This is a genomic window from Enhydrobacter aerosaccus (genome assembly GCF_900167455.1).
Taxonomy (GTDB): domain Bacteria; phylum Pseudomonadota; class Alphaproteobacteria; order Reyranellales; family Reyranellaceae; genus Reyranella; species Reyranella aerosaccus.
In genome coordinates this window covers 1-55,954 of sequence record NZ_FUWJ01000008.1, presented here as the reverse complement: position 1 = coordinate 55,954, position 55,954 = coordinate 1, and the positions used below count along the sequence as shown (strand labels likewise).

Below are 55,954 nucleotides of genomic sequence, written 5' to 3'. Positions count from 1 at the left end.
GTCCGCCCAGCAGCGGGAAGCCATCGGTCGTAAGGTCGTGCACGGGCGGTGAGTAATCGATGCGACCGGCAAACCACGGCTTCACCGTATGGCGGTCGCTGGAGACGACATCGACGGGATGGTCGCTGGCCGCAACGCGCAGATAGCCCGACACCAGTTCATCCGCATCCCGGCCCTGCTGGGTCGACAACATGCCGCCCATCCAGCCGAGGCTGGCGGCAACAAGGAGGCTGGCGGCGGTCGCCATCCAGCGCAGCGGCAGACGCGGAGCCGCCGCCGGGCGCGCACCGCCGGCGGCACGAAGATCCCGCTCGACGCGCGCCCGCAGCAGATCGGGTGCCGACTCGGCCGGCAGGTCCCGCAACAGCCCGCTTAGCGCGCGTGCCTCCTCGAGGCGCTCGCGGCAGGCCGGGCAACGCTCGAGGGCCTGCTCGAAGGCCGCCGATTCAGCCGCGGACAGTTCGCCGTCGAGATAGACCTCGACCATCGACTCACAGGTCGCGCAGTCCATTCGTCCTCCTTCCCAAGCGGACCCGCAGATCGCCGGCCAGCTTCTCCCGGGCGCGCGCCAACCGGGACATCACGGTTCCAATCGGCATATCGAGGACCGTTGCGATCTCCTTGTAGGAGAGGTCCTCGATCTCGCGCAGCACCAGCACCTCCCGCGACTCGGCCGGCAGGGCGGCCAATGCCGCCGCAACGTGCCGGCGCCGATCCTCGATCATCGCCGACTGTTCCGGGTCCGGCCCCTCGGTCGGCTGTTCCTCCGCCGCCTCGAGCGGCTGGTCGGCTCGCTGCTTCATCCGCGCGTCGTGCCAGGTATTGCGCACGATGCGCAGCAGCCAGGGCCGCGCCTCCTCACCGCGGAAGGCGTGGAAGTATCGCAGCGCCCGGACCATCGCCTCCTGCGCCACGTCCTGCGCAAGAACGGGGTCGCGCGTCAGCCAGCGCGCGAATCCATACGCCGCGTCGAGGTGCGGCAGCATCACCGAACGAAACCGTTCGACCATGCCACTATCCGGTTTCGGCGCCTCCGACATGATCGCCATTGGACATCATTACCGGCAGGGCGTCGATTTTATTCCCCCTGGGTCGGCCCCGGAATAAAGCCCCCAGCGCCTCGGTAGGTCCGGCATCAACAACGCTGGAGGCCACCGTGGCTCACGTCGATCGTCGCGATTTCCTGAAGCTTGCCGGGATTGCCGGCGTGACATTCACCGCAGGGCTCTTTCCCGACAGGAAGATCTCGGCCCAGACCGCCGACTTCCACTTCGTGCAATTCTCGGACACGCACTGGGGTTACAGCGGCCCGGCCAATCCCGATGCGGAGCATACGCTCGAAAAGGCGGTGGCGACGGTGAACGGACTGACCAACCAACCGGACTTCATCGTCTTCACCGGCGACCTCACCCATACGACAGAAGACGCGAAGGAACGGCGCGCGCGCATGAAGCGGTTTCGCGAGATCGTCGGCGCCCTGCATGTCAAGGACGTGCGCTTCATGCCGGGCGAGCACGATGCGTCGCTCGACGCCGGCGAAGCCTACAAGGAATTCTTCGGCGAGACGCACTACACCTTCGATCACAAAGGCGTGCACTTCATCGCACTCGACAACGCGTCGGATCCCGAAGCCAAGCTCGGCGAAGCCCAATTGGCCTGGCTGGCCGCCGATCTGAAGCAACGCAAGGTGGATGAGCCGATCGTCGTCATGACGCACCGGCCCCTGTTCGACCTCTACGCCAAGTGGGATTGGACGACAGCCGACGGCACCAAGGCGATCGACCTGCTGATGCCCTACCAGAACGTCGTGGTCTTCTACGGCCATATCCACCAGGAGCATCACGACATGACGGGCCACATCCCCCATCATGCGGCGAAGTCCCTGATCTTCCCGCAGCCCGCCCCGGGCTCGCAGCCCAAGCGCGTCCCGCTTCCCTACGATCCCGCGATGAGCGGACTTGGCACGCGCGATATCACCATGGGGGCGAAGATCACGCTCACCGAGCTGCCCGTCAGCAAAGCCTGATCGTCCCATCCCTTCGAAGAGAGTTGCGTCATGTTGCGAAATACCCGGTGGATTGGCCGAACCTGGCCAGTCCTCGCCCTCGCGGCTGTCCTCTTCACTCCCGCTGCGCTCCATGCCGAAGCCGTCGAGCAGCTGCTGATCGCCACCATGCGCTCGATGGCCGCGGCGATGACGGAGATCGACAAGTTCGGCAAAGCGGCCGGCGATCAACCGCTTCCCGTCGACAGCGCACGAAAAGTTGTCGTGCTGGCAAAAACCATTCCCGGTATTTTCCCGCCCGGTAGCGAACTCGAGGAATTGCCGAGCAAGTTCGACGCACCGACCACAACGTGGGACGATTTCGAGCGTTTTCTCGATGCGCAGAAGAAATTGGTCGTTGAAACCAGCAAGCTCTTCGCTGTCGTCAATGGCGGCGACAAGGAGGCGATTGCGCGACAGATGACCGTTACACGCCAAGCCTGCGCGGCCTGTCATGAAAAGTTCAGGAACTAGACCGATGCCATCGAAGGGAAGAGGCCATGAGATCCATTGCTCGCTCCTTTCTCCTCGTCTGCTTCATCGCCTTGCTCGTCGGGCCTTCATGGGCCATCGACAAGGAAGCAGCCTCCCTGCCTAAGTCGTTGCACAATGCACCACCGGACATCGTCGCTCTGGCCGGTCGAGAAGCCGCCTGCCGTCGCTGGTTGACGGCCGAAGTCACCGACGAGGCAAGCGACACCCGCATCGAGCATGCGCTCAGTCATCTGCGATGCGATTCGCTGGCGATGGAAGCGACGGTCCTTCAGCGGAAATACGCCCAATCGGACTCGGCCCTGAAGGCCCTCGTCACGGCACGCAGCCTCGGACCCTAGGAGCGACCGGTAGGAGGGGCCTGTAAGAGCCGGCGCAGCCGCCGCTACTTGGCGAGGCCGCCCAGGACACCGCGCACGAGCCCGCCGAGAAGGCCGGTATCGCCCTTGCGGCCGCTGCCGAAGATCGCCTTCGAGGCCTCGCGGACCGCGATCGTGGTCACGGTGCGAGCGGCCGACTTGGCGATGGTTTCACCGAGTGTATCGCTGCGGCGGGCCGGCGTTTTGGCTGCAGGCGGAACCGGTGCCGATGTCGGCGCCTGGGCTTCACGCAATCGCGGCTGCGGCTTGGGCGCCGGCGCTTCCGATGGCGCCGGCGCGCTGCCCCACGGCCCGCTGGGGCCAGGAGCTGCCGTCGTAGGTTCTGCCGGCGGTGGCGCTCCATACTGCCCACGCCGCCGTTGCCCGGCACTGGGCGCGGCATCGGTGTCGTCGTGATGGACCTGCCCGCCGGTGGCACGCCCCGTCAGCACTTCATAGGCCGACTCGCGATCGACCGTGCGTTCGTACTTGCCGGCAAGCGGGCTCGCCTTGATGACGGCCGCGCGTTCGGCGTCGCTCGCCGGACCGATGCGGCCCTGCGGCGGCGCGATGAGGCAGCGTTCGACCGGCGTCGGAACGCCCTTGGCATCGAGGAACGACACCAGCGCCTCGCCGACGCCGAGTTCGACGATGGCCTCGGCGGCCGCGAATTTCTTGTTGGGACGGAAGGTATCGGCGGCGGTCTTTACCGCCCGCTGATCCTTGGGCGTGAAGGCGCGCAGGGCATGCTGGACGCGATTGCCGAGCTGGCCCAGCACGCTCTCCGGGATATCCAGCGGGCTTTGCGTCACGAAGTAGACGCCCACGCCCTTGGAGCGGATCAGACGCACCACCTGCTCGATCTTGTCGAGCAGGGCCTTGGGCGCATCGTCGAACAGCAGATGCGCCTCGTCGAAGAAGAACACGAACTTCGGCCGGTCGGCGTCGCCCACCTCCGGCATCACCTGGAACAGCTCCGACAGCAGCCACAGCAGGAAGGTGCTGTACAGCCGCGGGCTTTCCATCAGCTTGTCGGCAGCCAGCACATTGACATAACCGTAGCCCGACGGATCGCGCGCGATCATGTCCTTGAGATCGAGGGCGGGCTCGCCGAAGAAGCGCTCGCCGCCCTGCTGTTCGAGAGTCAGCAAGGCACGCTGGATGATGCCGATCGTCTGCTTGCTGACATTGCCGTACTTGGTGGTGAGGGTGCCGGCATTCTCGGCCGTCCATTGCAGCACCGCCTGAAGATCCTTGAAGTCGAGCAGCAGCAGGCCCTGCTCGTCCGCGACCTTGAAGACGATGTTGAGCACGCCTTCCTGCGTGTCGTTGAGCTGCAGCAGGCGCGCCATCAGGACCGGGCCGATCTCGCTCACCGTGGTCCGCACCGGATGGCCCTTGTCGCCGAACAGATCCCAGTAGACCGTGGGAAAGCCACGCCCCTTGTAGCCGTCGATCTTCAGCGCCCTGGCGCGCTCGACCGCCTTGGGATTGTCGCCGCCGGGCTGGCTGATCCCCGACAGATCGCCCTTCACGTCGGCCAGGAACACCGGCACGCCGAACGCCGAGAAGCCTTCGGCGAGCGTCTGCAGCGTCACCGTCTTGCCGGTGCCGGTGGCGCCCGCCACGAGGCCGTGGCGATTGGCATATTTCAGGAGCAGATACTGATCGGCGTCACTGGCGCCGACGAAGATTTCCGCATCATCCATGCCCGCTCCTTTAGCATACCGGCTTTAGCCAAACACGATCCTCCGTAGTAGGGTCCGGTCATGGCTCTTCCAAGACTTGCTCTTACCGTGATCGGCGATGAAATCGGATCGTCGCTCTCCGACATGATCTCCTTCTGCGCCGAGCACCAGGTGCGTCGCCTGGACATGCGCACCGTGGGCGGCCGAAACCTTCTCGGCATGTCTCTCGCCGAGATCGCCGACATCAGCGATGCGCTGGAGGACGCCGGGATCACGGTGCCGACCCTCGTCTCTCCCCTGCTGAAATGGACCGCGCCGGACAAATCCCGGCCGGAGGGAGCGGTCGACTTCGCCTTCGATCCGTCCGAGTGCCCGCGCGATGACCCTCTCGCCTATGCCTTCGACATCGCCACAGTGCTGAATGCAAGCCGGGTGCGGATCTTCAGCTATCTTCGCTATCCCGACTTCCAGCCCAAGGATCTCGACCGTGTGCTCTATCGGCTGCTGGACATCGCCGGCGGTCACGATGCCCTTCTGGAGCTCGAGAACGAGCCGATCTGCAACGTCGGCAACATCGCCGAGCTGGCGCATTTCTTCACTGCCCTGCCCGAGCTGATCGGAACGCAGCCGGAGGACATGAAGATCCAGCCCCTGGTCGATATCGGCAACAGCTATGCCATGGGTGCGCCGCCGGAGGCGGCGGACATCGCGCGTCTTGCCCCTCTGGTCGACATGATCCATCTCAAGGATCGCGATCTCGCCGGCAACCGCACCGTTCCCCTCGGCGACGGCGATATTCCGTGGGCCGCGGAACTTCAACGACTGCTGAGCGCGGTCGAAGTCCCCGAGGTCATCGCCTCCATCGAGACTCATTGCCCGCAGGACGGGCGCAACGCGACGGCACGATCGGTCGCGGCCCTGCGCCGGATTGCCGAGGAAATCGGCGCCGAGATCGTCTGAGAGAGCACAAGAACCATGCGTCGCTTTTCCTTCGTCACGGTGGACGTCTTCACCGAACGCCGCTTCGGCGGCAATCCTCTCGCCGTCTTTCCCGATGCCTGCGGTCTCGAAGACGACGAGATGCTGGCGCTGGCGGCGGAGTTCAATCTCAGCGAGACGACCTTCGTCCTGCCGCCACAGGATTCGGCCAACACGGCCCGCGTCCGCATCTTCAACCGCAGGCACGAGATGCCGTTCGCCGGCCACCCCAATGTCGGGACGGGGTGGGTGCTGACGGAACTGGGCCGCGCCACCAACGGCAGCCTGCGATTCGAGGAGATGGCCGGTCTTGTCGAGGTGAAGGTCGAGGCTGGAGTGGTGACGATCGCCGCGCCGCAGCCTCTGTCCCTGGGCGCGGAAATGCCGGTGGAGCTGCTGGCCCGCTGCGTCGGCCTCGAGGCCAAGGACGTTGTCATCACGGGCCATCGACCGCTCTATGCCTCGGTCGGCAATTCCTTCGTCCTCGCCGAGGTGACGGGCGAGGCGCTGACGCGGGCCACGCCGGACATCAGCCATTTCCGGGAGGCCGCCGCGGTCTATACGGCGATGGGCGCCAACCGGCTGCCGCTCTATCTCTATGCCCACGACGGAAAACGCGTCCGCACGCGCATGTTCTCACCCCTGTCCGGCACGGTCGAGGATCCCGCGACCGGCAGCGCGGCCACGCCGCTCGCGGCGCTGCTGCTCTCGCTGTCGAAGGAGCAGGACAAGCCGGTCGAGATCGTGCAGGGCGTGGAGATGGGCCGCCCCAGCCAGCTCCTGTGCCGGGCCTGGCGCGGGCCGGACGGTATCCGGGCCAGCGTCGGCGGCCGCTGCGTACCGGTGCTGCGCGGCGAAGTCTCGCTTTAGGACCGCCTTCGGCACGGATCGGAACGCAACCACGGTCGCGCGCGGATCATTGCTGGATCGACTTCCCCCAACCGGACCGGAGGAGAACAGCATGCAAGTCCGCGAAGCTATGAGCACGCCCGTCACGCTCGCCACGCCCGACCAGACCATCCAGCAGGCAGCCAGGCTCATGCTAGAAGCCGATTCCGGGGTGCTGCCCGTCGGCGACAAGGAGCGGCTGGTGGGCATGATCACCGATCGCGACATTGCCCTGCGCGCGGTGGCCAGCGGCAAGGGGCCGAAGACGCCGGTGCGCGAGGTCATGACCGGCGAGGTCAAATACTGCTTCGAGGACGAGGACATCGAGCATGTCGCCCGCAACATGGGCGAGGAGCAGGTGCGTCGGCTGCCCGTGGTCGATCGCGACAAGAAGCTGGTCGGCATCCTGTCGCTGGGCGACGTCGCCACCCTGCATAGCGGCGGCGCGGCAGGGACCGCGCTGGGCGACATCAGTCACCCCGGCGGCAAGCACTCGCACGGCTGAGCTAGGACCTGAGCGCCTTGATATTGTCGGCGTAGCGTGCCGGCCCGCCGCCGAACACCGCGGTGCCCGCAACCAGGACATCGGCACCGGCGACGATGCAGCGTTTCGCCGTCTCGGCATTGACGCCGCCATCGACCTCGAGAGCGATCGGCTTGCCGAGCGCGTCGATCGCCTTGCGCAGCGCCGCGATCTTGGCGAGCTGGCTGTCGATGAAGGCCTGGCCGCCGAATCCCGGATTGACGCTCATCACCAGCACCAGATCGAGATCGCCCAGCACCGGCTCGACCGCGGCAAGCGGCGTCGCCGGGTTGAGGACGAGACCGGCCTTCTTGCCCAGCCCCTTGATGAGCTGGATGGTGCGATGGACGTGCGGCCCCGCCTCGGGATGGAACGAGATCACGTCGGCGCCGGCCTCGGCATAGGCCGGCACCAGCGGATCGACCGGCGTGATCATCAGATGCACGTCGAACGGCAGCGCGCTGTGCTTGCGCAGGGCCTTCACTACCATCGGCCCGATCGTGAGATTAGGCACGAAGTGGCCGTCCATGACGTCGACATGGATCCAGTCGGCGCCGGCGGCCGTCACCGCGGCGATCTCCTGTCCCAGCGCGGCGAAGTCGGCCGACAGGATCGAGGGGGCGATGCGAACGGGCTGCTGGGCCATGGCCGCCTCTCAGGTCCCGGGGCGCGTCGGCGCGTCCCAGCCCTTGCGCCGGAACGGATTGGTCGGGAAGGTGCCGAGCATCTTCAGCTCCTCGGAGAAGAAGGCCAGCTCCTCAAGCGCGAGCTTGACGCTGCGCTGCTCGGGATGGCCCTCGACCTCGGCATAGAACTGCGCCTGCTCGAACTGCGGTCCCGACAGGTAGCTCTCGAGCTTGACGATATTGACGCCGTTGGTGGCGAAGCCGCCCAGCGCCTTGTAGAGCGCGGCCGGCACGCTCTTCACGCGGAACAGGAAGGCCGTCATGCACGGCGTCGAGCGCCAGTCCGGGCGCGCCTCCTCGCGGCTGAACACCAGCATGCGCGTGGTGTTGTGGTCCGCATCCTCGATGTTGCGCGCCAGCACTTTGAGCTCGTAGATGCGCGCCGCCAGCGACGAGGCGATGGCGGCGACCGAGGCGTCGCCGATCTCGGCGATCTCGCGCGCCGCGCCTGCGGTGTCGGCATGAACCAGCGGCTCGATGCGATGCTTCTTCAGGAAGTTCCGGCACTGCGACAGGGCCTGGACGTGGCTCTTGGCCGTCTTGATGGTCTTGAGCGAGGCGCCCGGCAGCGCCACCAGACAATGCTCGACGCGCTGGAAATGCTCGGCGACGATCTTGAGCCTGGTATGGGGCAGCAGGCTGTGCAGGTCGGCGACCCGGCCGGCGATCGAATTCTCGACCGGGATCATGGCCAGCGCCGCCTTGCCAGCCTGGACCGCCGCCATGGCGGTCTCGAAGGTCGGGCACGGCAGGGTGACCATGTCCGGAAACGCCGCCCGGCAAGCCATGTCCGAATTGGCGCCCGGCTCGCCCTGGAAGGCGATGATGTTGCCGGCCTTGCTCTTGCCGGCGCGCGACTTGGCCATTTGCCCTAAATCTCCCCCACCCCGTTCCGCCGGGCTGCACGATGCGTCTTGCGCCGCGCTGTTTCGCGCCCCGGACTCGCTCCGTCAACCCTGCGCCAGAGGCGAAAAACCGTGCTAAATCCGGAACTTGCGACGTTCCGCCGCGCGAGGGCGAAGAGGCGATCGGATACTACTGGCGGCGCTCGGGGCGTGCTACATGCAACTCCGAAGAAATTGCGCTGCGGGAACTGAGAATGGTCAATTTCAACACGGCTGCCGGCTGCTTCCTCGCGTCGGCTCTTTTCGCGATGGTGTGCGGCAAGGTCTCCAATGCGCTGGTGGAGCCGCATCATCTCGAGAAGCCCGCGATCGCCGTGGCCGAATCCGCTCCTGCCGCGACCGGTGCGCCGGCGCCCGCCGCCGAGCTGGCACCGATCGGCGCCAAGCTCGCCAGCGCCAACGTCGATGCCGGCAAGGCGATCTTCACCAAGGTCTGCACAGCCTGCCATACCGACGACAAGGGCGGCCCGAACAAGGTCGGCCCCAATCTCTGGAACATCGTCGGCCGCAAGAAGGGCAGCCATCCCGGCTTCAGCTACTCGTCGGGCATGGAGGCCAAGGGCGGCGACTGGACCTATGAAGACATCAATCACATGGTCTTCAAGCCCAGCGCGTTCATCAAGGGCACCAAGATGGCGTTCGCCGGTCTTCCGAAGGAAGAGGATCGGGTCAACCTGATCGCCTATCTGCGCACGATGAACGACAATCCGCCGCCGCTGCCGGAAGCCAAGTAAAACCACAGGCCGCCGGTGACCGGATCGGTTCCCGCCGAGCTGGTCGCTCTGGCCCATCGTCTCGCCGACGCGGCGCGCCCGATCGTGGCGCGCCATTTCCGTACGCCCGTCGCGATCGACGACAAGAGCGACAAGAGCCCCGTCACCATCGCCGACCGCGACGCCGAGACCGCGATGCGCACCCTGCTCACGCAGCATGTGCCGGCGCACGGCGTGTTCGGCGAGGAACACGGCGCCGAGCGCACCGACGCCGAGTATGTCTGGGTGCTCGACCCGATCGACGGCACCAAGGCCTTCATCACCGGCCTGCCGATCTTCGGCACGTTGATCGCGCTGCTGCATCGCGGCCAGCCGGTGCTGGGCGTCATCGATCAGCCGATCCTGGGCGAGCGCTGGCTGGGCGTCAGTGGCCAGGCCTCGACGTTCAACGGCAAGCCGATCACGGTGCGGAGCTGCCCCACGCTCGACCGCGCCTACATGTATTCGACGGCGCCGATCATGTTCCCGGGCGATCTCGAACGGCGCCACATGGCGCTGGCGAAGCAGGTGAAGCTGTTCCGCTGGGGCGGCGACTGCTACGCCTACGGCCTGCTCGCCGCCGGCCATGTCGACCTCGTGGTCGAGAACTCGCTGAAGCTCTACGACTTCGCTGCCCTCGTGCCGGTCATCAAGGGCGCGGGCGGCCTGATCACCGACTGGCAGGGCCGGGAACTCGACATGCATTCCGACGGCTCCGTCCTCGCCGCCGGCGACCCCGCCGTCCATCGCGCCGCGCAACAGGCCCTCGCGGGCTGACATTCTTCGCCTGAGCCGCCTCATCCCACCTCTCCCCCGATGGGAAGAGGTGCTTTGAGTCGAACTCCCCTCCCCCGCGAGGGGGAAAGGCAGGGTGAGGGCGGCAAAGAAAGGTACCCCTGAAACGTCCTCAGGCATCGGCAAGCACGTCGTACTCCTCGTCGAGCGGGCACAGCTTTCCGTCGTCCCCCTCGTCATCGTCCCAGTCGTCCGGTCCGCGGATGCGCCAGGTGATGGGGCGGATCTGCATGTGCTCGGGCGGATCGAGAGGGGCTTGATCGGACATCTCGGGGATATCCGCCTTCCCTCGCCTCTCCTCTGTGGGGGGAGCGGCGCTTGAAGACAGATCGGAAGCATCCATCGGACTCCTCTCCCCCGGGAGGAGGAGAGGTGCGGTGAGGGGGAGAGCGGCAGCGGGCTCGAGGCGAGCCATGAGGGGGAACCGGCGCTCGCTCACGCGCGGCGGCGGCAAGGCGATGCTGAAGCCGGCCGCTTTCCATCGTGCGGCAGCCGCGGGATCGCGCGCCAGGTGATCGGAAATTTCCTGCATCTTCTCCAGCGCCTCGAGCCGCAGCGCGCAGGCCCGCAGCTCACCTTCGCTGGAGAGCCATGCCACCTGGGCTTCGAGTCGCCGGAGTCGCCCCTTCAATCTCATTACGTCGCCTCCCGCCATGAGGCCCCGGCTCCCGTTAAATAAACGGGAAAAAAACGACAGCCTGCTCCCGAGACGGCCGCGCACGGCTTGTCGATGGCGGAGACGAGGCCTTGTTCCATGGCGGCCATCATAGGCGCACCATCCACCGGCACCGATTACGGTCTCTACCGCTCCGACCCTTCTCGTACCGACCAAAGTGCCGACGCAAGTGCCAACCCAAGCGTCGGCGCAATCGCCTCTGGACCTTTCGACAGCGCGCGCCACACTCCCGGCCATGATACAGAAGGACAACTGGGGCTGGCGCGCGCGCATCGGCCTGTTCATCGTCGGCAACGAAGTGGTGCCGGAAGCCGAATGGTGGGCGATGACGCCATCGGGCGTCTCCATCCATGCCGCGCGCGTGACCGCGAAATCGCCGTGGGCGCAGTGGAACGACAATCGCACCGCCGTCACGCTGGCCGACGACGTGTTGCGCGGCGCCAAGCAGTTCGCGGCCATGCGGCTGTCGGCGGTCGTGCTGGCGCATACGACCAGCAGCGTGGTCGGAGGCCAGGGATCGAGCGGCACGGGCTGGGACGAGGTCACCGCGGCGGCGCTCTCGGCCGTGGTCGGCCCGCAGACCATCGCCACCACCAACGGCCTCGACACGATGGCGGCGCTGAAGGCGTGCGGTGTGACACGACCCTTCCTGGTGCTGCCGCCCTGGTATCCCGACGACACGCTGGCCGCGGCGACGCGCTACTACACCGAGCGCGGCTTCGCGCCCGCCGGATGCCTACGCCTCGATCCCGGCCGCCAATGGCGCGACCTGCCGCCCAACGAACTCTACGCCAACGGCATGGCCGTGCTGCAGGAAGTCGAGGCGCTCTACGCGCAGGTGCGCGCCGCCTGCCCCGCCGAGGCCGACGGCGTGCTGATCGGCGGCACCGGCTTCCGCTGCGTCGGCATCATCGACGCCCTGGAACAGGACCTCGCCCGCCCGGTGATCACCGCCAACCAGGCGAGCCTGTGGCACTGCCTGCGGTTAGCGGGTGTGCGCGTGGGGGTAGAGGGGTATGGGCGGTTGTTGAAGGGGTGACGAGGAATGACCGCGCTCGCCGCCTGCGACCTTGCTGGGACTCGCGCCGCAGCGGCCTTTGTAGCAAGCGAGCAACAAGCGATGCGCAATCTCTCCATCTCCAAGATGTCTGCTAACGAGATCAGTAGGAACGACGCCACTGCAGCAACAGCATTCGTCAGTCGAAGATCGCCAAGTCAAAGGCGGCCGATCATCGCGGGGCGGCCGCCCTTTTTGTCCAGACTGCTATTGATGATCCTTTGTCTTGTAATTCCACAGGCCGCGACAGCGCAGATCACTATCGGAAGCGAGTTTACCCTGTCACCCGACGGGAGCGAGTTGGCATTCGGCTATCGAACGCCCAAAACCCGCGGCTCAGCCCTTTATAACTGGAAGACAGGCCTTCTGCGTGCGACGCCCTTCATGGCCAATTCCTACTCGACCGACGGCAAGAAGATCGCGGGCCACAATGAGCAGGGCCTTCTAGTGGCAGATGCGTCCGATCCCACGCGGGTTGACTTGGTGCCGAACAGTAATGGCTGCTCTCTGCCGGTGTTTCAGCCCGGCAACAAGACGCTGTTGTGCATCGACATGATGGTTCCCAAGGCCATTAGACATCCCACTATGGTGTTGATCGACATTCAAACCGGCCAGCGCCAGATCGTTCTTGGCAACCTGGTGAGCACCTTTGATATTGCTCAACCCTCCTTCGTAAGTCCGACCGAATTTCTGTTTGGCACGAGGGACGCTCCGAACAATGAGCTGCGTGCCGCGGGCAAAGAGCTGGGCGCACAAGATCTTCAGCTGATGACGTACAGGTTTCGATTTGGGTCAACGCCACAAATAGCCTTTCCGGATGTGGTCAGACGCCTGTTGCAAACGCCATTCGCAAGTTTCAGCACTTTTGTCAGCTCTGAAGGCGGGAGGCGTACGGCATTTGTCGGACGATCGAATGACACTTCCTGTGCTGAGCCGCCGCAGATCGGCCCTTTTGGACCAATGTTCAGATACGACGTCTATGCCATTGAGAACGGAGTTGCGACGCAGATCACCAGGATTTGCAAACTGCTTGGCACAGCCGTCATCTCTCAACGCGGCAACGTCGCTGCGTTCAGCGTCGCCGCCAGCTCACCCGCCAAGCCATCCTACGGTGTGCGCGGGGCACCTCATCAGGAGCCGTGGCTCGTCGACTTGGTTACGAAAGTCGTGACGCCTTTGCAGCTGCCCGCGCGCATCGCACAAGATCCACGCTTCAATTGAGGCCCTTAGCCGCATGCCCGACCAGCCTGTGGCACTGCCTGCGGTCAGCGGGCGTGCGGGTGGAGGTGGAGGGGTATGGGCGGTTGTTCAGAGGATGACCAAAACTGACCGCCTTCGCAGCGTGGACCTGACCGGCTCAGCCCGCCTTGCGCGACACCGCCAGGGGCAATTCCAGCTCCACCCGATCGTGCATCACCTTCGGCGTGATGCGGCCGCGCTCGCCGCGCGCCACAGCGAGGGGCCGGGCCTTCATCTCCTTGTAGGTGGCAACGCCGACCTTCAATGTCGTCATGGAATCACTCCTCTCTCGCGCAGCACGAATATCACGCTGCCCGTTCGCGCCGTTTCCTGATGGCCGAACGCAGCGTGGCGTTGATGCGTGTCTGCCAGCCCGGGCCGAGGGCGCGGAAATGGTCGACCACATCGGCGTCCAGCCGCAGTGTCGTGGATATTTTCGGCCGTTCGGACTTCGGCCGTCCGCGCTTCACGGGCATGGCGTCGAACTTCGCCTTCCACTTCGGTGTGGAGAGGTCCGGCGCATCGTCAGGGTCGACGAAAGCGCGGCGCGTAGAGCGCTTGTTCGCGGTCATTGGCTTTCCTCATGGAAATGATGCGGCGGGCCGCGCCGCGCGGCGTCCAGACCAGAACGACCATCCGGTCGGCGAGAAACCCGATCGTGATATACCGGGCTTCGCCGTAATCCTGACGGTCGTCCTCGACGGTCAACGTGGGGCCTTCGAATACCTCTCCAGCATCGGCCATATCGAGGTCGCGCGCCTGCAACGTGGCTCGACGCTTGACGGGGTCGAATTCGATCTCCACAGCTTCATGTTACTACGAAAAAGACCCGTCGCCAACATTTTTGTAGTTACGATAATTCACCCCCGCGTCGACGCTGCCACGACAACCGCGCTTGCCATCATCGCACAGTGTTTCCACTCGACCCTTCGAACCCCTCCTGCCCCACATCGAACCACACCGCCTCGATCCCACGATAGACCACGTCCTTGCGGTAGATGAGCCCCAGCCGCTTCATCATCGCCTGCAAGGCGCGGTTGTCGGGTTTCGTCACGGCGAAGAGCAGCGACAGGCCGATCAGCCGGACCTCCCGGAAGACGCCCCACGGCCCGCCCCGCCTCTATCGACCGACCGGATGAGTGTTGTCGAAGCCAACCAGTCGCTCCCCGTCAGGCCCGTGCAGAGTGAGGGAATAGTCCAGACCCTGCGCCTTCTCCGGGGATACCGGCACTCGCATCACCACGAATCGACCCGAATGGCCGCCCTCCGGGTCGACGACCAGAACCTGACCATCCAGATCGAGAAGCACATCGAGGGTTGGATCGTCAGCCGCCGTCACCACGATCAGTCATCATACTGACACAACAAATTCAATGAGAGCCACCCCCTGAGGCGGCCAGATTGCCTCAGAATGACTTGTTGAACGTCAGCGCGACCATGTGGGCGCTGACGTTGGCCGTGTAGTAGCCGATCAGGTTACCGCTGAACGACACGCCGCCCGTGCCCGGATTATAGAAGGGCGAATTGATGTAGCTCGTGCGCCCGCCGGGTTGCGAATAGCCGTAGCTGAGATCCATGAACCAGGACGGCGTCAGGAAGTAGGTCACGCCCGCGGTCGCGGCGAAGCCGATCAGCCAGTTGTTGCTGGAGAAAGTCTGCGGCGGGCCGGAAACGTCGGTCAACTTGCCGTTGATCGTGGCGTATCCCACGACGTTGTTGATGCTGGCCTGGACCTGCGACAGGGACGGGCCGGCACCGGCATAGACGAAGCCCTTGCCGAACGACCGGCCGACGAACGGCATGAGGGAAAACTGATGGCCGAGCGTCACCGAGTAGCTGCCGGTGACCGAATAGCCGTTGAAGCTCGAGACGCCGCCATTGCTGGAACTGCCGTACTGGGGAATGACCAGGTTCTGGACCGAGGACGTCGACCCGACATAGGCATAGGAAGCCTTGCCGCCCCACAACCAGTCGGTGTTGGCGAAATGCTGGAAGTAGCCGAGCTGGACAACCGGCGAGGGATTGGACTGGCTGCCGCCGAGGAAGGTCTGCACCGGCGGCCCGGAGGCTTGGCCGTTGGCGACCTGGCTGCCGTTCAGGAAGACGTTGGAGATGCCCTTGTTGTAGACGGACTGGGATCCGAAGCTGGTGAAGGAGTAGCCGGCGCCCGCGCCGACGAAGAAAGCCTGGTCCGGCATGCCGCGCTCGGCGGACGATGCCGCCGGCTGTGCATGGGCCGCCCCTGCCGCGGCCACAACCATCGAAACCAATGCAGCAATACCCAGTCTCATCTCAAAGCCCTCAAACGCGTGCGAGCAATATATAAACGGAGTGTGCGAGAAGATCAGGTTGGAAATTCAGACATGCGGGGGTGTCGATGCCGCAGGCAGGAGCTGGCAGCGCCTGGAACATCACCGAGCCCGTTCGCGCCATCACGGCTCGGAACGTCATGCTCGGACGTTGCGGCGCCTGCGCAGGTTCATGGTACAGTAAGAGGCGACTGAACAAGAGCCATGGGACCTCTTTGGGGGAGAGTTCGTGACGCCTGTCGTTCGTTGGGGAGTGGCTGCCGCGCTCGTCGCCGGCAGCAGTGGCGTGGCCCTGGGCCAGAATTTCGTATCGCAAGGACCGGCGCCGAGCGTCGGGCCGTCGCTGACGGTGCAGAGCGAGGACCTGGCGCCGACCGGCGATCCCAGGACGAGCACGGGAACCGTGGCGGGCGCGATCCAGGCGATCGCCGTCGATTCCGTCAATGCCGGCACGATGTATATCGGCGCCGTCAATGGCGGCGTCTGGAAGACCCAGAACGGCGGCGCGAGCTGGACGCCGCTGACGGACAAGCAGCTGTCGCTGTCGATCGCGACGCTGGCGATGGATCCCACCGACACCACCGGCCAGAAGATCTATGCCGGCACCGGCGCCACGTCGAACAGCAACATGGGCGGGCAGAAGATCGGCATCCTCTACAGCGCCAATGGTGGCACGTCGTGGTCGGTGCTGGGGTCCGGCACGCTCGACAAGAGCGTGATCGGCGTGGTGGCGCGCGGCAGCACGATCGTGGCGGCGGAGTCCGAGCCGCTCAACCCCAAGACCGGCGGCGGCGGGCTCTACATCAGCACCAATGGCGGAAGCACCTTCTCGGCGGTGGCGGGCATCCCGGCCGGCGCGGTCGCCTCGCTGGTGAGCGCCAACGACGCCAATGCGCCGCTCTATGCCGTCGTGAACTCGTCCGATGCGGCGACGCGCGGCATCTACAAGGGTAGCAGCGACGGCTCGACCTGGACGCAGATCTCGCCGAGTCAGGTGCCGATCGGGCTCAACCAGTCGGCGCGGCTGGCGGCGGGACCGAACGGCTCGGTGGTCGCCGGAATCTACCAGTACACCTCGGCTTCGCTCAGTTCGAGCAGCGCCAAGCTGGTCAGCCTCTACCTGACGCAGGACGGCGGCGCGCACTGGACGCCGCTGACGACGCCATCCGACGTGAATACCGGAGCGCAGGCACTGACCAACCTGACGTTGGCGATCGATCCCAAGAATTCCAGCATCGTCTACGTGGCCGGCGACGCCTCGAACCCCCAGCCCTACACGGTGCCCGCCTTCCGCGTGGTGCTGAATCCGAACGGCTCCTCGACGGTGGAGACCCTGACGCTGAGCGGCACGTCGAACAACTCGGCGCCGCATGCCGATTCGCGCGCCTTCGCCTTCGATGCCGCCGGCAACCTGATCCTGACCGAGGATGGCGGCATCTATCTCAGGACCAATCCGCAATCGACCAACGGCACCTGGACCGGCATGAACGTGGCCAGCCTGTCGGTGCGCGAGGGCTATGCCGTGGCCTATGATGCGATCGGCAAGCGGCTGGTGATCTCCGCCCAGGATACGGGCTCGGCCTACCAGCAGCAGCCCGGCGGCCAGACCTATACCGCGCTCGGGCCGGCCGACGGCATCGTTGCCGTGGTCAACGACCGCACCCGCGCCGCCGAGGGCCTGAGCGCCGTCTACACCAGCTTCTACAACCTCTCCGGCCTGACCCGCTGGACCTACAACGCGGCCGGAACACAGGTCGCCCAGCAGGAATTCAACAGCCTGAACTTCAAGGCCGACGACAACGTACCGTTCACCAGCCTCATGGCCCTCAACCGCAACGACCCGAGCAAGATCGCCTTCGGCACCAACTATCTCTACACGACGGTCGATACCGGCGCGCAGAGCGACACCCTCGACCTGACGCCGCGCAGCTCCTATCTCGGCAACAGCGGCCAGGGCGTCACGGCGATCGCCTACGGCACCGGAACGAACGTCAATGCCCTGCTGGTCGGAGCCAACTATTCGACGCAGGGCCTCTATTACACGGCGTCCGCCTCCAGCAACCTGACCAACCTATCCAACTACAGCGGCGCGGCACCGCAATCGCTGGTGTTCGACTATCGGTCGGACACGCAGTTCTACGTCGCCGACGGCACAAAGCTGTGGTCCGGCTCCGCCGCCACGGCGGGCGGCAGCTTCACAGCGCTCGATCTCAGCGGCGTCAACATCATCCAGCCGGGCGCCGTCGAGTTCATCTCCAACAACGGCGTCAATGCGCTGCTGGTCGGCGGGCTGAGCAGCATCGTGGGACCACTGCAAAGTCCGCTGGCGGTGGCCGACAGCAGTGCCGTGGGGACGTTGTCGCCGTTCCGCATCTTCGGCGCCAACCTGCCCAACACCATGGTGTACCAGCTCGCCTACAATCCGACGGCCGACGTGCTGGCGGTCAGTTCGTTCGGTCGCGGCGCCTGGCTGCTCTACGACGTCACGACCTATTTCAGCTCGGCAACGACGCTGATCTTCGGCGCCGCCAACAACAACTCGACGCCGACCGACGCGCAGCTCACCGCCGGCACGGGCGCCGCGGCCGGGCGCGGCCTGACCAAGGTCGGCACCGGCACCCTCACCATCGACGGCACGTCCGGCTACACGGGCGCCACGACCGTCACCAACGGCACCCTGTCGGTGAACGGCAACATCACCAGTTCGAGCGGCGTCACGGTCGGCGTCAACGGCACGCTGGGCGGCAACGGCTTCGTGCCCTCGACCGTGGTGAACGGCACGCTGGCGCCGGGCAATTCGGTGGGATTGCTCAGTGTCATGGGCAACCTGACCTTCAATCCCGGCAGCACCTACCAGGTCCAGGTCGGCAGCACCGCCGACCGCACCAATGTCTCCCAGACTGCAACGCTTGCCGGCGGCGCGGTGCAGGCGAGCTTTGCCACCAGCAGCTTCCAGCGCAGCTACACGATCCTGTCGGCCGCCACCGTGAACGGCAGCTTCAGCTCCCTCACCGCCAGCGGTCTACCAGGCTTTCTCAACGCCAGCCTGGGCTACAGCCCGACCAGCGTTTCGCTCAACCTGCAATCGGCCATGGCGTCGACGCCCGGCCTCGCAAGCAACCAGTCCGCGGTCGCGCGCGCCTTCGACACCGCCTTCAACGCCGGACCCGGCCTCGGCAACATGCCGGCGCTGTACGGCCTGTCGGCCGGCCAGTTGCCAAGCTCCCTGGAAATGCTGTCGGGCGACAGCGCGAGCGTGACGCAGTCCACGGCTTTCCTCGCCGGCAATCAGTTCGCCTCCCTGATGGCGGACCGGGCCATCACGCGGCGCAACGAGGAACTCGCCTGCCTCGACCGTGCCGACGAGGCGCAGGCCTGCGACGTGCCACCGGGCTGGAGCGCGTGGACGGCCGGCTTCGGCGGCGCTGCCTGGCTCAATGCCAACGGCGGGACCGGCGCGGTGGCGTCGCAGCAGAGCGTCGGCGGCGGCGCGGTCGGGGGTGATTATCGCGTCGGGCCGGACACGCTGGTCGGCTTCGCCGTGGGCGGCAGTTCCATCGGCTATTCGATGCCCGGCAACGGTGCGAGCGGCCAGGCGACCGGCGTGCATTTCGGCGCCTATGCGCTGCAGGACTGGAACGCCTTCTACATAAACGGCTCGGTGGTCTACAGCCTCTTCAACGGCAGCATGACGCGACAGATCGCCGGCATCGGCACGACCGAGACGGAGCGCTCGCTCTCGACCTCCAGCCTGCTCGGCGGCCGCCTCGAGATCGGGCGCGCCTTCGCGATCGGATCGACCACCATCGCGCCCTTCGCCGCCCTGCAACCGGCGCAGTTCTGGCAACCGGGCATGACCGAAACCAGCACGACCGCGAACGGCACACCGGGCGTGTTCGGACTGTCCTATCAGGCGCAGTCCACCACCTCCCTGCCCAGCTTCCTCGGCGCCCAGCTCAATGTCCGCACGGATGTCGATTCGCGGCCGCTGGCGGCGTGGCTGCGGCTGGCCTGGGAACACGAATTCATGACCGGCCGCCCCGTTACGGCCGGCTTCACCAGCCTGTCGGGCAGTCTGTTCACCGTCGACGGCGCCACGGCGGCCAGCAACGCGGCTCGGATCGATCTCGGCGCCCGCTATACCCTGAACGATCACATGTCGCTCTTCGCCAACGCCGCCGCCGAACTGTCGAACCGCGGCCAGAGCATCGGCGGAACGGCCGGCTTCAAGTGGGTGTGGTAGGTTTCGCGCCGGCCTTCGCTGCCTCGAACGTCTCCCGGGCGATCTCGAACCACACCGCCTCGATCCCGCGATAGACCACGTCCTTGCGGTAGCTGAGGCCGAGCCGCTTCATCACCGCCTGCGAGGCAAGATTGTCCGGCTTGGTCATGGCGAAGATCAGCGACAGGCCGAGCGTATCGAACCCGAAGGCCAGCGCCGCACGGGCCGCCTCGGTAGCGAAGCCATGGCCCCAGGCGTCGGGATGCAGCGACCACAGCACTTCCGTCTCGCCGAACTCTGCCACGAAGTTGAGGCCGGCATGGCCGATCAGCCGGCCGTCCCGGAACACGCCCCATGGCGCGTAGCCACGCTCGCGCCACGACGCGGCATAGCGCGCGATCGCGGCGCGCGAGGCCTCGAGCGGATCGCCGGCGGCCGGCAGCAGCCATCGCGCGACCTCGGGATGGTAGCGCATGGCGGCATAGGCCTCGGCATCGCCCGGCAGGAGCGGGCGCAGCGTCAGGCGCTCGGTCTGGAGGATGGCCGCCTGGAGGATGGCTGTTTGGGGCAGGGACATCTTTACATAACTTTACATAGGCGAGACGGGCGCGAAACCGGCGCCCTCCATATCGCGGTCACGGGGATATTGACCCTATGGAGATGACAATGACGACCCTCACCCTGAAGACCGCGTTCGCGACCCTGCTGGCCGGCAGCCTGGCCTTGACGGCCGGCGGCATGGCCTATGCCAAGCCCGACGGACAGTCCTTCGATCCGGCACAGTTCCAGCAGCGCGTCGAGAAGCGTGTCGACCGGGCGCTCGACGGCACCGACGCCACGGCGGAGCAGAAGAAGAAGATCGCCGACATCCTCGGCCAGACCTTCAAGGACATGAAGCCGCTGCGCGACCAGCGCATCGAGAACCGCAAGGCGATGCAGGATGCGCTGCAGGCGCCGACGATCGATCCGGCCAAGATCGAATCGCTGCGCACCGACCAGATGAAGATCGCGGACGCCTCGTCCAGGCTGTTCACCAAGGCCCTGACCGACGCCGGCAACGTGCTGACGGCGCAGCAGCGCCAGGCCTTCTTCAAGAACTGGGACAGCCACGATCGCCATCATCCGCGGCACCAGTGACAGCGGGATGGCGCCGGCCCGATACTGGGCTCATGGCCGAGCGCATCCTGATGATCGATGACGACGACCGCCTCGCCGGGATGGTGTCCGACTATCTCGGCGGGGCGGGCTTTCGCCTGACCCTCGCCGGCACCGCGCGCGAGGGCGAGGCGCTGCTGAAGCGCGAGGCGTTCGACGCGGTGATCCTCGACCTGATGCTGCCCGATGCCGATGGACTCGATCTCTGCCGCAAGCTGCGTGCCGGCAGCGACGTGCCGATCCTGATGCTGACAGCCCGCGGCGAGCCGATGGACCGGGTGGTCGGGCTGGAGATCGGTGCCGACGATTATCTCGCCAAGCCGTTCGAGCCACGCGAGTTGCAGGCGCGGTTGCGCGCCATCCTGCGCCGTAAGGGCGGCAGCGCGGCGGCGAACACCGACGTGCTGCGGTTCGGCCGCCTGGAGATCGATCGCGGCGCCCGCGTCGTGCGCGTCGACGGCGAGGAACGGCCGCTCACCTCCTATCAGTTCGCGCTGCTGCTGGCCCTGGCCGAGCGCGCCGGCCGCGTGCTGTCGCGCGACGCGCTGATGGACCTGATGAAGGGCGAGAAGCTCGAAGCCTTCGACCGCTCGGTCGATGTCCATATCTCGCGCATCCGCGCCGCCATCGAGGATGACCCCAAGAAGCCGCGCCGCATCCTGACCCTGCGCGGCAGCGGCTACGTCTTCGCCCGCGACCAGGACCGCTGATGGCGCGCCCCATCCCCCCCTCCCCCCGCCTCTCCCCCAAGGGGGAGAGGAGCCCGAATGATGCGTCTCTTCGAGTTCAAGCACCTCTCCCCCGTGAGGGGGAGAGGACGGGTGAGGGGGCGGCGGAGGAAGACGCCATCACACGCGCCCGCTCGCTGCGCCGCGACGGCAGCCGGGCCGAGCGGATCTGCTGGGAGCTGCTGCGCGACCGCCGACTCGGCGCCAAGTTCCGGCGCCAGCATCCGATTGGCTCATTCTTCGCCGACTTCGCCTGCCTCGAGCGCCGGCTCGTGGTCGAAATCGACGGCGAGCAGCATGCGTTCCAGGTCGAGGCCGACGCACGGCGAACGGCGGCGATGGAACGCGACGGCTGGCGTGTGCTGCGCTTCTGGGCCACCGAGGTGATGGCGGGCCGCGAGGGCATCGCCGCCGAAATCGCACGCGCTCTCTCGGTCCCCCTCACCCAACCTCTCCCCCCAAAGGGGGGAGAGGAGCCTGACATTCGAGGGAACAGCCCCTTGTGCACCTCTCCCCCGCGAGGGGGAGAGGACGGGTGAGGGGGCGACGACGGCGATGCAGCGGCTTTATCTCAAGTTCTATCTGACCATCGTGCTGGCGCTGGCGGTGTTCGTCGGCGTCGCCGCCCTGCTGTGGCGCGTGGCCGACGAGGAGGCGCGCACGCCGCAATATCTCGACGTGGCTGCCGAGTTGACCGGCGCGCTGCTGCCGGATGCGGATGCGCCGCCGGCCGACGACCAACGCGCGCTGGAGAAACTGCATCGCAAGCTGCATTTCGACATCGCGCTCTATGGCCCGGACGGCGCCGTGCTGGCCGCCGCGGGACGGCCGCCGCCGCGCTTCGATCCGGCGCGCGCCCGGCCGGGATGGCGACGCGGCCGCGAGGGGCCGAGCTTCACACTGCAGCTTCCCGACGGGCGCTGGCTGGTGGCGCGGCAGGTGCGCGAGCGGCCCAATCCGACCGTCTGGATCGCGGCCTTCCTCGCCATCGTCGCCGCCGCCATCGCCGTCGGCGCCTATCCCGTGGTGCGTGGCCTCAGCCGCCGAATCGAACGGCTCAAGACCGGCGTCGAACAGCTCGGCACCGGCGATCTGGCCGCGCGCGTGAAGGTCGAGGGACACGACGAGATCGCGGCGCTGGCCGAGAGCTTCAACCGCAGCGCCGCGCGCATCGAGGAGCTGGTGGCGGCGCACCGGCTGCTGCTCGCCAACTGCAGCCACGAGCTGCGCACGCCGCTGGCGCGCATCGGGCTGGCCGTTTCGTTGATGAGCGACCAGACCGATCCGGAGCGTCGCGAGTCGCTGAAGCGCGACATCGCCGAGCTCGACCAGCTGATCGACGAGATCCTGCTGACCAGCCGGCTCGACGCGGTACCGGGACTCGAGCGCCGCGATCCGATCGATCTGCTGGCGCTGGCCGCCGAGGAAGCGGCGCATTACGACATCGAGGCCGACGGCGTGCCCGTGACGGTTCTCGGCGACCGGCTGCTGTTGCGTCGGCTGATCCGTAACCTGCTCGAGAATGCGCAGCGCTATGGCGGCACGGGACCGATCGAGATCACGGCGACCGTCGAAGGCGACAAGGCGGTGCTGGAGGTGCGCGATCATGGGCCCGGCGTGCCGTCCGAGGAGCGCGAACGCATCTTCGAGCCCTTCTATCGCCTGAAGGACAGTCGCGAGAGCGGCCGCGGCAGCGGCCTCGGCCTTGCGTTGGTGCGCGAAATCGCCAGGCGCCATGGCGGCGATGCCGTTTGCTTGGCGGCAGAGGGCGGCGGCAGCCGCTTCCGGGTCGACCTGCCGGCAGCGTAGTCTTGCTGGAGCGCGCCGCTCCAGGGGCGCTCTTGTCGTCGTCGAACAATGAAAGAAGAGCGGCACTGGAGTGCCGCGCTCCAGCGAAGAGGCACGTCATGGATTTCGACATTCCCGCCGATATCGCGGCCTATCTGCGCGAGCTCGATGCCTTCATCGAGCGCGAGATCCGGCCGCTCGAACGCGAGAACGACAATATCCGCTTCTTCGACCATCGCCGCGAGCACGCCCGCACCGACTGGGACAATGACGGCCAGCCGCGGCACGAATGGGAGGAGCTGCTGGCCGAGATGCGGCGCCGCGCCGACAAGGCCGGCCATCTGCGCTTCGCCCTGCCGAAGGAACTGGGCGGCAAGGAAGGCTCCAACCTCGCCATGGCGATCATCCGCGAGCATCTGGCGCACAAGGGACTGGGGCTGCACAACGACCTGCAGAACGAGAGCTCGATCGTCGGCAACTTCCCGGTCGCGCTGCTGCTGCACCGCTTCGGCACGCAAGAGCAGAAGGAACGCTACCTCGAAGGCATGTTCACGGGCCACGAACGCATCGCCTTCGGCCTCACCGAACCGGACCACGGCTCGGACGCCACCTTCATGGAGACGACCGCCGTGCGCCAGGGCGGCGATTGGGTGCTGAACGGCATGAAGCGCTTCAACACCGGCATGCATACGGCAACGGTCGATCTCGTCTTCGCCCGCACCTCGGGCAAGGCCGGCGACGCGCGCGGCATCTCGGCTTTCCTGGTGCCGGTGAAGACGCCGGGCTTCAAGGTCGAGTACATGTGGTGGACCTTCAACATGCCGTCGGACCATGCCGAGGTCTCGCTCACTGACGTCAAGGTGCCGACCTCGACCATGCTGGGCGAGGAAGGCCGCGGGCTCGACGTGGCGCAGACCTTCGTGCACGAGAACCGCATCCGCCAGGCTGCCTCCAGCCTCGGCGCGGCGCAGTACTGCATCGACATGTCGGTCGCCTATGCGCGCAACCGCAAGGTGTTCGGCAAGCCGCTGGCGGCCAACCAGGCGATCCAGTTCCCACTCGCCGAGCTGCATACCGAGGCGGAGATGACCCGCGGCCTGGTGCGCAAGACCGCCTGGCACCTCGACCGCCAGCATCACATGCAGGTCAGCGAATGGGTGGCGATGTCGAACTACCGCGCCAACCGCCTGGTCTGCGACGCCGCCGACCGCGCCATGCAGGTCCATGGCGGCGTCGGCTACTCGCGGCACTATCCGTTCGAGCACATCTATCGCCACCATCGCCGCTACCGCATCACCGAGGGCTCGGAGGAGATCCAGATCCGCCGCGTCGCCGGCGCCCTGTTCGGCTTCTGGGGAGCGCAGAAGGCCTCGACCGCGCCGCAGTGACGCGATGTGATAACCTCCTCCTCACCTGACCTCTCCCGGGCAGGACAATCGCCTATGGAGTTCTATCGTCACCGCGAGCGGAGCTCGGCTTCGCTCAGGGTGACGAAGAGACATCGCCATAGGCGATAGCCCGACCCTCCCGGAGGAGAGGAACATGAAATTGAAAAGCGTCCCTTCTCCTTCCTCCTCCTCCTCTCGCCCTTCGGGGAAGAGGTCGGGTGAGGGGGCGGTGAAAGCCACACGCCGCTGGACCGGCGACGCGATCATGCTGGCGACGGCGCTGCTGATGGGATCGAGCTATCCGTTCGCCAAGGACGTGCTCGCGACCATGAGTCCGCTGCTCTACAGCGGCTCGCGCTACCTGATCGCCGGCCTGTTCCTGTTCGCGGTGATGCTGATGCGACGCCAGCCGCTCGGCCTGCCGCAACGCGACTGGCTGCCCATCCTGCTGTTGTCCGTGCTGGGCGTGGCCATCTTCCAGGCCTGCTGGGGGCTGGCCATGGCGCGCAGCGCGCCGAGCCTCGGCTCAATCGTCATGACTACCACCACGGCCTTCTCCGCCATTCTGGCGCGCCTGGCCGGCCGGCGGCTGCCAGCCTTGGGCTGGAGCGGGATCGTCATTGCTTTTGCAGGGGTCGTGCTGGTAGTGAACAACAGCCTGACCCGCATCACCTTGGCGGCCGCCAGCCTCGACGGCGCCCTGCTCTGGATGGCCTCGGCCTTCGCCTGGGCGCTCTATGTCGAGCGGTGCGCGCCCTTCAACCGGCGCCTCGGCACCCTGAAGGTGATGGCCTGGACCACATTGCTGGGGGCTGGCCTGCTGACCCCGTTGTCGCTGGTCTTCGATTCCCTGGGCGAGTTCGGCCATCTGACCGACCGGCAGTGGCTTTATTGGCTCTACACCGCGATCTTCCCCGTGGGGGTGGCCTTTCTCGGCCTGACGGCGGGGCTGGAGCGGCTCGGGGTGAGCCGGGTCATGCTCTATATGTACCTGATCCCGGTCGCCGGCGTCGGCCTGTCAGCCGCCTTCTTCGGCGATCCATTGACCCCGGCCCGCGTCCTGGGCGGCCTGGTCGTGCTGCTGGGCGTGGTCCTGACGCGCGTAGCACTCGACCGCGCCGCCCGCGTTCCTGTATGAACGGGGCGAAAAGTCAGAGGATTTGCAATGGCCCGGAAGGCCGCCTCAAAGGCCGCTCCCAAGCTGGTCCTGGCGACAGATGCCCTTGCCACCCCCGGCACCGGCGGGCGGCGGGCGTTCGTCTCGCGCCAGACCAAGGAGACGCGCATCGCCGCCGCCATCAATCTCGACGGCACCGGCAAGTACGATATCCAGACCGGTATCGGCTTCCTCGATCACATGCTGGAGCAGCTCTCGCGCCACAGCCTGATCGACATCACGCTGCGCGCCGAGGGCGACCTCCATATCGACTACCATCACACGACCGAGGATAGCGGCATCGTGCTGGGCGAGTGTCTGGCCAGGGCGCTGGGCAACCGCGCCGGTATCCGCCGTTACGGCAGTGCGACCATCCCGATGGACGAGACGCTGACCGAGGTGGCGCTCGATGTCTCCAATCGACCGTACCTGATCTGGAAGGTGAATTTCTCCAAGCCCAAGCTCGGCACCATGGACACCGAGCTGTTCAAGGAGTGGTTCCAGGCCTTCGCCCAGCTCGGCGGGCTGACGCTGCATGTCTGGAACCATTACGGCGAGAACAATCACCATATCGTCGAGAGCTGCTTCAAGGGCATCGCGCGCGCGCTGCGTGCGGCGATCGAGATCGATCCGCGGCAGCAGACGGCGGTGCCCAGCACCAAGGGCGTGCTGTAGGTCGCTCCCATGACAGTCGCCATTGTCGATTACGGGTCGGGCAACCTGCGCTCGGCCGCCAAGGCCCTGGAACGCGCCGCGCGCGAATCGGGCGCGGACGACCGTGTGCTGGTCACGGCAAATCCGCGCGAGGTCGCGGCAGCCGATCGCATCGTCCTGCCGGGCGTCGGCGCCTTCGCCGACTGCCGGGCCGGCCTCTACGGCGTGCCGGGCATGGTCGACACGCTGCAGCGTGAGGTGATCGAGCGCGGCAAGCCGTTCCTGGGAATCTGCGTCGGCATGCAGTTGATGGCCACGCGTGGCGTCGAATACGGCGTCCATGCCGGACTCGACTGGATCGCTGGTGACGTCGTGCGCATCGAGCCGGGCCAGGCCCATCTCAAGATTCCGCATATGGGCTGGAACGAATTGCTCGAGCTCAAGCCGCATCCGCTGCTGGCAGGCATCGGCGAGCACGATCACGCCTACTTCGTGCACTCCTTTCATTTCAAGGTCGCAAGGCCGGAGACGCTGCTGGCCATCACCGATTACGGTGGCCCGATCACGGCGGTGATCGGACGCGACAACCTCGCGGGCACGCAGTTCCATCCCGAGAAGAGTCAGGCCACGGGCCTGCGCCTGCTTGCCAACTTCTTGCGCTGGAAGCCCTGATAAGCGCGTCCTGCTCCTGATCGAGCCTCCGGTGGCCTTCACCGGAGAGGGGTCTTTCCGCCCGTGCAAGGCAGGGGAAAGCGACTCCGGATCGTCACGATAAGTTCACGCAAATCGCGCGAATCGGTAATCCGATCTTAGCATGGTGCGCGCCTTACAGAGCGCAGCCATGCCCCCCTCATCTTCTCATTCCGTAGCGCCGCCTCAGCGCCAGCGCTGGTTATCCGTTTTGGCGAAAGCCCCTTCAGAGCGGCTCGAAACGCTCTGGCAGACGCTGGGCGTGGCGCCGTCCTACACACTCCTGCGCCGGCCCGAGATCGGGTTGGTGATGGTGCAGGGCCGCATCTCCGGCAGCGGCGCGCCGTTTGCCGCCGGCGAGATGACCGTCACGCGCGCCGCCATACGGCTGGACAGCGGCGAGGTCGGCATTGGCTATGTCGGCGGCCGCCATCCTCGCCAGGCCGAACTGATCGCCACCATCGACGCCCTGGGCCAGCGCCCGGAATGGCAGGACGCGATCGAGCAGCAGATCGTGACGCCCCTCGAACAGGAAGCCGACGCGCGCCGCACGATGCGCGCCGCCAAGGCCGCGGCGACCAAGGTCGATTTCTTCACGGTGGCACGAGAGGGCGGAGCATGACCGGCATCACAGCCAGCGACGGCCTCGCTCCCGGTCTCGCCGATCCGGCACACGACAGCCAGCGCCTGTTTCGCGCCATTCTCGATGCCTTCGCGCATCCCGGGCGCATCGTTGCATTGCCTGAGGCGCCGGCAGCCGTGGCGCCCATGAGCCAGGCAGCGACCGCCTTCATCCTGACGCTGATCGATCGCGATACGCCGCTATGGCTGGCGCCCTCTTTCGATACACCAGCGGTCCGCGATTTCGTCCGCTTCCACACCGGCGCGGCTCTCGTCGCATTCGAGGCCGATGCGCTCTTCGGCCTGGCATCGACCGAACGCTGTCCGCTGTTCGACGGCTTTCCGATCGGCAACGACGCCTATCCGGATCGCTCGGCGACGGTCGTGGTCGAGGTGCCGTCGCTGCGCGGCGGTCCGTCCCTCACCTTGCGCGGGCCCGGCATCGACGGCCAGGCCCAGATGGCCATTCCCGGCCTGACGGACGACTTCGTCCAGGAGCGGGCCGCAAATCACGCGCTGTTTCCCTGCGGTGTCGACCTCGTCTTCACCGCCGGATCGGAACTCCTGGCTCTTCCCCGCAGTATCGTCGTGGAGCGCTGACCATGTATGTCGCCGTCAAGGGTGGAGAAACAGCGATCGCCCATTCGCTCGATCTGCTGGCCGATCGTCGACGCGGAGCGCGTGACCTTCCCGAGCTGACACTCGACCAGATCGACCAGCAGCTGTCGCTGGCCGTCGATCGGGTGATGACCGAAGGCTCGTGCTACGACCGTACACTCGCGGCGCTGGCCATCAAGCAGGCGCGCGGCGATCTGTTCGAGGCCGTGTTCCTGCTGCGCGCCTATCGCACGACCCTGCCTCGCTTCGGTCACTCCCTTCCCATCGACACCAGCCGCATGGTCGCCGACCGACGCATCTCCTCGACCTTCAAGGACGTGCCGGGCGGCCAGGTGCTGGGACCGACCTTCGACTACACGCATCGCCTGCTCGATTTCTCCCTGATGACCGGTGACGAGCGGCCGACGGCGCCGACCGCGCCCGTCGATACAGCCCAGGAGCTGCCGCGGGTCGGCGACATCCTCGAACGCGAAGGCATGCTCGAGCCGCCACCGCCAGCGGATGCCGGGGCGCCGACGCAGGACATCACCCGCGATCCGCTTACCTTTCCCGCGGCGCGCGCCGTGCGCCTGCAGAACCTGGCGCGCGGCGACGAGGGCTTCCTGCTCGCCCTCGGCTATTCGACCCAACGCGGCTACGGCAACAATCATCCCTTCGTCGGCGAAGTCCGCTACGGCAGCGTGCCGGTTGGCTTCGTGCCGGAGGAACTCGGCTTCGCCATCGAGATCGCCGAGATCGACGTGACCGAGTGCGACATGGTCAACCAGTTCGCCGGTTCGCACGACGTGCCGCCGCAATTCACGCGTGGCTACGGGCTCGCCTTCGGCCATTCGGAGCGCAAGGCCATGTCGATGGCGCTGGTCGATCGCGCGCTACGCGCCGACGAGCTGTCGGAGGGCGTGACCTCGCCGGCCCAGGACGAGGAGTTCGTCCTGGCGCACAGCGACAGCGTCGAGGCCTCGGGCTTCGTCCAGCACCTCAAGCTGCCCCATTACGTCGACTTCCAATCCGAGCTCGTCGTGGTGCGGACGCTGCGCGAGGAAGTCGAAGCGCGGCGCCGCCGCAGCACACCGGTTTCCGCCTTTGGCCAGGCGGCGGAGTAGTCTCATGCCCGACACGAACCAGGACGCTGGCAGCGCCTACAACTACGCCTATCTCGACGAACAGACCAAGCGCATGATCCGGCGCGCGATCCTCAAGGCGATCGCGGTCCCGGGCTATCAGGTCCCGTTCGGCGGCCGCGAAATGCCCCTGCCCTATGGCTGGGGCACCGGCGGCATCCAGATCACCGCCTCCATCATCGGCCGCGACGACACGCTGAAGGTGATCGACCAGGGCGCCGACGATACGACGAACGCCGTTTCCATCCGGCGCTTCTTCGCCCGCGTCGCCGATGTCGCCACGACGACGCGGACCGAGGACGCGACCGTCATCCAGACCCGCCATCGCGTGCCCGAGACTCCGCTGCGGGAGGGACAGATCCTGGTCTTCCAGGTTCCGATCCCCGAGCCCCTGCGCATGCTGGAACCGCGCGAGACCGAAACGCGCACGCTGCACGCGCTCAGCGAATACGGCGTCATGCAGGTCAGCCTCTACGAGAGCATCGCGCGGCATGGCCGGATCTCCAAGGCCTACAACTATCCGGTGCTGGTCAACGGGCGCTATATCATGAGCCCGTCGCCGATCCCGAAGTTCGACAACCCCAAGCTCGACCGCAATCCGGCCCTGCAGCTCTACGGCGCAGGCCGGGAGAAGCGTATCTACGCCGTGCCGCCCTACACGCCGGTGAAGAGCCTCGACTTCGAGGACCATCCCTTCGAGATCGAGCGCTGGCCGCAGAGCTGTGACTTCTGCGGCTCGACCGAAAGCTTCCTCGACGAAATGATCGTCGACGACCAGGGAACGCGGCAATTCATCTGCTCCGACACCGACTACTGCCAGGAGCGGCAGGAGAACCAGCGGCAGGAAGCGGAACGCCAGGAGATACGCAGCAAATGACCAGCCCGCTTCTCTCTGTTCAGGGGCTGACCAAGCGCTTTGGCGACCGCACCGCCTGCAACGAGATCAGCTTCGATCTGTGGCCGGGCGAAGTGCTGGGCATCGTCGGCGAGTCGGGCTCCGGGAAGAGCACCCTGCTCAACTGCCTGGCCGGGCGGCTCACGCCCGAAGAGGGCTCGGTTCTGTACGAGACCCAGTCCGCGGGTATCGTCGATGTCCATCATCTGACCGAGGCCCGCCGGCGACTGCTGGCCCGGACCGAATGGGGTTTCGTCAACCAGGACGCGCGGGAAGGCCTGCGCATGGGCGTGAGTGCTGGCGCCAATATCGGCGAGCGCCTGATGGCGATCGGCGCCCGTCACTATGGCGACATTCGCCGCACGGCCTCCGATTGGCTGGAGCGGGTCGAGATCGATCTTGCCCGCATCGACGATTCGCCGACCGTCTATTCCGGCGGCATGCGCCAGCGCCTGCAGATCGCGCGAAACCTCGTGAGCAATCCGCGACTGGTCTTCATGGACGAGCCCACTGGCGGCCTCGACGTCTCGGTACAGGCGCGCCTGCTCGATCTGCTGCGCGGCCTGGTCGATCGCTTCCATCTTTCGGCGATCCTGGTGACGCACGATCTCGGCGTCGCCCGGCTGCTGACGCACCGGCTCATGGTCATGCAGCGGGGTGAGGTGGTCGAAGCTGGCCTGACCGATCAGGTCCTCGACGATCCGCAGCATGCCTACACGCAGATGCTCGTCGCCTCGATCCTGCCCGTCTGACCCGGATCCCAACGTCATGCTGCCTGTTCTGAGCGTACGCGACCTCAACAAGTCCTTCGTCATGCATGCGCAGGACGATCTTGCGCTTCCGGTCCTGCGCGATGTGGCGCTCGACGTCGCGCCCGGCGAATGTCTCGCCTTGGTGGGCCCCTCGGGTGCCGGCAAGAGCACGCTGTTGCGTTCCCTCTATGGCAATTACCGGCCGCAAGCCGGCTCGATCCGCGTGCGCCACCGCGCTGACTGGGTCGAGCTGGTGAACGCCGAACCGCGCGTCACCCTCGATGTGCGACGCCATACCATGGGCTTCGTCAGCCAGTTCCTGCGTGTCATTCCGCGCGTGGCGACCGTCGACGTCGTTGCCGAGCCGATGATGCGCCTCGGGGCATCGCCGGAAGAGGCCCGTCGGCGGGCCGAGTTCCTGCTCGGCATTCTCGGCATCCCGGAACGTCTGTGGTCGCTGCCGCCGGCCACCTTTTCCGGAGGCGAGCAGCAGCGCGTGAACATCGCCCGCTCCCTGATCGCCGACTACCCGATCCTCCTGCTCGACGAGCCAACTGCCTCACTCGATGTCGCCAACCGGGATGGCGTCATCGACCTGATTCGAACGCGACGCGACGCGGGCGCCGCGATCGTCGGCATTTTCCACGATGTAGCGGTGCGCGATGCGCTCGCCACCCGTCTGTACACGGTCGATCCCCCGGGAGTTCAAGCATGAGCTGCGAAACCATCTTCACCAATGGCCGCATCGTCACCGCCGACCGCGAATTCGACGGGACCGTGGTGGTGCGCGACGGTCAGATCGCCGAGCTCGACGAAGGCCGCTCCCAGGTCGCAGGCGCCGTCGATCTCGAGGGCGACTATCTGCTGCCGGGCTTCGTCGAGCTGCACACGGACAATCTCGAGAAGCACTTCGCCCCCCGCCCTGGCGTGAAGTGGCCGAGCGTGCCGGCCTTGATGGCCCATGACACGCAGATCACCGCCGCCGGCATTACCACGGTGTTCGATTCGCTGGCGCTGGGCGACGTTCGCGGCGAGACCGACCGCGTCCGCAATCGCGAGAGCATGATGGACGCGATCTGCGAGGCGATGGAACGGGCTCTCACGCGCGCGGACCATCGCATTCATCTGCGCTGCGAGATCGTCGCCAACGATGCCGTCGATGCCGTCGATCGCTGGATCGATCTGCCCCTGGTCGGCCTGATCTCGATCAACGACCACACGCCGGGCCAGCGCCAGTTCATCGATCCCGAGAAGCTGCGCCTGTACCACACCAAGAAGTACGGCATGACCAACGAGGAGTTCGAGGTCTTCCGCGCCGAATCGATGGCGCTGCACGCCAAGAACGCCGTCCGTCACCGCAACGAGATCGTGTCACGCGCGCAGGCACGCGCCCTGCCGCTCGCCAGCCACGACGATGCGACGACCGACCATGTCCGCGAAGCGGTGCAGAACGGCATGAGCATCGCCGAATTTCCGACCACGCCCGAGGCGGCGCAGGCTTCGAGCGAAGCCGGCCTGGCCGTGCTGGTCGGGGCGCCGAACCTGGTGCTGGGCGGCTCGCATTCCGGCAACATCGCCGCGATCGACGTCGTGCGAGCCGGGCAGGCGGACATCTTGTCGTCTGATTACGTCCCGGCCAGCCTGATGGAAGGCGTGTTCAAGCTGACGAACGAAGTCGGCATCAGCCTGCCCGAGGCGGTGAAACTTGCCTCTCTCAATCCGGCCCGCGCGGTCAGCCTCAACGATCGTGGCCAGATCGCGCCCGGCTTGCGAGCCGATCTGGTGCGCACGCGCGTGCTCGGCGGATCGCCGGTCGTGCGCTCGGTCTGGCGCGGCGGCGAGCGCGTTCTCTAGCCAAGCCACTCCGACATGCCGTCCGAAAGACAGAGCGCCCTAGTCTATGTCATGGGCCCATCCGGCGCCGGCAAGGATTCTGTCCTGGCCCGCGCCCGCGCACTCCTGGCGCCGGAGGCGCCCGTCGTCTTCGCCCATCGCTACATCACGCGGCCGACCGAGGCTGGCGGCGAGAACCATATCGCGCTCAGCCCCCGCGAATTCGCCCTGCGCCGCAGCCATGGCCTGTTTGCCTTCCATTGGCAGGCGCACGGCAACGACTACGGCATCGGCCGCGAGATCCATGCCTGGCGCAAGGCCGGCCTCACGGTCGTCATCTCCGGCTCGCGCGAACATTTCGAGAAGGTGGGCGGCGTCGACGACGATACCTATCCGGTGCTGATCACGGCCCCGCCCGAGATGCTGGCGGAGCGCTTGGCGGCGCGGGGTCGCGAGGACGAATCGGCGGCCCTCGCCCGTCTCGACCGCGGCATGGCCTATGAGGTCAAGGATCCGCGACTGGTGACGATCGTGAACGACGGCGCCCTCGATACGGCAGCGACCGCCTTCGTCAGCTTGCTCGCCACACTTCAGTACTCACCAGCCGCCCGCCGCCGAGCCTGAACCGGGCCAGCACGGTGAAAGGGCGGTCCGGCGCGCTCTGGCGGAAAACGCAGAGATCGCGGATCTCGAGTGGCCGGTCGACGAAGCTGGAGAAGCGCTGACCGAGCAAGGTCTTCACCGCTTCGCGCTCGCCCGCGTCGACAATGCGGCCGGTCAAGGTGAGATGAAAGCGCCATTCCTCGAGCACATAGGGATAGCCCCAGCGCACGAGCAGCTCCTCCTGGCGGGGCGATAGACCGGCAGCCCGCCGCCGCGCGAGCTCGGCCTCACCGGCAGGACGACGGAACGCATCGAACTCGACCACACAGCGATCGGCAAGATCATGCAGCTCGACACAGCGCTCTGCAGGGATGAGTGCCAGGAATTGCGAAAGGCCGGCCAGAACGATCGAGGGCACCGTCACTGGCTTCAGCTTGACCGAGAAGGCGCCGACGGCTGCCAGGAAATCCGCCTCCGAGACGTCGTCCGTCAGCGCCATCGGCGGCTTCAGCGTGCCATGGAAGCCGTAGCGCCGCGGCTCCGCGGTGATCTCGGCCAGCCGGTCCGGCGCGAAGCCGACCGAGAGCGCCAGACGTCGCGTCCGTCCGCCCTCGGGATTCCAGCCCAGCCATTGCGCGGCGGTCGTCGCCAGTCCCTCGTCGGGGCGAGGCGCATAATAGAGCGCGTAACGCGGCCGAACCTCGGTCACGAGGTGCGCTCGCGACGGCCGATCAGGGCGAAGCGCAAACGGCTGGAGATGAAATCAATCATCGCGACTGCCACCAGAATCATCAGGATGATAAACGAGGCCTGCTGCAGCTCGAGCGTCCGGATTGCCTCGGCGAGCTGAAGGCCGATGCCGCCTGCTCCGACCACGCCCAAGACGCTGGCCCACCGAACGTTGGACTCGAAGAAATAGAGGATCTGGCTGGCCAGAACGGGGAAGACCTGCGGCAGGATGCCGAAGCGCACGCTCAGCAGCCGTCCACCGCCGGTCGAGAGAATGCCTTCGACGGGCTTGTGGTCGGCCGTCTCGAGCGCCTCGGAGAAGAGCTTGCCGAAGCTGCCGATATCGGAGGTCGCAAAGGCCAGCACGCCAGCGAACGGTCCAAGCCCGACCACGCCGATCCAGATCAGGGCCCAGATGAGGATGTCGACGCTGCGGATCGTGTCGAGCGAGCGCCGGGTCAGGAAGTTCACGAGTCGCGCCGCCGTCACGTTTCTTGCCGCCAGCAGGCTGAGTGGCAGCGCCAATACGGCAGCGGTAAGCGTACCCAGGAGGGCGATGGCGATGGTCTCGACCAGCCCCCAGAAATAAAGTTGGAAGAGCGACCAGGTTCCTGGATCTGGCGGCAGCATGAGAAGGATGACATCCCACAGCTTGCCGATCCCAGCGATCGTCTTCCATTGGAAGAAGCCGAGATTGGCCATGCCCAGCACCAGGAGCAGGAACATGCCGGCGAACACGATCGCCACGGGACGCTCGCGGCCCGGACCGCCGAAGTGCTGCGGATGACGCGTTCGCAGCGCCGCGACGTCGAGCTGGCGCCGATCCGGCATCAATGCTTCTCCACGAGGTCGATCAGCCGATGGCGGATCATGCCGGTCAGGATGTCGATCAGGGCCACGGTGACCACGATCATGACGAGGATCGCCGAGACATCGGAGTAGTAGAATTTGCGGATGGCCTCGAACAGGTCCATGCCGATACCGCCGGCGCCGACGAAGCCGAGCACCGCGCTTTCGCGGACGTTGATCTCGAAGCGCAACAGAGCATAGCTGACGAAACTGGACGAGACCTGCGGGAGAGCGCCGAAGCGCATGGCCACATGCCACGGCGCCCCGGTCGAGGAGACGCCCTCGACGGGCTTCATGTCGATGTTCTCGACCACCTCGGAGAACAGCTTGCCGAGCGTGCCCAGCGAGTGGATCGCAACAGCGAGCACGCCTGCCATGGGACCGAGGCCGAAGGCGATCACGAACATCAGCGCGAACACCAGGCCCGGAACGGTGCGGCAGAACTCGCAGAAGCGACGAACGGCCATGCTCAGCCAGCGATTGGGCGTAACGTTGGCGGCCGCCAGAAAGGCCAGGAAGAAAGCGCCGATCGCGCCCAGCACCGTACCGACATAGGCCATCACGAGGGTCTCGCCGAGCAGCCTCAGCCAACGGCCGATCCCCCAGAACCATTCCACCGGATCGGAAAAGACCAGGGCGCCGCTGTCGAGGTGCAGCAGCCGGCCGAAATAGCCGGTGAAATTGCCGATCTTGGCCCAGAACAACGACGGCGAGACTTCGGCCGCGACGCTCGACAGCGCGATCGCGACCAACAGGGCGGCGAGCAGCATCAGCGAATGCCACCGCCGCGTCCGCACTGCTGCGTCGTAGGCGGCGAACAGTGGCCTCAGTTGCGCCTCTGGGAGCTGGGCGACGGGCGACGGCACGAGGACCAGCTTCCGCTACGCGGCGACGATCAGCTCTTCTGCTTGCGCAGCGAGTCGATGAACTTGATCAGTTCGACGACCGTCTCGTAGTACTTCGCATCCACGGCCTTGAACTCGCGATCCTTGCCGTCCGACAGCTTGTCGTAGGCGGCCTTGGCCTTGGTCGGCGCTTCCTCGAACGCCTTCCAGATCGCCGCCTTGGCATCGGCCGGCATGTCGGTCAGGTAGGCGTAGGGCGAGTTCGGGATCAGGTCGGACTTGGAGATGATGCGGAAGTCGTCCTTCTTCACCAGCCCCTTGTTGACCATGCGCGTGAGGTTGGAATCCTCGTCCGAGTTCCACCAGTTGGCGGCGATGTCCACGGTGTTCTGCTGGAGCGCGAGGATCGCGTTCTCGTGGCTGCCGGTATAGGTCACGTGGGAGAAGTAGCTTTCCGGCACGATGTGCAGCTTGTTCAGGATGAAGCGTGGCACGTTGTTGCCCGAGGTCGAGTTGGGGTCGACCAGGCCGAGATTCTTGCCCTTGAGATCGTCGATGGTCTTGTACGGGCTGTCGGACCGCACATAGAACACCGAGTAGTAGCCGACCGTTCCGTCGTTGTTGACGGTGGTGCAGAAGGGCTCGGTCTTGACGCCGGTGACGACGGCGCGCGCATAGGAGGCTGGACCGTAGCCGGCGATATGGATCGAGCCGTTGCGCTGTCCCTCGATGACCGCCGCGTAGTCGTTGGCGATGCGCAGCGTGACCTTCACGCCGAGTTCCTTCGACAGATAATCGACGAAGGGCGCATAACGATCCGCGACACCCGAAGCGTTCTCGGCCGGAACGATGCCGAGCACCAACTCCGGATACTTGTCCCGCCAGCCAGCCGCCCAGGAGCTGCTGCTGAACGCGACCGTTCCGGCGGCGAAGGCCGTGCCGATGAGCTGTCGACGGTTGAACATGAGCGATCTCCTGCTGTGCTGATTGGCTGATTGACGGGGAAGGCTGATTGAGCGGACGGGAAATCAGGAACCGGCGAGTGCCAGACCGGGCTGAGCGCCCGGAACGAAGCCCGGCGCGGAGGCAGGGCCGATGACATCGGCCGATTCCAGGCCATAGAGATCGCGAGCGACGTGATCGGTGAGGGCTGCAGGCGCGCCGTCGAACACCAGCCGTCCGGCGGCGAGCCCAACGAGGCGATCGCAGTATTTGCGCGCAAGATCCAGGCTGTGGAGATTGCAGATGACAGTGATGCCGAAGTGGCGGTTGATGTGCTGAAGCGCATCCATCACCACCTGCGTGTTACGCGGGTCGAGCGACGCGATCGGCTCGTCGGCGAGGATGATCTCGGGCTCCTGGATCAGGGCGCGCGCGATCGCCACGCGCTGTTGCTGGCCTCCCGAGAGCGTATCGGCGCGCTGGCCCGCGAGACGGGCGATATCCAGACTCTCGAGTGCCGACAGACCCATGGCCTTTTCCTCGTCGGTCCACAGCTTGAGCACGGCCCGCCAGGCCGGGGCGTGGAAGGCGCGCCCCATCAGCACGTTGGTCAGGACGTCGAGCCGGCCGGCCAGATTGAATTGCTGGAAGATCATGGCGCAACGCGCCCGCCATTGCCGCAAGGCGCGCCCCTTGAGCGCCGTCACGTCGACATCGCCAAAGCGGATCACTCCGCCGGTCGGATCGCCCAGCCGGTTGATCATGCGCAGGAGAGTCGACTTGCCAGAGCCCGACTGGCCAATCACGCCAACGAACTGACCCGACGGCACTCCAAGCGAAATGCCATCGACGGCCCGTTTGGCCCCGAACTGTTTCACAACCCCATCAAGCCGCAGCATGCAAACCCCGCAATGCGTCGGATGCTGGGTAGCGGTGGCAGGCTGCAAACAGACGACCGTTTGGTTACAGAAACGAGACAGTCGCGCCGCATCGGGGATAAGGCGAACGAACCGATGATTTGGGCTGTCATATTGTTGGACTAGACAGGCCGCTTTCGACAGCCAGGTGCGCTGCGAACCATGAGGGAAGCCGCCGACATGACCCCGGAAAACGATGAGATCGATCTTCAGCTCAGCCGCCGCAAATTGCTCGCCGCCGCGGGCATCTACGGGGGAGCAGCGGCGGTGGCATCGCTCCTGCCGATCGGATCGGCCCAGGCCACTCCCGCGTCCGGCACGGCACCTGAGGCGGCGGCGACGTCACCGGTCTCCGGCCTGCACCTTCAGTTCGGTGCAGATGCCTCATCCGAAGTGGTGGTGTCCTGGCATGCGCTGCAGCCCGTCCAGAATCCACGCGTGTTGGTCGGCGGACTCGATGGCAGGCTCGAACGTACGGTTACAGCGACGCCCGTGAGCTACACCGACGGCAAGTCGAAGCAGACCGTTTACGCCTATCACGCGAAGATCGGTGATCTGAAACCGGACTCGGCCTTTCTCTATGGCGCCCTTCATGATGGCGCTCAGCCGGAGTTCGGAACCTTCCGGACCGCGCCGCGTGGTCGTTCGGCATTCACCTTCACCAGCTTCGGCGACCAGGGCACTCCAACCCTGGCGCGGAAGTTCGTCCTGCCGGAAGGGGTGACGATTCCCTCTCCGCCGGCCTATGTGAACGACAACCTCGGATCGCCAGCGGCCGGCGACACGACCCTCGGCGTGGAACGGCTGAATCCCCTGTTCCATCTTTTCAACGGCGACCTCTGCTATGCCAACATCGCCCAGGATCGGGTGCGGACGTGGTGGGATTTCTGGACGAACAACACCCGCAGCGCCCGTAATCGTCCCTGGATGCCCTCTCCCGGCAACCACGAGAACGAACTGGGCAACGGACCGATCGGATACCAAGCCTACCAGACCTACTTCTCGGTACCGGAGGCCGCGGGTCAGACCGACGTGACGCGCGGGCTCTGGTACGCCTTCACGGCCGGATCGGTGCGCATGGTCAGCATCGCCAACGATGACATCTGCTACCAGGACGGCGGCAATTCCTATGTTCGAGGCTATTCCGCCGGCGCGCAGAAAGCCTGGCTGGAGAAGGAACTGGCGGCCGCCCGCGCGGACCGCAGCATCGACTGGCTGGTGGTCTGCATGCACCAGGTCGCCATTTCGACCGTCGACCAGTTCAACGGCGCGGATCTCGGGATTCGCGAAGAGTGGCTGCCGCTGTTCGACAAGTACGAGGTCGACCTTGTGGTGTGCGGGCACGAGCATCATTACGAACGCTCCCACCCGATCCGTGGTCGGCAATCGACCCCGACCCTGACACCGATCCCCACCGCGACGACGACCGACGTCATCGATACCACCAAAGGCACGGTGCATATGGTCATCGGCGGCGGCGGAACCTCCGTGCCATCGAACCAGCTCTTCTTCGACCCGCCGCAATGCCGGGTAATCACCGCTGTCGGCGCCCCCGACCCGAAGACGGGAAAGCGCGCGCCAATCTATCTGAAGGAGAGCGCGGCCTGGTCGGCCGTGCGCAACGCCGCACATGCGTACGGCTTCGCCGCCTTCGCTGTCGATCCGGGCTCCCATCCCGGCGACGTCACCACGATCAAGGTCACCTATTACGATGTGGTGGGCCTGGACGGTCAGATCGCTCCCTTCGAAACCTTCACCTTGCGCCGCCCCCGTCGCGACTAAAGCGCGATGGCTTTTGCTTCGGCCCTGATTCCGCGAAAAGTCATCGCGCTGTAGCCGAAGGGCCAGCGGTATCGCCGCACTCGCGGCCTGAGCAAATGCCCAGGCCGTCGAACCTCGATTGCTGCGTCTGCACTTCGCGCCGCAAACAGCGCCAAGCGGACGCTGTGGCATGCACGAGGCATGCGGCAACGCTCATTGTGCCGCCAATTCCAGCGCCCTAGGCTTTGCCGGCGCGTCGCATTCTTCGATCCGCGAATGCCGACAGCGCCGATCCACGCGTCCGAGCGTACCGATCAGACAACGCCCGATAATTCCGATCCGATAATCCTGGAAGGAGTTCTCATGACGCAGCAAGCCAATGCCCGCGATCTGTCTCGTCGCCGCCTGATCGCCGCCGCCGGTGCCGGCGCGGTGGCGTTGCCCGGTCTTGCCTTGGCGCAGGCGTCACCGCCGACGCCCCCAGGGCCGCCCAGCACCATCACCAACCCGCCGCGCGATTTCAGTCGTCATGGCGCCCCGACCACCTACTTCAACGATCCCGACGTGATCTCGGTGGACCCGTCGTTCAACGCCATCGCCCAGCCCAACGCCGCCATCATGAGGCTATGGACCGGGGCGCTGTGGTCGGAAGGTCCGGCGTGGAGCGCCGAGGGCCGTTATCTGGTCTGGAGCGACATCCCCAACAACCGTCAGCTCCGCTGGCTGGAGGATGACGGGCATGTGAGCGTGTTCCGCATGCCGTCCAACAACAGCAACGGCAACAGCTTCGACTTCCAGGGCCGGCAACTGTCCTGCGAGCATCTCACGCGGCGCGTGGTGCGCTACGAGCTCGACGGCTCGATCACGGTGCTGGCGGACAGCTACAACGGCAAGCGGCTGAACTCGCCCAACGATGTCGTCGCCCATCCCGACGGCAGCTACTGGTTCACCGATCCGCCCTACGGCAGCTCGCTCTACGAAGGCGCGCCCGACGCCGCCGGCGGACCGGTCAATCCGCAGGGACATCTCAAATCGACGCTCGGCCAAGCGCAGGGAATGGGCATGCTCAAGCGCGAGCTGCCGACCAGCTGCTATCGCATCGATCCCAGCGGCAAGATCGATCTGGTCGTCACCGAGGAGCAGGTTCCCGATCCGAATGGCCTCTGCTTCTCTCCCGACTACAAGAAACTCTATGTCGTCAGCACCGGCAAAGGGCCTGGCGACAAGGGGCCCGGCGGCAAGGGCGATGTGTTCGTGTTCGATATCGGCGCCGACAACAAACCGGCCAACGGCAAGCGGTTCGCCGACTTCATGGTCGATGGCGTCAAATGCGGTCCCGACGGCATCCGCTGCGACGTCGACGGGAATGTATGGTGCTCGAGCAATGCCGGCCGCGCCGTCGGCTACAATGGCGTCACGGTCTGGACGCCCGAGGGCAAGTTGATCGGCCGCATCCGGTTGCCGGAAGTGTGCGGCAACATCTGTTTCGGCGGGCCCAAGCGCAACCGGCTGTTCATGGCGGCCAGCCAGTCGCTCTACGCGGTGTTCGTCAACACCCAGGGAGCCGGTCCGGGCTGACGGGACGCTCGCCGCTCAGGACGGGTGAAGGACCTGTGCCGCATAGGCCTGCAACACGCTGAAGTCGTCGCCCTCGCCACGGGCGGCGACGACCTGATCGGGACGAACCAGGACCCAGCCGGGACCGCGCAGACGATAACGTTCCCGCACTTCGCCCTTGGGGTCGCTGCGACCGTCGAGACGAAGCACCTGGAGCTGCTGGGCCGCCTCATTGACGATGCCGGGCGCCGTCAGCGGGCGTTCGCCCTCCTCGAAGATCAGCAGGCTGTGGTGACCGGTCGACAGATAGGGCCAGAGTCCGTGGCTCTTACCGCTGGCCGCTTCGACGATCGTCGCCTCACGCGCCCGGCTGCCGACATCGGTGCGCTTGGCCTTGCGCTTGCCGCCGCCCAGGGCCACCAATGGTCCGTCGCGATAGATGATCTCCGTCTCCGACAATTCGACCTGCAGCTTGCGCTGAACGGCCGGCATATTGCCGAAGATCGACACGGCCATATCCTTGGCCAGGGTCATGAGCTTGTTGCCGCCGAAGGCGAGATGCAGCTTCTGCGCGGCCGCGTCGACCACCGCTTTGGCCACCGGGCGCCGCTCGGCTTCGTAGCTGTCGAGCAGCAACGCGGCATTGCCGACGCCTTTCAGGACGTAGGCCAGCTTCCAGCCGAGATTGACCGCATCCTGGATGCCGGTGTTCATGCCCTGGCCACCGGCCGGCGAGTGGATGTGGGCGGCATCGCCGGCAAGGAAGCAACGGTCGACGCGGTACTGCGCCGCCAGGCGCTCGTTGATGCGGAAGACCGAGAGCCAGCTCGGGTCGCGCAGGCGAAGCCCGTGCGGACCGTGGTCGTCGATGGCGCGCTGCAATTCCTCCAGGCTGGTAGGCTCGCTGCCGTTCGACGGATCGTCGGCGCGCATCGCGAACACGCGCCAGGTCGCGGTCTCGAACGGGAACAGCGCCACGGTCCCGCCGTTGTGCCACCACAGATAGATGCTGCGATGATCGAGATCACCGCCATCGATCAGCACGTCGCCAAGAAGGAAGGTCTGCGGTTCGGTGTAGCCTTCGAAGGTGATGCCGAGCGCCTGCCGCACAGCGCTGCGGGCCCCGTCGCAGCCGACCACATACTTGGCCGTGGCGGTTTCCTTCCGGCCGTCGGCATGAGTCAGGGTCGCGGTGACGCCCTGGCCGTCCTGTGTCAGGCCGGCCAGCTCGACCGAACGCTCGACCGTGACACCGAGTTCGGCAAGACGGGCGGTCAGCAATTGCTCGGTACGCGATTGCGGCAACAGAAGGGGAAACGGAAACGGGCTGTCGATCCCCTCGCCCACGGCCAGCGTCGCCAGCCGTCGCCCGCCATCGCCGATGCACAGGGCGTTGAGGCGCTGACCATCAGCCACGAAATGCTCGACGACGCCCAGGGCCTGCAAAGCCTCCAGGCTGGCGCTCCAGAGCGCCAGCGCCTTAGAGACCGAGCTGGGCGCCGCGGCGCGATCGACGATCCGCACGGGAATGCCGTATTGACGCAAGGTGATTGCGAGCGACAGGCCGGTCGGGCCGGCACCGGCGATCAGGACATCTGCAGACGGCTCTGTAGTCATGACTCTCCCCCTCTGGCTTGCGGCATGTGGTGCGGCTAGGGCGTCAGCGACAGATCGAGCGCTTCCATCTGCGCCGGCTGCATGTACGCCTCGTAGACCGCGATCATCTCGGCCGGCACCACTTCCAGAAGATAGCGGTTCTCGACCCAGACCTCGACGACATGGAATACCGGCGGCCGACCCGGCGCCGCGCGGCTGAAGAATTTCGTGCGCCATCCGGCCTCGGCACCAATGCGCTCGATGGCCATCCGGTCGAGAGGCACGGACAGCAAGGCGTGGAAGCCCATGTAGGAACGATCACCGGGAAGCGAACGATAGGCAACCGGCGCCTCATCGTCACCAGGAGCCATGACGATGGTCTCCGGATACACCTCGATCATCGTGCCGTGACGATCGCCGCTGACGGCCATGGCAGCCCCGGGCAATGGTCCGGAGAAGCGATAGGCCCGTCCGCCGATCAGCTTGGCCAGCACCTTGGCGACGTTAACGGGATCGCGCGCCGGAAGGGAGAAGTGATGGATCACGATTTCACCCCTTCCAGCAGTTTCCCCCGGACTCCGATATCGCGTACTCGGCCCGCCAGGCCCGACGGATCATCTTTCAGCGCCTTGACGAGCGCCGCGACCGCCCAGCCGGCGACCTGTTCGGCCTCCTTGGGCGTGAAGCCGCAGGTATCCCGCAGCCAGCGCCACACCGTGGGCGTCCAGAATGCCGACGCCACCATCGCGCCACGGCGTCGCTGATCCGGGGTGAGCTTGGGCAAGGCCGTACCGACCGCATCCACCCACGGGCCGTGCCTTTTGCCACTGTCCGCGTGGCGCTGGCGATCCCATGCCGGCCGGTTCATCAGGTTGCGCAGCAGGGCGCCGTATTCCTCGTAATGGCCGAACAGGTCCGCGGGCAGTTCGGCGAAGTGATCGAGATCAGGCAGCGGCTTCTGCAAGCCCAGGCGTGGCTTCAGCCACTGGAAGAAGGCCGTCACCAGATCGTCGATGGTCGCGAAATGGGAATAGACGGTGGGTGCCGAGACACCGGCAAGTTCGGCCAGGTGCCGCAGGGTCAGGGTCTCTATATCGTTCTTTTCGAGATAGTCCTTGGCCGCCATCAGGATGCGCTCACGCGTCAGGGCCGCCTGCGCATCGCGCAAGGGACTCTGATAGACCCGCGCCCGCTTAGCCATTTACATTGTCTCTCATAAAATGACATTACAATTGTAATGTCAATTGTCAAGAGCGTACCGAAGCGTGCGTTCAAAACGGCCGCACAACGGACCGGCTCAGGGGACGATCGACAGAAGGAGAAAGGCGCCGAAGATGCCGAGATGGATCATTCCATGCAGCAATGTCGTTCGGCCGGTTCCCAGCGTCAGCGTGCCGACGAACAGGGTCAGTGCCAACAGGATCATGCTCTCCGGCGTCAGGCCGAGGGCAAGCTGCTTGCCCAGGAGCAGGGAAACGCCGGCCACGACCGGGATGGTCAAGCCGATGCTGGCCAAGGCCGACCCCAGAACGAGATTGATGCTGTTCTGCAGCCGGTTGACCAGGGCCGCGCGCACCGAGGCGATTCCCTCGGGCAGCAGCACGATGGCGGCGATGATCACGCCGACCACGGCGCGCGGCAGTCCGGCCGCCTGGATCGCCTCATCCAGCGGATAGGACAGCATCTTGGCCAGCAGCACCACGCTGACCAGAGACACCAGGAGCAGAGCAAGACTTTCCGAAGCGAGCGCCACGCCGGGCCGCTGGCTCGGCTCGTGTTCGTCGTCGGTCGCCTCGAGGAAATAGTCGCGATGGCGAATCGTCTGGACGAAGATGAAGGCGGCGTAGAGCACGAGCGAGATGGCCGCGACATAGATCAGCTGCGCGCTGGTGAAGTTCGGGCCGGGGACGCTCTGGGTGAAGTTCGGCAGGACCATCACCAGCAGCGACAACGTGCCGAGGACCGCCAAGGCCGCGGAGGCGCCGTGAAGCTGGAAGGTCTGCTCGCCATGGCGGTTTCCACCCAGCACCAGACAGACGCCGACGACGCCGTTCAGCACGATCATGATGGCCGAGAAGACGGTGTCGCGGGCTACTTCCTCACTGCCATGCGCTCCCGACAGCATGATCGACACGATCAGCGCCACCTCGATCGAGGTCACCGCGATGGCCAGCACGATCGAGCCGAACGGCTCGCCCAGCCGTGCGGCCAGGATCTCGGCGTGATGGACGGCCGAGAAGACAGCGCCGCCCAGCAAGGCGGCGGCCATGGTGATGACAAGACCGCTCTTGGCCTGGAGGAGCCCCGTCAGGCTTGCTCCCACCATCAGCGCCGCCGCGATCGGCAGGATCCGCGACCACAGGGGATTGGCAATGTGAGAACGCAAGGGCACGTCTACCTCGTTGTGCCGAGATCGACGGCCCCCCGCACGCTCAACGCGTGCGATCGTCGATGTCGCGCGCCAGCACCTCGCGCTTGCCGACATGGTTGGCGGCGCTCACGACCCCTTCGCGTTCCATGCGCTCGACGATGCGCGCGGCGCGGTTGTACCCGATCTGCAGATAGCGCTGGATGAAACTGGTGCTGCACTTGCGCTCGCGCGCCACGAGTGCGATCGCCTGGTCATAGAGCTGGTCGCTCTCGCCATCCTCGCTCTCGCCGGGGAAGCCGCCGCCCTCCTCGCCTTCCGGATCGTCGGTGACGGAGTCGATATAGGCCGGAGCGCCCTGGGCGCGCAGATGGCGAACCACCTCCTCGACCTCGGTATCGCTCACGAACGGGCCATGGACGCGGGCGATCTTGCCGCCGCCGGCCATGTAGAGCATGTCGCCCTGGCCCAGCAGCTGCTCGCCGCCCTGCTCACCCAGGATGGTACGGCTGTCGATCTTCGACGTGACCTGGAACGAGATGCGGGTCGGGAAGTTCGCCTTGATGGTGCCGGTGATGACGTCGACCGAAGGGCGCTGCGTCGCCATCACGACGTGGATGCCGGCGGCGCGCGCCATCTGGGCAAGACGCTGGACGGCGGCCTCGATCTCCTTGCCCGCCACCAGCATCAGGTCCGCCATCTCGTCGATGATGACCACGATGAAGGGCAGTGGATTGAGATCGATCTCCTGATCCTCGAAGGTGGGCCGCCGCGTCTCGGGATCGATGCCGGTCTGCACCTTGCGCGTGAGAGCCTGGCCCTTGCGCTTGGCTTCGGTCAGCCGCTCGTTGTAGCCGGCGATGTTGCGCACGCCGAGCGAGCTCATGGCGCGATAGCGACCCTCCATCTCGCGCACCACCCATTTCAGCGCGACGATCGCCTTGCGCGGCTCGGTCACGACGGGTGTGAGGAGATGCGGGATATCCTGATAGACGCTGAGCTCCAGCATCTTGGGATCGATCATGATGAAGCGGCAACGATCCGGCGGCAGCCTGTAGAGCAGCGACAGGATCATCGTGTTCACGGCCACCGACTTGCCCGAACCGGTGGTGCCGCCGATCAGCAGATGCGGCATCCGCGCCAGATCGGCGATCACCGCATCGCCGCCGATATCCTTGCCGAGCGCCAGCGGCAGGTTGAGGCGGTTGTCCTCATACTGCCGGGTCGACAGCAGTTCGCGCAGGAACACCGTCTCGCGGCGCGCGTTGGGCAATTCGATGCCGATCACGTTGCGGCCGGGCACGGTCGCCACGCGTGCCGACACCGCGCTCATCGAGCGGGCGATGTCGTCGGCAAGGCCGATCACGCGGCTCGACTTGGTGCCGGGCGCTGGCTCCAGCTCGTAGAGCGTCACGACCGGCCCTGGCCGCACCTTCACGATCTGGCCCTTGACGCCGAAATCCTCCAGCACCGTCTCGAGCAGGCGTGCATTCTGTTCCAGCGCGCCTTCGTCGATCTTGGTCTCGGCCGAGACGCGCGACGGCAGCGACAAAATGTCGAGCGGCGGCAGTTCGTAATGATCGCCACCGAGATTGAGCTCGCGCTGGCCGCCTTTCGCGGCGCGCTTGCCCTGGGTGGTTCCGGACTTGCGCGGCACGATCTTCACGCCCGGCGCCGCGGCCGCGGCCGCAGCAGGCTCCGCCGCAAGCGCGTCCGGCGTGAAGGGATTCTCGTCGAGTTCCTCGGTCTCGCCCGCGCCTTCGGCTTCTTCCTCGGTATCGACTTCGGGCTCGGCCGGCGGCGCAAAGCGAACGACCTCGGTCGGACGCTCGTCTTCCATCGGCAACGGCGCCGCCGCGGTAGCGGGCGCAGGCGCCGCCGCCCTCAGTCGGCCCAGGATCGGCTCGATGCGGAAGCCACCGGCCAGACGATCGAACAGGGTTCGCTCGCCCAGCGAGTCCGGGGTGGCCACTTCGGTCGCCAACGGCATCGGGGGCACGGCAGGGTGCACGGGCGCCGGTGATGGAGGAATGTCGGGTGTCGGCCGTTCGATCGGCGCGTTCGGCGCATCGACGAGAAGCGAACCGCGTGGCGGCAGGGCCGCGCCCTCTTCCGGGATCTGGTCGAACTGGTTGTCGAAGCGGGCCGGATCGTATTGGCTGGCATCGATCTCGCCCGGGATCTCGGCATAGCCGATCTCGGGCGCCGGTGGGTCGCCGTGCTCGTCGAGCGACTCGGGCCGGCCGCGCCACAGACCAACGGCCGCCCGCATCAGCCAGACGCCACCGAGGAACGGCGCGCGCAGGATGCGGAAGATCAGCGGCAGGTCGGTGCGATTCATGCCCAGTGCCGGCGCCATGGCGATGAAAGCAAGCGCCGCACAGGCGGGCTCGATCAGCGTCAGGCTGCCGCCGCTCGAGTGAGCGAGCACGAACTCGCGGAAGCGACCGATCAGCGCGGTACCGACCAGCCCGCCGGGGCCGGCGTGGGTCGCCGCGCCCCCGACATCGCCGAGACCGATGCAGGCGGCGCTCATCATCAGCACGGCAAGCAGCAGCAGCGACAGGCGAAGCCCGAAGAAGCCGAGATGGTGCGTGCGCACCAGGCGGACGCCCCAGGTGATCATGGCGATCGGCACCAGCACGATCGCCAGCCCGAACGTCTGCAGCAGCAGGTCGGAAATATAGGCGCCCGGCAGGCCGAGAAGATTGTTGGGCGGATTGCCGGTCGCATGATTGAGCGACGGGTCGGCGTTGCTGAAGGTGAAGATCGCCATCAGCAGCATCACGCCGCCGCCGGCGAGCGCGACCCCCACAAGCTCCATCATGCGGCGACGCAAGAAATCCCGCCCGCCCTCGGGCAGGATCGTCATCCTGTGCTGCATCGCCGACATGATGGCCATGTCGCAGCTTCCCCCTAGAGCACCGACGCGAGGCGACTTAAGCCCTCGCGTGTCGTGCTCTCGTCGTGGACCAAGGCCACACGAATGTAGCGCTCGGCCGTGTTGATCCCGTCGGTCTCGCGGCAGCAGTAGGCGCCTGGCAACACTTTAACATGCGCTTCGGCCCATAGCTTGCGTGTCGCTGCCTCGCCGTTGCCGACATCGAGCCACAGGAAGAAACCGCCACCGGGCGTATAGTAGCCGAAGCGATTGTGCAGAATCTGCTCCGCGACCTTGAAATTCTTTCGATACCACTCGCGGGTTTCAATTGGATGCACTTCGTCCTGCCACAAGGCTGCCGAGGCCTTCTGGATCGCGAAGGGAATCTGCGGGCCGCCGTAGGTGCGCCAGCGCAACACCATCGCCACCAGCTTTGGATCGCCGGCAACGAACCCGGAGCGCAGTCCAGCGGCGTTGGAGCGCTTGGACAGCGAATGGAAGACGGCGAGATTGCGGAACGGATCCTTGCCACCCGTCTCGTCCATGGCGAGCGCCACCTGCAGCGCGCCGACGGGAGCATCGCCGGTATAGATCTCGGCGTAGCATTCATCGACGGCCAGCACGGCATCGTGCTTGCGGCACAAACCGATCAGCTTGCGTAGATAGTCCGCGCTTGCGATCGCGCCCTGTGGATTGGCCGGCGAGCAGAGATAGACGACCGAAATGCGCTGCCACGTGGCATCGTCGATGCCCTCGTAGTCCGGCAGGAAGCCGTTCGCGGCGTTGGCGTTCACCAGCAATGGCTCGGCCCCGGACAGGACGGCGCCGCCGAGATAGGCCTGATAGAAGGGATTGGGCAGCGCCACGATCGGTCTGCCGCCGCCCTTCTGCTGCGGCGTCGCGATCGTCGAGATGATATAGACGCCTTCCTTGCTGCCTGCGGTCGGATGGACGTGCCGCGCGGGATCGAGCAGCCCCTTGGGCAGCTTGTAGCGCCGGTTCAGCCACTCGCAGATCGCTAGATTGAGCTCGGGAAGACCCTGGTTGGGCGGATACTTGTTCCAGCCCTCGACCTCTTCCGCCACGATCTTGCGGGCAAAAGCCGGCATCGCCCCCTGGGGTTCTCCCACCGACATGTTGATCAGCGGCAGGTGTGACGGAGGCGTCACCGGGGCGAGAAGAGCGTTCAGCCGCGCGAATGGGAAATCGGTCAGCGTCTCGGTGAGGCGCGGATTGAACATCTAAACCATCCAATTGGGCCGAAAGCGTCGGCCGGGCAACCCAATCGACCCGGCTGGAGGGACAGCGCGGACCGACGACTGTATTCATTGTATTTGACGAATTAACCTTTAACAACAACGCAATAGCTAGCGTTCTTGAGGCGATGGGCCGCATTGGCAGGTGGCTTCGATGTTGCGGGACAGGGGCCGACGCGCTGAAGTCACGACTTCATTCGCCGACGGGAGCATGGTGTGAAGCGAAGAGATCTACTCGTCGCGGGCACGGCCTTGGGAAGCTCTGGAGCATTGTCGGCGTTCGATCGCCTGGCCTTGGCGCAGGATGCGGCCGGAGACGGCGCTCGGGCCTTGATCGCGCCCGACCATCGTTACGAGATCAGTCTCCGGGGATCATCCCTGGCCATCGACTGCTTCCCCTCGACGAGCCCGGCTGCGGCCCGCCATGCGCTCGACCAAGGGGTGGCGGCGCCGCTGGCCGCAGTCGGCGACGAGGAACGCCCTCTGTCATGGACGGCCGTGTCCTGGACCGAAGCGAATCGCTACAGCCGTGCGCTGACCCTGAAGGCGGCAGACCATCCGCTCGAGGCGGACGTGTCGCTGGTGCTGGACGAACTCACCGGCCTCCTGGTCCGGCGCACCGTGTTGCGCCACAGCGGCGGGCCGGACGAAGTCGATCTGCGCGCGACGCTTGGCCTCCTGGTCTCGGTGCACGAACCCATCGAGCAGATCTTCTACCTCACCGGCGAATGGAAAGAGGAAGCGGCGATCGTCCGCACCACGCCCTCCGCCGGCGCCATCAGCCTGGAGAGCCGGACGGGCAAGACCGGGTTCGAGTTCCAGCCCTACGTCGCGCTCCGAACGGCCAAGGCCACCTATCTCTGCCAGATCCTGTGGTCGGGAAACTGGATGCTGCGCGTCGAGCCACGGGAGACAGGGGCCGTCGTTCTCGGCGGCTTCAACAACTGGCGCTTTCGCCATCATCTCCGTGCCGGGGAAAGCCTGCAGCTACCGACAGTGCTGTTCGGTCGCTTCGAGGACAACCTCGACGGCGCCACGCGCCAGCTGCATGACTATCGACGCGCCCACCGGCCGGATCCAGAACGGCCGATGCCGGTGCAGTTCAACAGCTGGTATCCCTTTGCCGGTGAGCCCTCGGCGGAGGCGCTCGTCCCGCTCATCCCGACGGTGAAGGAACTCGGGTGCGAGGTCTTCGTCGTCGATGCGGGCTGGTACCGGACGGAAAGCGGCGAATCGGATGCGGACTGGGACCAGCGCACCGGGGACTGGCGCGTGAGCCGCCAGCGCTTCCCCAGGGGCCTGCGCGATCTCTCCCTGCGATGTCGCGAGGCCGGCCTGCGCTTCGGCCTGTGGTTCGAGCCCGAGGTGATCAGCCCGAGCTCCGCAATCCGCCAGAGCCATCCCGAGTGGCTGCACTATATCGACGGCAAGCCACCGGCCGCGGACGAACGGGCCGTGCTCAATCTCGGCGTGCCCGAAGCCTGGCACCACGTTTTCGACCGGATCACCGCCTTGATCCGCATCATCGGCATCGATTGGATGAAGTGGGACTTCAACACCGATCTCGGCATCGGCGGATGGGCACCCGATCTGCCGGAAGATCTGACCGGACAGAATCCGCTCGTTGCCCACTATCGCGGACTTTATCGCCTTCAGGACGCGATCCGCGGTGCTTTTCCGGACCTGATCCTGGAGATGTGCGCCGGTGGTGCGGGCCGCATGGATGGCGGCATCCTGGCCCATGCCCACGTCAACTGGATGAGCGACCAGAGCGGCGCCCTGCGCAAGCTCGCGATCCATTTCGGCATCCAGCTCGCCCATCCGGCGGTGGTGTGCAACGACTGGCTGATCGACTGGCCGGGGCGCGGCGACACGCCGGACCAGCCGCCCAGCCTCGTCGATCCCCGCGGCGATCTGCGCTTCAGACTGCGCGTGGCGATGCTTGGCACCTTCGGCATCAGCGCGCCCGTCCATCGCTGGACCAGGGCCGACATCGCCACCGCGACGCATCATGTCGCGCTCTACAAGAGCCGGCTGCGCGCCATCATCCAGCACGGCGACCGCTACGCGTTGACCCGATCGCCGCCGCCCGATGGTAACGGCGACTGGGCGGCGCAATGGTTCGCCGCCAAGGACGGCCTATCCGGCGTGCTGTTCGCCTTCCGACTGGCCGGCGACCAGCCAACACGCCGTTTCACGCTGCGTGGCCTTCACAAGCAGCGGCGCTATCACGTCCGTCTCGATAGCGGGCGGCAGCTGGAGATGACCGGCGAGGCGTTGGAGAACGGGCTTGTGATAACGCTGGCACAGGCCTTCGAGTCGGAGCTTTGTCTCGTCGAAGCCGCCGGCCTGTGAAGCAGCGGCGCGGTTACTGCACCCGCTCGCCGTGCAGGACAGTATCGAGACCTTCCGTCTCCTCGTCGCGCGTCACGCGCAAGCCGATCATGACGTCGATGATCTTGAGAATGGCCCAGGTGACGATCGCCGAGAAGGCCGCGATCACCACGACGCCATAGAGCTGCGCCAGGACCTGCGCGCTGCGGCCATCGACCAGCCCGACCGCGCCGCCATGCTCCACATCGTTCACCGCCCGGGTCGCGAAGACACCGACCAGGACCGAGCCGACGATGCCGCTGACGCCATGGACACCGAAGACGTCGAGCGAATCGTCGTAGCCCAGCCGGGTCTTGACCACGACCGACGCCCAGTAGCAGACCGCTCCCGCCACCAGGCCGATCACCATCGCCGCCCATGGTTCGACGTAGCCGGCCGCGGGCGTGATGGTGCCGAGGCCGGCGACGGCGCCCGACAACACGCCGAGCACCGAGGGCTTGCCGCGCGCCCCCCACTCGATCGCCATCCAGACCAGCGCCGCGACGGCAGCGGAGACATGGGTGTTGAGCATGGCGTCGCCCGCGAGCTCGCCCGAGCTCAAGGCCGAACCGGCGTTGAAGCCGAACCAGCCGACCCACAGCAGCGACGTGCCGATCAATGTCAGCACCAGGTTATGAGGCGCCATGTATTCGTGGCCGTATCCCTCGCGCCGGCCCAGCACCAGCGCGCAGACCAGGCCCGCGATACCCGCATTCAGATGCACGACCAGGCCGCCCGCGAAATCGAGTACGCCCGCTGTCCCCAGGAAGCCACCGCCCCAGACCCAGTGGGTCACGGGTACGTAGACGAACAACAGCCACAAGCCCATGAACCACATCATGGCCGAGAATTTCATGCGCTCGGCGAAGGCACCGGCGATGATGGCGGGCGTGATGATGGCGAAGGTCGCCTGATACATCAGGAAGACGTTTTCCGGCACGGTCGGCGCCAGCGGATGGACGCTGCCATGCAGGCCGACCCCGAAAGCCCGGCTCAATCCGCCCAGCCATTGATTGATGGTGTTGCCGTCCGTGAAGGCCAGCGAATAGCCGACGGCGAACCACAGGACCGTGACCAGGGCGGCGACCGCAAAGGCCTGCACCGCCGTCGCCAGAACGTTCTTCTTGCGCACCATTCCGGCGTAGAACAGCGACAGGCCGGGAATATTCATCATCAGGACGAGCGCCGTCGCCACCAGCAGCCAGGCGGTATCGCCGGTATCGATGGTCGGCCGGCCGGCCGCCCAGGCACTCGGTTCCGTGGACGCCAGGACAGCCGTCACCACCGCCGCCAAGGCGGTGCTTCGCTTGATAGACTTGAACACGACTCCCCCGCCCCATTCTTCTTATTGGGGCTGTAAAATAGCCGGGGCGGTCGGGAGAGGAAAGAGCCGGCGGCTAAAGAGCGTTCGAGCCGCTTTCTCCGGTCCGGATGCGGACGGCCTGCTCCACGGGCGTGACGAAGACCTTGCCGTCGCCGATCTTGCCGGTATGGGCCGCCTTCTGGATCGCCTCGACCACCCGCTCGACCTGGGAATCGTCGACAACGATCTCGATCTTCACCTTGGGCAGGAAGCTCACGAGATATTCGGCGCCGCGATAGATCTCGGTCTGGCCTTTCTGGCGCCCGAAACCCTTCACTTCGCTGACGGTCAGGCCAGAGACGCCGACGCCGGTCAGTGAATCGCGCACGTCGTCGAGCTTGAAGGGCTTGATGATGGCGGACACGAGTTTCATCGGCTTACTCCCGGCGGTCGGCGGACGGCCGGAGAGTGGCGCGTCGTGTCGCCGCCGTCAATTTTTCACGCGTGCCCTCAAAGAAAAGGCCGGCGGACAAGCCGCCGGACCCGAGTTTGATGCCACCGACGAAGATGGCAGGCGGGAACGGGGGAGGAGACGCGTTCCCGTTTCGGCTGCGAGCGGTGCCTTAGTGCACCGTCTCACCATGCAGGTTGATATCGAGGCCTTCGACTTCCTCTTCCGCGGTGACGCGCAGGCCGATCATCGCGTCGATGATCTTGAGGATGATGAAGGTCGCCACCGCGCACCAGGCGATGGTCACCAGCGACCCCCAGAGCTGGGTCAGGACCTGGCCGGCATTGCCGTCGATCAGGCCCTTCTTGCCGTCGCCGCCCACGGCTTCGACAGCGAACACGCCGGTCAGGATCGCGCCGACGAAGCCGCCGACGCCGTGCACGCCGAACGCGTCGAGCGAATCGTCGTAGCCCAGCGCCTTCTTGAGGCTGGTCGCCGACCAGAAGCAGATGACGCCGGCGACGATGCCGATCACCAGCCCGCCCACTGGATTGACGAAGCCCGAGGCCGGCGTGATAGCGACCAGACCGGCAACGGCACCCGAGATGATGCCGAGCACTGACGGCTTGCCGCGCGACATCCACTCGGCAAACATCCAGGCCAGCGCCGCGGCTGCGGTGGCAATCTGCGTCACTGCCATGGCCATGCCGGCATTGGTGCTGGCACCGACCGCCGAACCGGCGTTGAAGCCGAACCAGCCGACCCACAGCAGCGAGGCACCGATCACGCTCAGCACCAGGTTATGCGGCGCCATGTTGTCGGTGCCGTAGCCCTTGCGCTTGCCGAGGACCAGCGCGCAGACCAGACCGGCAACACCGGCATTGATGTGCACCACGGTGCCGCCCGCGTAGTCGAGGACGCCCCAGTCGCCCAGGAAGCCGCCGCCCCACACCCAATGGGCGATCGGCGCGTAGACGAAGATCGCCCACAGGGTCATGAACCACATCAGAGCCGAGAACTTCATGCGTTCGGCGAAGGCACCGGCGATGAGGGCCGGCGTGATGATGGCGAAGGTCATCTGGAAGGTCATGAAGACCGATTCGGGAATGGTCTTCGCCAGGTCGTTCACTGCATCGAGCGCCATGCCGCTCAGAAACATGCGGCCCAAGCCGCCGATGATGGCGTTGCCGGGCGTAAAGGCGAGGCTGTAGGTCAGCACCATCCAGAGCACGGTCACGAGACAGGTGATGGCGAAGCTCTGCATCACGGTGGCCAGGACGTTCTTCTTGCGGACCATGCCGCCGTAGAACAGCGCCAGTCCTGGAACGGTCATCATCAGCACCAGCGCCGTGGACGTCAGCATCCAGGCGGTATCGCCGGTATCGAGCTTGGGCTTTTCGTCGGCTGCGAACGCCATCACCGGCAGCAGCAGCGTGCCGGCCGCCCCCAGGCCAGCAAGAGCGGAGCTAAGCTTACGTTTCATCGATCTTCCCTCGAATTTTGAGTTGGTTGCCTGAGAGCCGTGGAACTAGAGCGCTTCGACGCCCGACTCCCCGGTACGAATGCGGATCGCCTGCTCGACCGGCAGGACGAAGATCTTGCCGTCACCGATCTTCTCCGTGCCGGCCGCTTTACGAATCGCTTCGAGGGCCCGTTCGACCATGCTGTCGTCGATCACGACCTCGATCTTCACCTTGGGCAGGAAACTCACGGCGTATTCGGCGCCACGATAGATCTCGGTCTGGCCTTTCTGCCGGCCGAACCCTTTCACTTCGCTCACGGTCAACCCTTGGATGCCGAGAGATGTCAGCGCATCCCGCACTTCATCCAGTTTGAACGGCTTGAAAATCGCCATCACCATCTTCATTGCGGCTGTCCTCCACCGGGCGGAACCGTCGCCCCCAAAAAGATCCAATTCTCGCAAAGCAAATACCGTGCCAGGGACGTGAATTCGCACTTTGTGCGATTTGGCACGCCACGTGCTTGAGGTGGCGTGCGGTAAAAAACAACAACCGGAGGTACGGGAATGCTTAAAAAAATCGCTGCAATTGGCGTTGGATTATTCACTTTGTATGCAGCGGGAGCCGTTCAGGCACAAGATAAGCCAACGCAAGCATCGTCGTCAGATCAGCAGCCCACACAACAGGCACAGACGGCGGCAGCACCTGCGGAGAAGGAGACGTGGAAGGGTCCGTTCGGCGGGACCTTCAACGCCAACTTCGCCATCGCCACCGACTATTCCTATCGCGGCATCTCGCAGACCCAGCGCAACCCTGCCTTCCAGATGGGCTTCGGCTACGAGACTCCGCAGGTCAGCGAGAAGGTGCCGCTATCGGCCTATGCCAGCCTGTGGGGCAGTAACGTCAGCTTCCCCGGCACCGGCGCCTCCTTCGAGCTCGACACCATCGCCGGCCTCCGCCTCAAGGCCCTCAACGAGAAGCTCCTCGTCGACCTCAGCTGGATGCGATACAATTATCCAGGCTCCACGCCCGACATCGGCTTCATCGAGTA

The 55,954-nt window shown here is 65.9% G+C and carries 59 protein-coding genes (1 of these 59 cut by a window edge); 31 read left to right on the top strand and 28 right to left on the bottom strand.

Going from position 1 to position 55,954, the window contains the following annotated elements; all coding sequences use genetic code 11:
- Both B5D62_RS23130 and B5D62_RS23125 read right to left on the bottom strand, forming a co-directional pair.
- Positions 1-511, bottom strand: partial view of an anti-sigma factor family protein gene (locus tag B5D62_RS23130; RefSeq protein WP_085936357.1) — the 5' portion only. It extends 251 nt beyond the left edge of the window; 511 of the gene's 762 nt are visible here — the first part of the coding sequence; the start codon lies at positions 509-511; its stop codon lies beyond the left edge, outside the window.
- Entirely contained in the window at positions 492-1,010 is a 519-nt protein-coding gene (locus tag B5D62_RS23125; protein WP_170921085.1) for a sigma-70 family RNA polymerase sigma factor, read from the bottom strand. Before B5D62_RS23125 ends, B5D62_RS23130 begins: the two co-directional genes overlap by 20 nt.
- Before the next feature lie 146 nt (positions 1,011-1,156).
- Between B5D62_RS23125 and B5D62_RS23120 the strand changes: the two genes are divergently transcribed.
- The 3 genes from B5D62_RS23120 to B5D62_RS23110 all read left to right on the top strand — a co-directional run bounded on the left by B5D62_RS23120 (position 1,157) and on the right by B5D62_RS23110 (position 2,877).
- Positions 1,157-2,026 carry a metallophosphoesterase family protein gene (locus B5D62_RS23120; protein WP_085936355.1) on the top strand — a complete coding sequence of 290 codons (870 nt, stop codon included), beginning with the start codon at positions 1,157-1,159 and terminating at the stop codon, positions 2,024-2,026.
- A gap of 147 nt (positions 2,027-2,173) precedes the next feature.
- On the top strand, positions 2,174-2,518 hold the full coding sequence (locus tag B5D62_RS23115; RefSeq protein WP_170921084.1) for a cytochrome c: 345 nt from the start codon (positions 2,174-2,176) through the stop codon (positions 2,516-2,518).
- A 26-nt stretch (positions 2,519-2,544) separates the two neighbouring features.
- A complete protein-coding gene (locus tag B5D62_RS23110) occupies positions 2,545-2,877 on the top strand; it encodes a hypothetical protein (RefSeq protein WP_085936352.1) in 333 nt (110 codons plus the stop codon).
- A gap of 44 nt (positions 2,878-2,921) precedes the next feature.
- Here B5D62_RS23110 and B5D62_RS23105 read toward each other — a convergent pair whose 3' ends face one another.
- The gene (locus tag B5D62_RS23105) at positions 2,922-4,604 is read right to left on the bottom strand and encodes a helicase HerA-like domain-containing protein (RefSeq protein ID WP_085936350.1); all 1,683 of its coding nucleotides are present in this window, start codon (positions 4,602-4,604) and stop codon (positions 2,922-2,924) included.
- Positions 4,605-4,664: 60 nt separating this feature from the next.
- On the opposite strand from B5D62_RS23105, the gene B5D62_RS23100 reads away from it, so the two are divergent.
- The 3 genes from B5D62_RS23100 to B5D62_RS23090 all read left to right on the top strand — a co-directional run bounded on the left by B5D62_RS23100 (position 4,665) and on the right by B5D62_RS23090 (position 6,954).
- Positions 4,665-5,543, top strand: a complete 879-nt coding sequence (locus tag B5D62_RS23100; protein WP_085936348.1) for a sugar phosphate isomerase/epimerase family protein — start codon at positions 4,665-4,667, stop codon at positions 5,541-5,543.
- A gap of 15 nt (positions 5,544-5,558) precedes the next feature.
- Entirely contained in the window at positions 5,559-6,431 is an 873-nt protein-coding gene (locus B5D62_RS23095; protein ID WP_085936346.1) for a PhzF family phenazine biosynthesis protein, read from the top strand.
- 91 nt (positions 6,432-6,522) lie between these two features.
- Complete coding sequence (locus tag B5D62_RS23090) at positions 6,523-6,954, top strand: CBS domain-containing protein (protein WP_085936344.1); 432 nt, start codon at positions 6,523-6,525, stop codon at positions 6,952-6,954.
- Position 6,955: 1 nt separating this feature from the next.
- Here B5D62_RS23090 and rpe read toward each other — a convergent pair whose 3' ends face one another.
- Positions 6,956-7,618, bottom strand: a complete 663-nt coding sequence (gene rpe / locus B5D62_RS23085) for a ribulose-phosphate 3-epimerase (RefSeq protein ID WP_085936341.1) — start codon at positions 7,616-7,618, stop codon at positions 6,956-6,958.
- A 9-nt stretch (positions 7,619-7,627) separates the two neighbouring features.
- Positions 7,628-8,524 carry a prephenate dehydratase gene (locus tag B5D62_RS23080; protein WP_085936340.1) on the bottom strand — a complete coding sequence of 299 codons (897 nt, stop codon included), beginning with the start codon at positions 8,522-8,524 and terminating at the stop codon, positions 7,628-7,630.
- Between the two features lie 233 nt (positions 8,525-8,757).
- Here B5D62_RS23080 and B5D62_RS23075 point away from each other — a divergent pair, with 233 nt between their 5' ends.
- Together B5D62_RS23075 and hisN are read left to right on the top strand one after the other, a co-directional pair.
- Positions 8,758-9,297: a c-type cytochrome gene (locus B5D62_RS23075; RefSeq protein WP_085936338.1), complete on the top strand. Its 540-nt coding sequence runs from the start codon at positions 8,758-8,760 to the stop codon at positions 9,295-9,297.
- A 15-nt stretch (positions 9,298-9,312) separates the two neighbouring features.
- Complete coding sequence (gene hisN / locus B5D62_RS23070) at positions 9,313-10,092, top strand: histidinol-phosphatase (RefSeq protein WP_085936337.1); 780 nt, start codon at positions 9,313-9,315, stop codon at positions 10,090-10,092.
- A gap of 130 nt (positions 10,093-10,222) precedes the next feature.
- Here hisN and B5D62_RS23065 read toward each other — a convergent pair whose 3' ends face one another.
- Positions 10,223-10,747, bottom strand: a complete 525-nt coding sequence (locus B5D62_RS23065) for a hypothetical protein (protein WP_085936335.1) — start codon at positions 10,745-10,747, stop codon at positions 10,223-10,225.
- A 274-nt stretch (positions 10,748-11,021) separates the two neighbouring features.
- Here B5D62_RS23065 and B5D62_RS23060 point away from each other — a divergent pair, with 274 nt between their 5' ends.
- Together B5D62_RS23060 and B5D62_RS23055 are read left to right on the top strand one after the other, a co-directional pair.
- Entirely contained in the window at positions 11,022-11,825 is an 804-nt protein-coding gene (locus tag B5D62_RS23060; RefSeq protein WP_085936333.1) for a maleate cis-trans isomerase family protein, read from the top strand.
- A gap of 6 nt (positions 11,826-11,831) precedes the next feature.
- Positions 11,832-13,064, top strand: coding sequence for a hypothetical protein (locus B5D62_RS23055; RefSeq protein ID WP_085936331.1), 1,233 nt, complete (start codon positions 11,832-11,834; stop codon positions 13,062-13,064).
- A gap of 136 nt (positions 13,065-13,200) precedes the next feature.
- On the opposite strand, the gene B5D62_RS33480 is transcribed toward B5D62_RS23055, so the two are convergent.
- From B5D62_RS33480 to B5D62_RS23035, 6 genes are all read right to left on the bottom strand, one after another.
- Positions 13,201-13,356: a hypothetical protein gene (locus B5D62_RS33480; protein WP_170921083.1), complete on the bottom strand. Its 156-nt coding sequence runs from the start codon at positions 13,354-13,356 to the stop codon at positions 13,201-13,203.
- A gap of 31 nt (positions 13,357-13,387) precedes the next feature.
- Positions 13,388-13,654 (bottom strand): BrnA antitoxin family protein, encoded by a 267-nt coding sequence (locus B5D62_RS23050; protein ID WP_085936329.1) that lies wholly within the window; start codon positions 13,652-13,654, stop codon positions 13,388-13,390.
- Positions 13,608-13,886 carry a BrnT family toxin gene (locus tag B5D62_RS23045; protein WP_085936327.1) on the bottom strand — a complete coding sequence of 93 codons (279 nt, stop codon included), beginning with the start codon at positions 13,884-13,886 and terminating at the stop codon, positions 13,608-13,610. Before B5D62_RS23045 ends, B5D62_RS23050 begins: the two co-directional genes overlap by 47 nt.
- A gap of 97 nt (positions 13,887-13,983) precedes the next feature.
- Positions 13,984-14,136 (bottom strand): hypothetical protein, encoded by a 153-nt coding sequence (locus B5D62_RS33475; RefSeq protein WP_170921082.1) that lies wholly within the window; start codon positions 14,134-14,136, stop codon positions 13,984-13,986.
- Positions 14,137-14,202: 66 nt separating this feature from the next.
- Complete coding sequence (locus tag B5D62_RS23040; RefSeq protein ID WP_231714912.1) at positions 14,203-14,424, bottom strand: hypothetical protein; 222 nt, start codon at positions 14,422-14,424, stop codon at positions 14,203-14,205.
- A gap of 64 nt (positions 14,425-14,488) precedes the next feature.
- A complete protein-coding gene (locus tag B5D62_RS23035) occupies positions 14,489-15,373 on the bottom strand; it encodes an outer membrane protein (protein ID WP_139374039.1) in 885 nt (294 codons plus the stop codon).
- 247 nt (positions 15,374-15,620) lie between these two features.
- Between B5D62_RS23035 and B5D62_RS23030 the strand changes: the two genes are divergently transcribed.
- Positions 15,621-19,634, top strand: coding sequence for an autotransporter domain-containing protein (locus tag B5D62_RS23030; protein WP_139374038.1), 4,014 nt, complete (start codon positions 15,621-15,623; stop codon positions 19,632-19,634).
- On the opposite strand, the gene B5D62_RS23025 is transcribed toward B5D62_RS23030, so the two are convergent.
- Entirely contained in the window at positions 19,618-20,190 is a 573-nt protein-coding gene (locus B5D62_RS23025) for a GNAT family N-acetyltransferase (RefSeq protein WP_085936321.1), read from the bottom strand. The two genes, B5D62_RS23030 and B5D62_RS23025, sit on opposite strands and share 17 nt — an antisense overlap.
- A gap of 89 nt (positions 20,191-20,279) precedes the next feature.
- Between B5D62_RS23025 and B5D62_RS23020 the strand changes: the two genes are divergently transcribed.
- The 16 genes from B5D62_RS23020 to phnN all read left to right on the top strand — a co-directional run bounded on the left by B5D62_RS23020 (position 20,280) and on the right by phnN (position 33,636).
- Complete coding sequence (locus tag B5D62_RS23020) at positions 20,280-20,750, top strand: Spy/CpxP family protein refolding chaperone (RefSeq protein WP_170921081.1); 471 nt, start codon at positions 20,280-20,282, stop codon at positions 20,748-20,750.
- Between the two features lie 32 nt (positions 20,751-20,782).
- Entirely contained in the window at positions 20,783-21,478 is a 696-nt protein-coding gene (locus B5D62_RS23015; RefSeq protein ID WP_139374037.1) for a response regulator, read from the top strand.
- Positions 21,478-22,035, top strand: a complete 558-nt coding sequence (locus B5D62_RS23010) for an endonuclease domain-containing protein (RefSeq protein WP_085936317.1) — start codon at positions 21,478-21,480, stop codon at positions 22,033-22,035. Before B5D62_RS23015 ends, B5D62_RS23010 begins: the two co-directional genes overlap by 1 nt.
- Positions 22,036-22,051: 16 nt before the next feature.
- On the top strand, positions 22,052-23,305 hold the full coding sequence (locus B5D62_RS23005) for a sensor histidine kinase (RefSeq protein WP_085936315.1): 1,254 nt from the start codon (positions 22,052-22,054) through the stop codon (positions 23,303-23,305).
- Positions 23,306-23,403: 98 nt separating this feature from the next.
- On the top strand, positions 23,404-24,672 hold the full coding sequence (locus B5D62_RS23000; protein ID WP_085936313.1) for an acyl-CoA dehydrogenase family protein: 1,269 nt from the start codon (positions 23,404-23,406) through the stop codon (positions 24,670-24,672).
- 229 nt (positions 24,673-24,901) lie between these two features.
- Positions 24,902-25,810 (top strand): DMT family transporter, encoded by a 909-nt coding sequence (locus tag B5D62_RS22995; RefSeq protein ID WP_170921080.1) that lies wholly within the window; start codon positions 24,902-24,904, stop codon positions 25,808-25,810.
- Positions 25,811-25,837: 27 nt separating this feature from the next.
- A complete protein-coding gene (gene hisB / locus B5D62_RS22990) occupies positions 25,838-26,503 on the top strand; it encodes an imidazoleglycerol-phosphate dehydratase HisB (RefSeq protein WP_085936309.1) in 666 nt (221 codons plus the stop codon).
- A gap of 9 nt (positions 26,504-26,512) precedes the next feature.
- Entirely contained in the window at positions 26,513-27,154 is a 642-nt protein-coding gene (hisH, locus tag B5D62_RS22985; RefSeq protein ID WP_085936308.1) for an imidazole glycerol phosphate synthase subunit HisH, read from the top strand.
- Positions 27,155-27,296: 142 nt separating this feature from the next.
- Positions 27,297-27,794, top strand: a complete 498-nt coding sequence (gene phnG / locus B5D62_RS22980) for a phosphonate C-P lyase system protein PhnG (protein WP_419188809.1) — start codon at positions 27,297-27,299, stop codon at positions 27,792-27,794.
- The gene (phnH, locus tag B5D62_RS22975) at positions 27,791-28,393 is read left to right on the top strand and encodes a phosphonate C-P lyase system protein PhnH (RefSeq protein WP_085936306.1); all 603 of its coding nucleotides are present in this window, start codon (positions 27,791-27,793) and stop codon (positions 28,391-28,393) included. Before phnG ends, phnH begins: the two co-directional genes overlap by 4 nt.
- A 2-nt stretch (positions 28,394-28,395) precedes the next feature.
- Complete coding sequence (locus B5D62_RS22970) at positions 28,396-29,514, top strand: carbon-phosphorus lyase complex subunit (protein ID WP_085936304.1); 1,119 nt, start codon at positions 28,396-28,398, stop codon at positions 29,512-29,514.
- 4 nt (positions 29,515-29,518) lie between these two features.
- Entirely contained in the window at positions 29,519-30,409 is an 891-nt protein-coding gene (locus B5D62_RS22965) for an alpha-D-ribose 1-methylphosphonate 5-phosphate C-P-lyase PhnJ (RefSeq protein ID WP_085936302.1), read from the top strand.
- Positions 30,406-31,179, top strand: coding sequence for a phosphonate C-P lyase system protein PhnK (gene phnK / locus B5D62_RS22960; RefSeq protein WP_085936300.1), 774 nt, complete (start codon positions 30,406-30,408; stop codon positions 31,177-31,179). The genes B5D62_RS22965 and phnK overlap by 4 nt, the downstream gene beginning before the upstream one ends.
- A gap of 16 nt (positions 31,180-31,195) precedes the next feature.
- Positions 31,196-31,894, top strand: a complete 699-nt coding sequence (phnL, locus tag B5D62_RS22955; RefSeq protein ID WP_085936299.1) for a phosphonate C-P lyase system protein PhnL — start codon at positions 31,196-31,198, stop codon at positions 31,892-31,894.
- Positions 31,891-33,033 (top strand): alpha-D-ribose 1-methylphosphonate 5-triphosphate diphosphatase, encoded by a 1,143-nt coding sequence (locus B5D62_RS22950; protein WP_085936297.1) that lies wholly within the window; start codon positions 31,891-31,893, stop codon positions 33,031-33,033. The genes phnL and B5D62_RS22950 overlap by 4 nt, the downstream gene beginning before the upstream one ends.
- Positions 33,034-33,048: 15 nt before the next feature.
- Positions 33,049-33,636: a phosphonate metabolism protein/1,5-bisphosphokinase (PRPP-forming) PhnN gene (gene phnN, locus B5D62_RS22945; RefSeq protein ID WP_085936296.1), complete on the top strand. Its 588-nt coding sequence runs from the start codon at positions 33,049-33,051 to the stop codon at positions 33,634-33,636.
- On the opposite strand, the gene B5D62_RS22940 is transcribed toward phnN, so the two are convergent.
- The 5 genes from B5D62_RS22940 to phnC form a co-directional block, all read right to left on the bottom strand.
- Positions 33,584-34,324 (bottom strand): DUF1045 domain-containing protein, encoded by a 741-nt coding sequence (locus B5D62_RS22940; protein WP_085936294.1) that lies wholly within the window; start codon positions 34,322-34,324, stop codon positions 33,584-33,586. The genes phnN and B5D62_RS22940 overlap by 53 nt on opposite strands.
- On the bottom strand, positions 34,321-35,175 hold the full coding sequence (phnE, locus tag B5D62_RS22935; protein WP_085936293.1) for a phosphonate ABC transporter, permease protein PhnE: 855 nt from the start codon (positions 35,173-35,175) through the stop codon (positions 34,321-34,323). Before phnE (B5D62_RS22935) ends, B5D62_RS22940 begins: the two co-directional genes overlap by 4 nt.
- Positions 35,175-36,059 carry a phosphonate ABC transporter, permease protein PhnE gene (gene phnE / locus B5D62_RS22930; protein ID WP_085936291.1) on the bottom strand — a complete coding sequence of 295 codons (885 nt, stop codon included), beginning with the start codon at positions 36,057-36,059 and terminating at the stop codon, positions 35,175-35,177. Before phnE (B5D62_RS22930) ends, phnE (B5D62_RS22935) begins: the two co-directional genes overlap by 1 nt.
- A 29-nt stretch (positions 36,060-36,088) precedes the next feature.
- Positions 36,089-37,003, bottom strand: a complete 915-nt coding sequence (gene phnD, locus B5D62_RS22925) for a phosphonate ABC transporter substrate-binding protein (RefSeq protein WP_085936289.1) — start codon at positions 37,001-37,003, stop codon at positions 36,089-36,091.
- Between the two features lie 63 nt (positions 37,004-37,066).
- Complete coding sequence (phnC, locus tag B5D62_RS22920; protein WP_085936288.1) at positions 37,067-37,879, bottom strand: phosphonate ABC transporter ATP-binding protein; 813 nt, start codon at positions 37,877-37,879, stop codon at positions 37,067-37,069.
- A gap of 198 nt (positions 37,880-38,077) precedes the next feature.
- Here phnC and B5D62_RS22915 point away from each other — a divergent pair, with 198 nt between their 5' ends.
- Entirely contained in the window at positions 38,078-39,679 is a 1,602-nt protein-coding gene (locus B5D62_RS22915; RefSeq protein WP_085936287.1) for a metallophosphoesterase, read from the top strand.
- Between the two features lie 342 nt (positions 39,680-40,021).
- A complete protein-coding gene (locus tag B5D62_RS22910; protein ID WP_085936594.1) occupies positions 40,022-41,236 on the top strand; it encodes an SMP-30/gluconolactonase/LRE family protein in 1,215 nt (404 codons plus the stop codon).
- Between the two features lie 15 nt (positions 41,237-41,251).
- Here the strand turns inward: B5D62_RS22910 and B5D62_RS22905 are convergent, their stop codons facing one another.
- The 6 genes from B5D62_RS22905 to B5D62_RS22880 form a co-directional block, all read right to left on the bottom strand.
- A complete protein-coding gene (locus B5D62_RS22905) occupies positions 41,252-42,832 on the bottom strand; it encodes an FAD-dependent monooxygenase (protein WP_085936285.1) in 1,581 nt (526 codons plus the stop codon).
- Positions 42,833-42,867: 35 nt separating this feature from the next.
- On the bottom strand, positions 42,868-43,356 hold the full coding sequence (locus B5D62_RS22900; RefSeq protein WP_085936283.1) for a hypothetical protein: 489 nt from the start codon (positions 43,354-43,356) through the stop codon (positions 42,868-42,870).
- The gene (locus B5D62_RS22895) at positions 43,353-43,979 is read right to left on the bottom strand and encodes a TetR/AcrR family transcriptional regulator (RefSeq protein ID WP_218191247.1); all 627 of its coding nucleotides are present in this window, start codon (positions 43,977-43,979) and stop codon (positions 43,353-43,355) included. Before B5D62_RS22895 ends, B5D62_RS22900 begins: the two co-directional genes overlap by 4 nt.
- 129 nt (positions 43,980-44,108) lie before the next feature.
- The gene (locus tag B5D62_RS22890) at positions 44,109-45,137 is read right to left on the bottom strand and encodes a calcium:cation antiporter (protein ID WP_231714923.1); all 1,029 of its coding nucleotides are present in this window, start codon (positions 45,135-45,137) and stop codon (positions 44,109-44,111) included.
- A 106-nt stretch (positions 45,138-45,243) separates the two neighbouring features.
- Complete coding sequence (locus B5D62_RS22885; protein ID WP_085936279.1) at positions 45,244-48,081, bottom strand: DNA translocase FtsK; 2,838 nt, start codon at positions 48,079-48,081, stop codon at positions 45,244-45,246.
- A gap of 14 nt (positions 48,082-48,095) precedes the next feature.
- On the bottom strand, positions 48,096-49,301 hold the full coding sequence (locus B5D62_RS22880; RefSeq protein ID WP_085936278.1) for an aminotransferase class I/II-fold pyridoxal phosphate-dependent enzyme: 1,206 nt from the start codon (positions 49,299-49,301) through the stop codon (positions 48,096-48,098).
- Between the two features lie 231 nt (positions 49,302-49,532).
- Here B5D62_RS22880 and B5D62_RS22875 point away from each other — a divergent pair, with 231 nt between their 5' ends.
- Positions 49,533-51,671: an alpha-galactosidase gene (locus B5D62_RS22875; RefSeq protein ID WP_085936277.1), complete on the top strand. Its 2,139-nt coding sequence runs from the start codon at positions 49,533-49,535 to the stop codon at positions 51,669-51,671.
- 13 nt (positions 51,672-51,684) lie between these two features.
- On the opposite strand, the gene B5D62_RS22870 is transcribed toward B5D62_RS22875, so the two are convergent.
- From B5D62_RS22870 to B5D62_RS22855, 4 genes are all read right to left on the bottom strand, one after another.
- Positions 51,685-53,013: an ammonium transporter gene (locus tag B5D62_RS22870; protein ID WP_231714910.1), complete on the bottom strand. Its 1,329-nt coding sequence runs from the start codon at positions 53,011-53,013 to the stop codon at positions 51,685-51,687.
- A 73-nt stretch (positions 53,014-53,086) separates the two neighbouring features.
- Complete coding sequence (locus B5D62_RS22865) at positions 53,087-53,425, bottom strand: P-II family nitrogen regulator (protein WP_085936276.1); 339 nt, start codon at positions 53,423-53,425, stop codon at positions 53,087-53,089.
- A gap of 190 nt (positions 53,426-53,615) precedes the next feature.
- Positions 53,616-54,926, bottom strand: a complete 1,311-nt coding sequence (locus tag B5D62_RS22860) for an ammonium transporter (protein ID WP_085936275.1) — start codon at positions 54,924-54,926, stop codon at positions 53,616-53,618.
- A gap of 45 nt (positions 54,927-54,971) precedes the next feature.
- The gene (locus B5D62_RS22855) at positions 54,972-55,310 is read right to left on the bottom strand and encodes a P-II family nitrogen regulator (RefSeq protein ID WP_085936273.1); all 339 of its coding nucleotides are present in this window, start codon (positions 55,308-55,310) and stop codon (positions 54,972-54,974) included.
- Between the two features lie 201 nt (positions 55,311-55,511).
- On the opposite strand from B5D62_RS22855, the gene B5D62_RS33025 reads away from it, so the two are divergent.
- The coding region (locus B5D62_RS33025) for a TorF family putative porin (RefSeq protein ID WP_218191245.1) at positions 55,512-55,954 on the top strand (443 nt) is incomplete at its 3' end.

Coding starts and splice junctions, on each gene's coding strand:
- hisH (WP_085936308.1), top strand. CDS start 26,513: ATGACAGTCGCCATTGTCGATTACGGGTCGGGCAACCTGCGCTCGGCC.
- B5D62_RS23050 (WP_085936329.1), bottom strand. CDS start 13,654: ATGACCGCGAACAAGCGCTCTACGCGCCGCGCTTTCGTCGACCCTGAC.
- B5D62_RS23115 (WP_170921084.1), top strand. CDS start 2,174: ATGCGCTCGATGGCCGCGGCGATGACGGAGATCGACAAGTTCGGCAAA.
- B5D62_RS22860 (WP_085936275.1), bottom strand. CDS start 54,926: ATGAAACGTAAGCTTAGCTCCGCTCTTGCTGGCCTGGGGGCGGCCGGC.
- B5D62_RS22965 (WP_085936302.1), top strand. CDS start 29,519: ATGCCCGACACGAACCAGGACGCTGGCAGCGCCTACAACTACGCCTAT.
- B5D62_RS22855 (WP_085936273.1), bottom strand. CDS start 55,310: ATGAAGATGGTGATGGCGATTTTCAAGCCGTTCAAACTGGATGAAGTG.
- B5D62_RS23125 (WP_170921085.1), bottom strand. CDS start 1,010: ATGGTCGAACGGTTTCGTTCGGTGATGCTGCCGCACCTCGACGCGGCG.
- B5D62_RS23065 (WP_085936335.1), bottom strand. CDS start 10,747: ATGAGATTGAAGGGGCGACTCCGGCGACTCGAAGCCCAGGTGGCATGG.
- B5D62_RS23105 (WP_085936350.1), bottom strand. CDS start 4,604: ATGGATGATGCGGAAATCTTCGTCGGCGCCAGTGACGCCGATCAGTAT.
- B5D62_RS33480 (WP_170921083.1), bottom strand. CDS start 13,356: ATGACGACATTGAAGGTCGGCGTTGCCACCTACAAGGAGATGAAGGCC.
- B5D62_RS22880 (WP_085936278.1), bottom strand. CDS start 49,301: ATGTTCAATCCGCGCCTCACCGAGACGCTGACCGATTTCCCATTCGCG.
- B5D62_RS23080 (WP_085936340.1), bottom strand. CDS start 8,524: ATGGCCAAGTCGCGCGCCGGCAAGAGCAAGGCCGGCAACATCATCGCC.
- B5D62_RS22905 (WP_085936285.1), bottom strand. CDS start 42,832: ATGACTACAGAGCCGTCTGCAGATGTCCTGATCGCCGGTGCCGGCCCG.
- phnE (WP_085936293.1), bottom strand. CDS start 35,175: ATGCCGGATCGGCGCCAGCTCGACGTCGCGGCGCTGCGAACGCGTCAT.
- B5D62_RS23075 (WP_085936338.1), top strand. CDS start 8,758: ATGGTCAATTTCAACACGGCTGCCGGCTGCTTCCTCGCGTCGGCTCTT.
- B5D62_RS22910 (WP_085936594.1), top strand. CDS start 40,022: ATGACGCAGCAAGCCAATGCCCGCGATCTGTCTCGTCGCCGCCTGATC.
- B5D62_RS23005 (WP_085936315.1), top strand. CDS start 22,052: ATGCAGCGGCTTTATCTCAAGTTCTATCTGACCATCGTGCTGGCGCTG.
- B5D62_RS23090 (WP_085936344.1), top strand. CDS start 6,523: ATGCAAGTCCGCGAAGCTATGAGCACGCCCGTCACGCTCGCCACGCCC.
- B5D62_RS23000 (WP_085936313.1), top strand. CDS start 23,404: ATGGATTTCGACATTCCCGCCGATATCGCGGCCTATCTGCGCGAGCTC.
- rpe (WP_085936341.1), bottom strand. CDS start 7,618: ATGGCCCAGCAGCCCGTTCGCATCGCCCCCTCGATCCTGTCGGCCGAC.
- B5D62_RS23095 (WP_085936346.1), top strand. CDS start 5,559: ATGCGTCGCTTTTCCTTCGTCACGGTGGACGTCTTCACCGAACGCCGC.
- hisB (WP_085936309.1), top strand. CDS start 25,838: ATGGCCCGGAAGGCCGCCTCAAAGGCCGCTCCCAAGCTGGTCCTGGCG.
- phnC (WP_085936288.1), bottom strand. CDS start 37,879: ATGCTGCGGCTTGATGGGGTTGTGAAACAGTTCGGGGCCAAACGGGCC.
- phnD (WP_085936289.1), bottom strand. CDS start 37,003: ATGTTCAACCGTCGACAGCTCATCGGCACGGCCTTCGCCGCCGGAACG.
- phnN (WP_085936296.1), top strand. CDS start 33,049: ATGCCGTCCGAAAGACAGAGCGCCCTAGTCTATGTCATGGGCCCATCC.
- phnG (WP_419188809.1), top strand. CDS start 27,297: ATGGTGCGCGCCTTACAGAGCGCAGCCATGCCCCCCTCATCTTCTCAT.
- B5D62_RS22915 (WP_085936287.1), top strand. CDS start 38,078: ATGACCCCGGAAAACGATGAGATCGATCTTCAGCTCAGCCGCCGCAAA.
- B5D62_RS22890 (WP_231714923.1), bottom strand. CDS start 45,137: ATGGTGGGAGCAAGCCTGACGGGGCTCCTCCAGGCCAAGAGCGGTCTT.
- B5D62_RS23020 (WP_170921081.1), top strand. CDS start 20,280: ATGACGACCCTCACCCTGAAGACCGCGTTCGCGACCCTGCTGGCCGGC.
- phnK (WP_085936300.1), top strand. CDS start 30,406: ATGACCAGCCCGCTTCTCTCTGTTCAGGGGCTGACCAAGCGCTTTGGC.
- B5D62_RS23110 (WP_085936352.1), top strand. CDS start 2,545: ATGAGATCCATTGCTCGCTCCTTTCTCCTCGTCTGCTTCATCGCCTTG.
- B5D62_RS22885 (WP_085936279.1), bottom strand. CDS start 48,081: ATGGCCATCATGTCGGCGATGCAGCACAGGATGACGATCCTGCCCGAG.
- B5D62_RS23010 (WP_085936317.1), top strand. CDS start 21,478: ATGGCGCGCCCCATCCCCCCCTCCCCCCGCCTCTCCCCCAAGGGGGAG.
- B5D62_RS23015 (WP_139374037.1), top strand. CDS start 20,783: ATGGCCGAGCGCATCCTGATGATCGATGACGACGACCGCCTCGCCGGG.
- B5D62_RS23035 (WP_139374039.1), bottom strand. CDS start 15,373: ATGAGACTGGGTATTGCTGCATTGGTTTCGATGGTTGTGGCCGCGGCA.
- B5D62_RS22865 (WP_085936276.1), bottom strand. CDS start 53,425: ATGAAACTCGTGTCCGCCATCATCAAGCCCTTCAAGCTCGACGACGTG.
- B5D62_RS23025 (WP_085936321.1), bottom strand. CDS start 20,190: ATGTCCCTGCCCCAAACAGCCATCCTCCAGGCGGCCATCCTCCAGACC.
- B5D62_RS23100 (WP_085936348.1), top strand. CDS start 4,665: ATGGCTCTTCCAAGACTTGCTCTTACCGTGATCGGCGATGAAATCGGA.
- phnL (WP_085936299.1), top strand. CDS start 31,196: ATGCTGCCTGTTCTGAGCGTACGCGACCTCAACAAGTCCTTCGTCATG.
- B5D62_RS22970 (WP_085936304.1), top strand. CDS start 28,396: ATGTATGTCGCCGTCAAGGGTGGAGAAACAGCGATCGCCCATTCGCTC.
- B5D62_RS22950 (WP_085936297.1), top strand. CDS start 31,891: ATGAGCTGCGAAACCATCTTCACCAATGGCCGCATCGTCACCGCCGAC.
- B5D62_RS23055 (WP_085936331.1), top strand. CDS start 11,832: ATGACCGCGCTCGCCGCCTGCGACCTTGCTGGGACTCGCGCCGCAGCG.
- B5D62_RS23060 (WP_085936333.1), top strand. CDS start 11,022: ATGATACAGAAGGACAACTGGGGCTGGCGCGCGCGCATCGGCCTGTTC.
- phnH (WP_085936306.1), top strand. CDS start 27,791: ATGACCGGCATCACAGCCAGCGACGGCCTCGCTCCCGGTCTCGCCGAT.